Annotated in this window: 44 protein-coding genes, 3 tRNA genes and 3 pseudogenes; 16 read left to right on the forward strand and 34 right to left on the reverse strand. The window is 61.2% G+C overall.

Annotated features, from left to right (window positions below; translation table 11 throughout):
• Window positions 1-100: 100 nt before the first annotated feature.
• Together tig and JL39_RS13800 are read right to left on the reverse strand one after the other, a co-directional pair.
• Complete coding sequence (tig, locus tag JL39_RS13795) at window positions 101-1594, reverse strand: trigger factor (RefSeq protein ID WP_037151358.1); 1494 nt, start codon at window positions 1592-1594, stop codon at window positions 101-103.
• Between the two features lie 159 nt (window positions 1595-1753).
• Window positions 1754-1838, reverse strand: a tRNA-Leu gene (locus tag JL39_RS13800).
• 720 nt (window positions 1839-2558) lie between these two features.
• Here JL39_RS13800 and JL39_RS31005 point away from each other — a divergent pair.
• The 3 genes from JL39_RS31005 to trmFO all read left to right on the forward strand — a co-directional run bounded on the left by JL39_RS31005 (window position 2559) and on the right by trmFO (window position 4683).
• Window positions 2559-2705 (forward strand): DUF1127 domain-containing protein, encoded by a 147-nt coding sequence (locus JL39_RS31005; protein WP_081952842.1) that lies wholly within the window; start codon window positions 2559-2561, stop codon window positions 2703-2705.
• Window positions 2706-2965: 260 nt separating this feature from the next.
• Window positions 2966-3109, forward strand: a complete 144-nt coding sequence (locus JL39_RS31010) for a DUF1127 domain-containing protein (RefSeq protein WP_081952840.1) — start codon at window positions 2966-2968, stop codon at window positions 3107-3109.
• Between the two features lie 164 nt (window positions 3110-3273).
• Window positions 3274-4683, forward strand: coding sequence for a methylenetetrahydrofolate--tRNA-(uracil(54)-C(5))-methyltransferase (FADH(2)-oxidizing) TrmFO (gene trmFO, locus JL39_RS13805; RefSeq protein ID WP_037151360.1), 1410 nt, complete (start codon window positions 3274-3276; stop codon window positions 4681-4683).
• On the opposite strand, the gene JL39_RS13810 is transcribed toward trmFO, so the two are convergent.
• From JL39_RS13810 to yajC, 4 genes are all read right to left on the reverse strand, one after another.
• Complete coding sequence (locus JL39_RS13810) at window positions 4661-5128, reverse strand: hypothetical protein (RefSeq protein ID WP_052182865.1); 468 nt, start codon at window positions 5126-5128, stop codon at window positions 4661-4663. The two genes, trmFO and JL39_RS13810, sit on opposite strands and share 23 nt — an antisense overlap.
• Window positions 5129-5245: 117 nt before the next feature.
• Complete coding sequence (locus JL39_RS13815) at window positions 5246-6100, reverse strand: phytoene/squalene synthase family protein (protein ID WP_037151362.1); 855 nt, start codon at window positions 6098-6100, stop codon at window positions 5246-5248.
• A gap of 1 nt (window position 6101) precedes the next feature.
• On the reverse strand, window positions 6102-6488 hold the full coding sequence (locus JL39_RS13820; RefSeq protein ID WP_037151364.1) for an Mth938-like domain-containing protein: 387 nt from the start codon (window positions 6486-6488) through the stop codon (window positions 6102-6104).
• A gap of 92 nt (window positions 6489-6580) precedes the next feature.
• Complete coding sequence (gene yajC, locus JL39_RS13825; protein WP_037151367.1) at window positions 6581-6928, reverse strand: preprotein translocase subunit YajC; 348 nt, start codon at window positions 6926-6928, stop codon at window positions 6581-6583.
• A 197-nt stretch (window positions 6929-7125) separates the two neighbouring features.
• Here yajC and JL39_RS13830 point away from each other — a divergent pair, with 197 nt between their 5' ends.
• The 3 genes from JL39_RS13830 (at window position 7126) to JL39_RS13840 (ending at window position 9157) form a co-directional block, all read left to right on the forward strand.
• Window positions 7126-7998, forward strand: a complete 873-nt coding sequence (locus JL39_RS13830) for an ATP-binding protein (protein ID WP_037151369.1) — start codon at window positions 7126-7128, stop codon at window positions 7996-7998.
• A 250-nt stretch (window positions 7999-8248) separates the two neighbouring features.
• Window positions 8249-8833, forward strand: a complete 585-nt coding sequence (locus tag JL39_RS13835) for a TetR family transcriptional regulator (protein ID WP_037151370.1) — start codon at window positions 8249-8251, stop codon at window positions 8831-8833.
• A gap of 36 nt (window positions 8834-8869) precedes the next feature.
• On the forward strand, window positions 8870-9157 hold the full coding sequence (locus JL39_RS13840; RefSeq protein ID WP_037151372.1) for a hypothetical protein: 288 nt from the start codon (window positions 8870-8872) through the stop codon (window positions 9155-9157).
• Window positions 9158-9243: 86 nt separating this feature from the next.
• Here the strand turns inward: JL39_RS13840 and JL39_RS13845 are convergent, their stop codons facing one another.
• The 14 genes from JL39_RS13845 to JL39_RS13910 form a co-directional block, all read right to left on the reverse strand.
• Window positions 9244-10821, reverse strand: a complete 1578-nt coding sequence (locus JL39_RS13845) for a peptidoglycan DD-metalloendopeptidase family protein (RefSeq protein WP_037151374.1) — start codon at window positions 10819-10821, stop codon at window positions 9244-9246.
• A 159-nt stretch (window positions 10822-10980) separates the two neighbouring features.
• Entirely contained in the window at window positions 10981-11634 is a 654-nt protein-coding gene (locus tag JL39_RS13850) for a protein-L-isoaspartate(D-aspartate) O-methyltransferase (protein ID WP_037151377.1), read from the reverse strand.
• On the reverse strand, window positions 11631-12401 hold the full coding sequence (gene surE, locus JL39_RS13855) for a 5'/3'-nucleotidase SurE (protein WP_037151380.1): 771 nt from the start codon (window positions 12399-12401) through the stop codon (window positions 11631-11633). The genes JL39_RS13850 and surE overlap by 4 nt, the downstream gene beginning before the upstream one ends.
• Window positions 12401-13681, reverse strand: a complete 1281-nt coding sequence (gene serS / locus JL39_RS13860; protein WP_037151383.1) for a serine--tRNA ligase — start codon at window positions 13679-13681, stop codon at window positions 12401-12403. Before serS ends, surE begins: the two co-directional genes overlap by 1 nt.
• Window positions 13682-13732: 51 nt before the next feature.
• Window positions 13733-14557: a twin-arginine translocase subunit TatC gene (tatC, locus tag JL39_RS13865; protein ID WP_037151386.1), complete on the reverse strand. Its 825-nt coding sequence runs from the start codon at window positions 14555-14557 to the stop codon at window positions 13733-13735.
• Complete coding sequence (gene tatB, locus JL39_RS13870) at window positions 14554-15258, reverse strand: Sec-independent protein translocase protein TatB (RefSeq protein WP_037151389.1); 705 nt, start codon at window positions 15256-15258, stop codon at window positions 14554-14556. Before tatB ends, tatC begins: the two co-directional genes overlap by 4 nt.
• A 33-nt stretch (window positions 15259-15291) precedes the next feature.
• On the reverse strand, window positions 15292-15504 hold the full coding sequence (locus JL39_RS13875) for a twin-arginine translocase TatA/TatE family subunit (protein ID WP_037151391.1): 213 nt from the start codon (window positions 15502-15504) through the stop codon (window positions 15292-15294).
• 40 nt (window positions 15505-15544) lie between these two features.
• Window positions 15545-16645, reverse strand: a complete 1101-nt coding sequence (locus JL39_RS13880) for an ABC transporter ATP-binding protein (protein WP_037151393.1) — start codon at window positions 16643-16645, stop codon at window positions 15545-15547.
• Window positions 16646-16695: 50 nt separating this feature from the next.
• Window positions 16696-17388: an SMC-Scp complex subunit ScpB gene (gene scpB / locus JL39_RS13885; RefSeq protein ID WP_227705119.1), complete on the reverse strand. Its 693-nt coding sequence runs from the start codon at window positions 17386-17388 to the stop codon at window positions 16696-16698.
• A gap of 20 nt (window positions 17389-17408) precedes the next feature.
• The gene (locus JL39_RS13890; protein WP_152601130.1) at window positions 17409-18254 is read right to left on the reverse strand and encodes a ScpA family protein; all 846 of its coding nucleotides are present in this window, start codon (window positions 18252-18254) and stop codon (window positions 17409-17411) included.
• 18 nt (window positions 18255-18272) lie between these two features.
• The gene (nagZ, locus tag JL39_RS13895) at window positions 18273-19289 is read right to left on the reverse strand and encodes a beta-N-acetylhexosaminidase (RefSeq protein ID WP_037151399.1); all 1017 of its coding nucleotides are present in this window, start codon (window positions 19287-19289) and stop codon (window positions 18273-18275) included.
• A gap of 79 nt (window positions 19290-19368) precedes the next feature.
• Window positions 19369-22365, reverse strand: coding sequence for an SPOR domain-containing protein (locus JL39_RS13900; RefSeq protein ID WP_037151400.1), 2997 nt, complete (start codon window positions 22363-22365; stop codon window positions 19369-19371).
• Window positions 22366-22431: 66 nt separating this feature from the next.
• Window positions 22432-24189: an arginine--tRNA ligase gene (gene argS, locus JL39_RS13905; protein ID WP_037151403.1), complete on the reverse strand. Its 1758-nt coding sequence runs from the start codon at window positions 24187-24189 to the stop codon at window positions 22432-22434.
• 63 nt (window positions 24190-24252) lie between these two features.
• A complete protein-coding gene (locus JL39_RS13910) occupies window positions 24253-25470 on the reverse strand; it encodes a deoxyguanosinetriphosphate triphosphohydrolase (protein ID WP_037151406.1) in 1218 nt (405 codons plus the stop codon).
• Between the two features lie 132 nt (window positions 25471-25602).
• Here JL39_RS13910 and JL39_RS13915 point away from each other — a divergent pair, with 132 nt between their 5' ends.
• Both JL39_RS13915 and xth read left to right on the forward strand, forming a co-directional pair.
• Window positions 25603-25971, forward strand: coding sequence for an iron-sulfur cluster assembly accessory protein (locus tag JL39_RS13915; RefSeq protein WP_052182861.1), 369 nt, complete (start codon window positions 25603-25605; stop codon window positions 25969-25971).
• Between the two features lie 31 nt (window positions 25972-26002).
• The gene (gene xth / locus JL39_RS13920) at window positions 26003-26791 is read left to right on the forward strand and encodes an exodeoxyribonuclease III (RefSeq protein WP_037151411.1); all 789 of its coding nucleotides are present in this window, start codon (window positions 26003-26005) and stop codon (window positions 26789-26791) included.
• Between the two features lie 39 nt (window positions 26792-26830).
• On the opposite strand, the gene exoR is transcribed toward xth, so the two are convergent.
• From exoR to JL39_RS13955, 7 genes are all read right to left on the reverse strand, one after another.
• The gene (gene exoR / locus JL39_RS13925; RefSeq protein WP_037151413.1) at window positions 26831-27625 is read right to left on the reverse strand and encodes an exopolysaccharide production regulator ExoR; all 795 of its coding nucleotides are present in this window, start codon (window positions 27623-27625) and stop codon (window positions 26831-26833) included.
• A 452-nt stretch (window positions 27626-28077) separates the two neighbouring features.
• Window positions 28078-29307, reverse strand: a complete 1230-nt coding sequence (locus JL39_RS13930; RefSeq protein ID WP_037151416.1) for an OmpP1/FadL family transporter — start codon at window positions 29305-29307, stop codon at window positions 28078-28080.
• Window positions 29308-29666: 359 nt separating this feature from the next.
• On the reverse strand, window positions 29667-32498 hold the full coding sequence (locus tag JL39_RS13935; protein WP_037151419.1) for a valine--tRNA ligase: 2832 nt from the start codon (window positions 32496-32498) through the stop codon (window positions 29667-29669).
• 121 nt (window positions 32499-32619) lie between these two features.
• Entirely contained in the window at window positions 32620-33489 is an 870-nt protein-coding gene (locus tag JL39_RS13940) for a DUF2497 domain-containing protein (RefSeq protein ID WP_037151423.1), read from the reverse strand.
• A gap of 253 nt (window positions 33490-33742) precedes the next feature.
• Window positions 33743-34396, reverse strand: coding sequence for a protein-L-isoaspartate O-methyltransferase (locus JL39_RS13945; RefSeq protein ID WP_037151427.1), 654 nt, complete (start codon window positions 34394-34396; stop codon window positions 33743-33745).
• A gap of 178 nt (window positions 34397-34574) precedes the next feature.
• Entirely contained in the window at window positions 34575-34772 is a 198-nt protein-coding gene (locus tag JL39_RS13950; protein WP_037151430.1) for a hypothetical protein, read from the reverse strand.
• 173 nt (window positions 34773-34945) lie between these two features.
• A tRNA-Cys gene (locus JL39_RS13955) sits at window positions 34946-35019 on the reverse strand.
• Window positions 35020-35261: 242 nt separating this feature from the next.
• On the opposite strand from JL39_RS13955, the gene JL39_RS31015 reads away from it, so the two are divergent.
• Window positions 35262-35519: a DUF982 domain-containing protein gene (locus tag JL39_RS31015; protein ID WP_161784762.1), complete on the forward strand. Its 258-nt coding sequence runs from the start codon at window positions 35262-35264 to the stop codon at window positions 35517-35519.
• Between the two features lie 12 nt (window positions 35520-35531).
• Here the strand turns inward: JL39_RS31015 and JL39_RS13965 are convergent, their stop codons facing one another.
• Entirely contained in the window at window positions 35532-35816 is a 285-nt protein-coding gene (locus JL39_RS13965; RefSeq protein WP_037151434.1) for a hypothetical protein, read from the reverse strand.
• A 402-nt stretch (window positions 35817-36218) separates the two neighbouring features.
• Between JL39_RS13965 and JL39_RS13970 the strand changes: the two genes are divergently transcribed.
• Entirely contained in the window at window positions 36219-36866 is a 648-nt protein-coding gene (locus tag JL39_RS13970) for an exopolysaccharide biosynthesis protein (protein WP_037151436.1), read from the forward strand.
• 48 nt (window positions 36867-36914) lie between these two features.
• On the opposite strand, the pseudogene JL39_RS32515 reads toward JL39_RS13970, so the two are convergent.
• Window positions 36915-37145: pseudogene (locus JL39_RS32515) on the reverse strand (hypothetical protein); the annotation flags it as partial.
• 191 nt (window positions 37146-37336) lie between these two features.
• Between JL39_RS32515 and JL39_RS13975 the strand changes: the two are divergent.
• Window positions 37337-37411 (forward strand) — tRNA-Asn (locus tag JL39_RS13975).
• A gap of 24 nt (window positions 37412-37435) precedes the next feature.
• On the forward strand, window positions 37436-37789 hold the full coding sequence (locus JL39_RS32520; RefSeq protein ID WP_244446889.1) for a hypothetical protein: 354 nt from the start codon (window positions 37436-37438) through the stop codon (window positions 37787-37789).
• 213 nt (window positions 37790-38002) lie between these two features.
• On the opposite strand, the pseudogene JL39_RS32525 reads toward JL39_RS32520, so the two are convergent.
• The 3 genes and pseudogenes from JL39_RS32525 to JL39_RS32145 form a co-directional block, all read right to left on the reverse strand.
• Window positions 38003-38332: pseudogene (locus JL39_RS32525) on the reverse strand (recombinase family protein); the annotation flags it as partial.
• The gene (locus tag JL39_RS32530; RefSeq protein WP_037151442.1) at window positions 38308-39048 is read right to left on the reverse strand and encodes a recombinase family protein; all 741 of its coding nucleotides are present in this window, start codon (window positions 39046-39048) and stop codon (window positions 38308-38310) included. The pseudogene JL39_RS32525 and the gene JL39_RS32530, both read right to left, overlap by 25 nt.
• Window positions 39049-39069: 21 nt before the next feature.
• Window positions 39070-39327: a hypothetical protein gene (locus tag JL39_RS32145; protein WP_037151444.1), complete on the reverse strand. Its 258-nt coding sequence runs from the start codon at window positions 39325-39327 to the stop codon at window positions 39070-39072.
• Between the two features lie 220 nt (window positions 39328-39547).
• Here JL39_RS32145 and JL39_RS30545 point away from each other — a divergent pair, with 220 nt between their 5' ends.
• The 3 genes and pseudogenes from JL39_RS30545 to JL39_RS14010 form a co-directional block, all read left to right on the forward strand.
• On the forward strand, window positions 39548-40264 hold the full coding sequence (locus JL39_RS30545; protein WP_052182863.1) for a hypothetical protein: 717 nt from the start codon (window positions 39548-39550) through the stop codon (window positions 40262-40264).
• Window positions 40251-40844, forward strand: coding sequence for an RES family NAD+ phosphorylase (locus JL39_RS14005; protein ID WP_052182864.1), 594 nt, complete (start codon window positions 40251-40253; stop codon window positions 40842-40844). The genes JL39_RS30545 and JL39_RS14005 overlap by 14 nt, the downstream gene beginning before the upstream one ends.
• A gap of 252 nt (window positions 40845-41096) precedes the next feature.
• Window positions 41097-41656 (forward strand): annotated as a pseudogene (locus JL39_RS14010) (DUF932 domain-containing protein); the annotation flags it as partial.
• 281 nt (window positions 41657-41937) lie between these two features.
• Here JL39_RS14010 and JL39_RS14015 read toward each other — a convergent pair.
• Both JL39_RS14015 and JL39_RS14020 read right to left on the reverse strand, forming a co-directional pair.
• Entirely contained in the window at window positions 41938-42522 is a 585-nt protein-coding gene (locus JL39_RS14015; RefSeq protein WP_037151447.1) for an intradiol ring-cleavage dioxygenase, read from the reverse strand.
• A 25-nt stretch (window positions 42523-42547) separates the two neighbouring features.
• Complete coding sequence (locus JL39_RS14020; protein WP_037151461.1) at window positions 42548-43510, reverse strand: MBL fold metallo-hydrolase; 963 nt, start codon at window positions 43508-43510, stop codon at window positions 42548-42550.
• Window positions 43511-43611: 101 nt separating this feature from the next.
• Between JL39_RS14020 and JL39_RS14025 the strand changes: the two genes are divergently transcribed.
• Window positions 43612-43868: LysR family transcriptional regulator (locus JL39_RS14025; RefSeq protein ID WP_037151449.1), on the forward strand; the 257-nt coding region annotated here is incomplete at its 3' end.

The raw sequence follows: 43868 nt of genomic DNA on the forward strand, positions 1-43868 counted from the left end.
CCGGCCAAACGGTGCTCTCGCACCACGCGCCATGCCTGGCGCACCAACAAAAAAGCCGGATCGTCTCCGACCCGGCTTTTCTATCTCTTGTCTGCGAAATTTATTCGGCGCTGTCTTCAGCGGCCTTCTTCTTCGGCGCAGCCTTCTTCTTCGGAGCGGCAGCTTCCTCGCCTTCGGCCGCATCAGCAGCCTCGGCCTTGGCGGCGGCCTTCTTCGGAGCGGCCTTCTTCTTGGCCGGCTTCGCGGCGGTTTCGCCTTCCTCGTCTTCGGCGAGCAGTTCTTCCTTGGTCACCGTCTTGTCAGTGACGTTGATTTCGGAGAGCAGCTTGTCGACGACCTTTTCTTCAAAGATCGGCGCACGCAGCGAGGCGGAAGCGCCAGGCGTCTTGCGGAAGAAGTCGAGGATTTCCTTCTGCTGGCCCGGGAACTGCTGGAGCTGAGCATAAAGGGCGCGCTGCATTTCCTCCTCGGTCACCTCGACACCGGCCTTTTCGCCGATCTCGGAGAGAACGAGGCCGAGACGAACGCGGCGTTCGGCGAGCTTGCGGTATTCGGCGCGGGCGTCTTCCTCGGTCGTGCCTTCATCCTCGAAGGTCTTGCCGGACTGCGAGAGATCGGTGTTGATCTGGCGCCAGATGTTTTCGAATTCCGCATCGACCAGGCTCTGCGGGGTGTCGAACTGATACATCTCGTCGAGCTGGTCGAGAATCTGGCGCTTCACCTTCTGGCGGGTGACGCTGCCATACTGGCTTTCGATCTGGCCGCGGACGATCTCCTTCAGGCGATCGACGGATTCGATGCCGAGCTTCGTGGCGAGCTCATCGTTGATCTCGATGGCGGCCGGGGCTGCAACGTCCTTGACGGTAATGTCGAAGGTCGCTTCCTTGCCGGCGAGATTTGCCGCCGGATAATCGGCCGGGAAGGTCACGGTGATCTGCTTCTCGTCGCCGGCCTTGACGCCAACCAGCTGATCTTCGAAGCCCGGGATGAAGCGGCCGGAGCCAAGAACCAGTTCGGCATCCTCGGCAGCGCCGCCGTCGAAGGCTTCGCCGTCGACCTTGCCGAGATAGTCCATGGTGACGCGGTCGCCTTCGGCAGCCTTGCCCTTCTTGCTCTCGTAGGTGCGGGCGCTTTCGGCGACCTTCTCGATCTGCTCGTTGACCTCGTCTTCGGTGACTTCGACGACTTCACGCACGACGGAGAGACCGCTGGTCGGCTTCAGCTCGATCTGCGGGATGACCTCGTAGGAGACCGTGAATTCGAAATCGGTCTGAGCGTTCAGGATCTTCTCGGCTTCGGCCTCATCCTCGGTCATCGTGACCGACGGCTGGGTAGCGGACTTTTCGCCGCGATCGGAGAGGATCTGGGTCGGGCGTTCGTTGACGATCTCCCTGACTAGGTCGGCCATGATCGACTTGCCGTACATCTTCTTCAGATGCCCGACCGGAACCTTGCCCGGACGGAAACCATTGATGCGGACCTTGTCCTTGGCGTCGGCGAGGCGCTGGTTGAGCTGCGCTTCCATATCCCGCTTCGGGATAACGACCTTGATTTCGCGCTTCAGCCCTTCAGCGAGCGTTTCGGTAACCTGCATTTTTAAACCTTCATATCGTGGCGGCGGTGCCCAAATATCTGGCGTCTACAGCCGTAGTTTCAGTGAGCACATCGCCGGAACTTCAAAGAGACCAGCCGCGGCTTTGCGGAGCGCATGTCGTCCAGCCGAAAGCGGCTCCGACCGCACTCCCGGCGGTTCTGGTGCGGGTAGAGAGACTTGAACTCCCACGCCTTGCGGCACCAGAACCTAAATCTGGCGTGTCTACCAATTTCACCATACCCGCGCCCCAACCGCGTCGAAAATCCTCGTGGCCAGAGGCCTTCCGGAGCGCGCGTCTCTATATCACCCGTTTCAGCCCACGCAAAGGAAAAATGACGCTTTTTTGGCGCTTCCGGAAAAGCCGGGTTCCTGCAGCGGAAGCAGGCCGAAACCGGCTTGAGGAAGATCAATAACTTTTTATTAAATTCGAATATGCATACTTAGAGTCGCGAGCAATGGAAGCCATGCATCAGTCGCATGCCATCCATTCGAATATTGCACTGCACAATGACAGCGCAGTCTCATAGTATGCAGATACAGAGATTGATTGGAACGGATTTCGATCTCTCTGGCTCGGGCGGTCTGGCACCCGCCCGGAAGAAAGAAGTGCCCTCGGGATTGAACCCGTGACAGGAATTCGGGCCACGCACTCCTCCTCCCAGCGTAAGCCCGATGGGACTGGCGATCCTCCTCCTCCCAAATCGCCGGTCATTACAAATGACGCCCACCGGACCTCCTCCCCCGGTGGGCGTTATTTTTCTGCCCCGCAGCATAGAGCCTTGCAAACTTGCCTATGAATTACCCAGGAAGCCGCTTGGTTAATCGTTTCGTAATGCGCAGGGCGCATAGGTGGCATACCTAATGAGCGCTGTTTCTTTTTGCGGCGCAACATATATTAGCGGTCATGAGATCGAAGTCAGCGCCGAAGGGGCTGCTGGCAAGGACCCGAGAAAAGGACATGACCATGAACATCGCACAGAAGATCAGCAGCTGGCGCAAGTACCGCGAAACCGTCAACGAACTCGGCCGCATGAGCGACCGTGAACTCAGCGACCTCGGCATCGGCCGCGCCGACATCCGCCGCGTCGCTCGGACCGCAGTCGGCTTCTAAGCCGCTCGACATATTCGCGTCAGCGACCTTTGGAAAGCGCCTTCTCCGGGAGGCGCTTTTCGTTTGTGCCCCGAAATTTTACGCCTCAAGCACCTGCCCACTTTTCAAGCTTAGCCGGAAAATTCATCAACCCCCTGCACATTTGCATGGCAGTCGCATATTTTTTGCACTGCACTTTCTTATTATGCGGTTGTATAAGACGGTCATCGCTGATGCCGAGACAGAGCGTCAGGACAAAGATGAAATTCGAGGAAACAACCATGAACCCGATCCGCATCGCTAAGAACTGGATCAGCTACCGCCGCACGATGAACGAGCTTGGCAATCTTTCCAACCAGGCGCTCAACGACATCGGTCTGACCCGTTACGACATCCGCCACATCGCGGCCCGCTCCTTCCGTTAATCCGCTTCTCGCAGGCGGGCCCGCGCGGTATCAAGCCGCTGCGACGAGAGGAATAAGTCCGGGAGAACATCCAAGGACGTATCAAAGGCACCTTCTGAGGTGCCTTTTTGATTCCGGCCCATTTTTGATTCCGGTCAAGCAAATGGCGTGATATTGAGCCGGCCATGAACACGAATTCTTTCTCCCCCATTCATGTCGTTGGCGGCGGCCTAGCCGGTTCCGAAGCCGCCTGGCAGATTGCATCGGCCGGTATCCCCGTCATTCTCCACGAAATGCGCGGCGTGCGCGGCACGGACGCCCACAAGACGGATGGACTGGCCGAGCTTGTCTGTTCGAATTCCTTCCGGTCGGACGATGCAACGTCCAACGCGGTCGGCGTCATCCACGCGGAAATGCGGCTCGCCGGTTCGCTGATCATGGCCTCGGCCGACAGGAACCAGGTGCCGGCCGGCGGCGCACTTGCCGTCGACCGCGACGGTTTTTCGGAAGCCGTCACCGAAGCAATCGAAAAGCACCCGCTGATCACCATCGTGCGCGAGGAAATCCAGGGCCTGCCGCCCCGAGAATGGGATCTCGCGATCATCGCGACCGGTCCCCTCACCTCGCCGGCCCTCGCCGCGGCGATCCAGAGCGAGACCGGCGAGGATCAGCTCGCCTTCTTCGACGCGATCGCGCCGATCGTGCATCGCGATTCGATCGACATGGACATCTGCTGGTATCAGTCGCGCTATGACAAGATCGGCCCCGGCGGCACCGGCAAGGATTACATCAACGGCCCGATGGACGAAGCTCAGTACAACGCTTTCGTCGATGCGCTGATCGCCGCCGATACCGTCGGCTTCAAGGAATGGGAGGGCACACCCTATTTCGACGGCTGCCTGCCGATCGAGGTGATGGCGGAGCGCGGCCGCGAAACCCTCAGGCACGGGCCGATGAAGCCGATGGGCCTTACCAATGCCCACAATCCGACGGTCAAGCCCTATGCAGTCGTTCAGCTCCGCCAGGACAATGCGCTCGGCACGCTTTACAATATGGTCGGTTTCCAGACGAAGCTGAAATACGGCGCGCAGGTCGACGTCTTTCGCCTGATTCCCGGTCTGCAGAACGCAGAATTCGCGCGTCTCGGCGGCCTGCACCGCAACACTTACATCCATTCGCCGGTGTTGCTCGACAGGACGCTGACGCTGAAGAGCCGGCCGGGCCTGCGTTTTGCGGGCCAGATCACCGGCTGCGAAGGTTATGTGGAAAGTGCCGCGATCGGGCTGCTCGCCGGCCGTTTCGCTGCCGCCGAACGCAAGGGTGAACCGCTTGTTGCCCCACCGGTCACAACCGCTTTCGGTTCTCTGCTCGGCCATATCACCGGCGGGCACCTGGTTTCGGAGGACGAACCGGGCAAACGCTCCTTCCAACCGATGAATATCAATTTCGGGCTGTTCCCCGAACTGGAGCCGGGTTCGATCGTCAGGCCGGAAGGCGTCAAGCGCTTCCGCGGCAAGGACAAGACGATCGTGAAGCGGCAATTGCTCTCCGCCCGCGCGCTCAGGGACTGCGCTAGCTGGCTCGGTCGGGAGTGACGTCTTCGGCCGGGGCCTCCGCCTCGGCCGGCGCCTCCGCAATCTCATCGATCTCGCGATCCGTGACGCTGACGTAGTTGTCGAGCAGCCAGAGGGAGACTTCGGCTGCCTCCTTCTCTGTCGGGAAGACGAAGGTTCCGTTCTGGGTGGGCGCATCAAGGAATTCTACGCTGAAACCTTTGGCGTCCGGAAGGGGCGTGACACGCACACGTCCCGGCTCGATCAGATGGCAGGCGTAGTGGTTGCGTCGGCTGCGCATGAAGCCGGCCTTGTTGTCGTGCAGACGCACGAAGATCGCCTCACCATCCGCCGTGACATGCAGGCTACGGATCGCTTCATTGGGAAAGGCACGGCCGAATTCCAGGATCGCCAGACCGGTATCGTGACGATTGCCTTCGGTGCGCTCCCCGCTGACGAGGCGGGTCACATAATAGGCAAGCCCCATCAGGAGCACGAAGATGATCAACCAGACGATGATGGGGCTCACATCGCTCTCCTTTGATGGGCCTACCTTTGCCTATATCTCCTTTAGCCGGCGAGGCTTGTGCGAATTTGGTGTCCGTCAGAAGCGGCGGCTGACCGCTGCTTTCAAAAGGCGGAGCTGACGCCGCCATTGTGGAGATTGCAGGGGCGTATCGAGCACGGCAGCACCCGCCCGCACGGCCTGGCGCAGAACAGGTTCGGCAAGCGCCACCGGCAGGAAAGCCGGCAACACGGAGGCCGGAACGGCGCCTGCCTTTCGCGCCCTGGCCAAATGTTCGAGCCCCAGCCCCGCGAAAGCCTCGACGGCGGCCGAGATACGTGGCTTGTCTTCGCCGTCCAGGAACATGTCGCGGTCCAGTCCAGTCGCCGAGAGAATATCGAGCGGCAGGTAGAGCTGGCGGCGGCGGCGATGGATCGGCATCAGCAGCAGGAAGCCTGCAATCGCCTGCGCCACACCGGCATGGCCGGCCGCGTCGGCCGAACGGGCGGCATCGTCGGCGCTGAGGATCAGGCTCGCGAGCTGGATCAGCGCCGAAGCCGTCTCACCGGCATATCCTTCAAGCGCGAGCCTGTCGGTCAGCGGGTCGTCGTAGAGATCGAAGATACGCGCTTCGATCATATCGACGAAGGTCTGGCGCGGCAGACGGTACTTCTCGATTGCGCCGAGCAATTCGACGGCCACCGGATTGCCGCCGCTGTCGCCCTGGGCATTGCCTTCCAGAAGGTCGCGCCACCATTGCAGGCGGATCTCGCCCGGCAGCGGTTCCCGCACCACGTCGCGCACGCGAGCAATCTCGGCATTGAATGCATAGAGCGCGGCGAGTGCGCCGCGCTTGTCTTCCGGCGAGAGGAGGCAGGCAAGATAGCGGTCACGATCCGTCTCGCGGAGCATGGCGAGGCAGGGATCGGAGGCCTGTTTCAGACTTTCAGCCATATCAGACTGCAATCAGCGCAGCCGCCACGGCGCGCGATTCGGCCAGCATGATATTGAAGGTGCGGACAGCGGCCCCCGTGCTCATGGGATCGGACGCGATGCCCCTCTCTTTCAGCGCGGCTTTCAGATCGGCGGGGATCGGCTTCAAATTCTGGCCGGAGCCCACCAGCAGGACTTCGATTTCGCCGGATTCGGCAAGCACCTTGGAAAAGGCCTCAACCGTCAGCGGATCGCCCTCCTTCATATCCCAGCCATAGATGCCGGACGGCAAGCAGAGCAATGAGCCGCGATGCGACATATCGGCAAAACGAAACCCGCCGTTGCCATAAGCATCGATCGGAGCGCGACCGGGAAAATGGGCTTCGCGAATTTCGATGCCTTTCGCCATGGTCGAAAGCTTTCTTGAGAAAGTTTCGGGCCGGACGATCCGGCCCTCGGGAAGTTCAACAGATTTGCGGCAACCGCGTTCCGATTGTCCGATCAGGCTTCGGTCTTGACCGGCTCGCCCTTGACGCGGACTTCCGCAATATAGGCGCGCATGGCACGGATCTTCACACCGTCGGCGATTTCGACTTCCAGTTCGGCGTCGTCAATGACCTTCGTGACCTTGCCGGTAATACCGCCACCGAGCACGACCTGATCGCCGCGGCGGATGTTGGAAAGCGTCTCGGCACGCTTCTTCTGCTGGGCGCGCTGCGGCCGGATCAGGAAGAAGTACCAGACCACCATCAGCGGCGCGAAGAGGAAAAGCATTTCAAGGCCGGAGCCGAATGCCGAGCCTCCGGGTGCGGCGCCTTCGGCCTGGGCGAATGCTTCGGTAATGAACATCAACAACTCCTAAGATTACCGGAGACGTCGAAGCCCCCGTTTCAAGCCGCCGGAATATAGTTGTGATAGACTGGAATGCAACAGAAACACGCCTTTCCCGTACCAAATCCACGGCTCTCAGGCTTTTGATCCACAAACGAGCGTGTTACCGCACCGGAAAACGGCTCCGAGCGGGTCGACAGGACCGGAGAAACACCATGAGCGACGATTTCAACACCTTGATCCTGGCCGAGGTCCGCAGGCTGGCGGATGCGCTGGAGCGACTTGCCGGCCCGCCGCCCGCGGTCAACGACTGGAATGCAGCCGAGTGCTTCGTGTGGGTGCCGGCGAACCAGCGCCTCCAACCGGTCCCGCGTCCGAACCGCGTGGCGCTGAAACTGATCCGCGGCGTGGACCACGTGCGCGATATCCTGCACGAGAACACCCTGCGCTTCGCCGAAGGTTTCCCGGCCAACAACGTGCTTCTCTGGGGCGCGCGCGGCATGGGCAAATCCTCCCTCGTCAAGGCGGTCCACGAAGACGTGCGGGCAGCGACCGGCATTTCGCTGAAGCTCGTCGAGGTGCATCGTGAGGATATCTCCTCGCTGCCGGACCTCCTCGATATCCTGAAAACCTCCGGACATCGGGTCATCGTCTTCTGCGACGACCTGTCCTTCGACCATGACGACACGGCCTACAAGTCGCTCAAAGCGGCGCTCGACGGCGGCATCGAAGGCCGCCCCGACAACGTGCTCTTCTACGCCACGTCCAACCGGCGCCATCTCCTGCCGCGCAACATGATCGAGAACGAGCAGTCGACAGCGATCAACCCTTCCGAAGCCGTCGAGGAAAAGGTGTCGCTTTCCGATCGATTCGGGCTCTGGCTCGGCTTCCACAAATGCAGCCAGGACGATTATCTGACGATGATCGACGGCTATGCCGACCATTTCGATCTCGGCCTCGACCGCGAAACGCTGCACACGCAGGCACTTGAATGGGCGACGACGCGCGGGGGCCGCTCCGGCCGCGTCGCCTGGCAATATATCCAGGATCTCGCCGGCCGGCTCAGGAAGTCCCTGAACCGGAACTAAGCCGGGATTTCCACAGTTCGCCAAGACGGGAGAGCTCCTGCCAAGCGGGAAACCCTCTCCGGTCATTGCCGACCGCTTCGTCGATCGCCGATGCTCCAAGCCGTTCGGACGGTCTTTCCATATGCGGCTTGACTCCATTAGGTCAATCGTCCTAAATCGCCTAGGACAATTGACCTATAGCACTCACGGCAGCTCTCTCAGCGATGCGGGGCCGAAGTGAGTCAATGGATGCCGGAGGAGAACGGGCAGCATGAGCGCAGCGGATACACGCCAGCAGATTGTCGACGCTGCCGACCGGCTCTTCTACGAGCAGGGTTTCGAAGCCACGTCGTTTGCAGACATCGCGTCGGCCGTGAACCTCTCGCGCGGCAATTTCTATTATCATTTCAAGACGAAGGACGAAATCCTCGGCGCCGTGATCGCCCTGCGGCTGGCCAATACGCGGCAGATGCTCGAGACATGGAAGGCCGAGGGCAGAGAGCCGGCGGACCGCATCCGCTCATTCATCCACATCCTGATCATGAACCGGGTGAAGATCATGGCTTACGGCTGCCCGGTCGGCACGCTCTGCAGTGAACTCGCCAAGCTCGACCATATCGCCAAGGAAGAGGCGGCCAAGCTCTTCATCCTGTTCCGCGATTGGCTGGCGCGCCAGTTCGCCGCTTTCGGTCGGGAAAAAGATGCCGAAGCGCTTGCCATGCACATCCTCATGCGGAGCCAGGGGGTTGCGTCGCTCGCAACGGCTTTCCACGACGAGAGCTTCATCCGGCGCGAAGTCGACGGCATGTGCGACTGGCTGGAGGCACTGCGCCCAGACGAAACCGTTCAATCTTAAACCACATGAAACCATCAAGCCTGAAAGGGGCTCAGCATGTTCATCGTCACGCTCAAATTTTCCGATAGCAAAGCGAAAGCTCCGCAATTCATGGAGGGCCACAATGACTGGATCAGACGCGGCTTCGAGGATGGTATTTTCCTGTTGACCGGAGGCCTCCAGCCAAGCCTGGGAGGAGCGATCCTTGCGCACCGGATATCACGCAGCGAACTCGACGCAAGGGTTCTGGACGACCCGTTTGTGGCTGAGGGTATCGTGAGCGCTGAAATTCTCGAAATCGCACCGGGCCGCACCGACGAGCGGCTGGCTTTCCTGAAGGCATGAACGACCGCCTGCGGCTTCACGCTTTCAAGACGAAAAAAAGCCCGGCACTGCCGGGCTTTTCTTCATCCCCCTTGAGACGCACTACTCTATTCAAGGTAGGTGACAGGGTTGACCGGGGTAGCGTCCTTGCGCACTTCGAAATGGACCTGCGGTCGCTTGGCGTCGCCGCTCATGCCGGAGGCGGCGATCGTCTGGCCGCGGGTGACCTTCTGACCGCGGGCGACGTTGATGCTGCCGGCATGGCCATAGACCGTGACCTTGCCATCGTCGTGGCGAACGAGAACCGTGTTGCCGAGCTGTTTCAGGCCGTTGCCGGCATAGATGACGACGCCGTTCTCCGCAGCTTTGATCGGCGTGCCTTCCGGTACCGAGATGTCGATGCCGTCATTGCGGTTGCCGTCGACATTCTGGCCGTAACCGGCGATGACTGCGCCATTGACCGGCCAGCGATACTTGCCGATGCCGGTGGACTGGGGAGCCACGGCGGCGACGTCCGCCTTCTTCTCGACCTCGGAAACGGAAGCCGTTTCGACTGGCGGCTTTGCAGCAGCCGGAGCGGATGCCTGGACAACCGGGGCGACGGCGGGAGCCGCAGGCTTCGGCTGAGCGACGGGCTTTTCCACCGGTTGCTGCGGAATGGACGCCGTCTTTAGCGTATCGGCGGAGCGGGCAGGTGCACCCTTCGCCACCTTCAGCGTCTGGCCGACACGAATATTTCCGGTCGTCAGGTTATTGACCGCCTTGAGCTGGTCGACCGACGTGCCGGTCTCGCGAGCGATTTTTGTAAGGGTGTCGCCCGGCTTGACCGTGTAGGTATCGCCAAGCGGCTTGCCGCCCGCAGGAGGCGTCAGCTTGGCGGGCTCGGCAAGCGCCTTGTCCCGTGACGGCGTCGGCAGAACGGCAACCTTCTGTTCAGGTTCACGCGCGGGGGCAGGAGCCTTGTTCCGCAAGTCGATATCGCCGGCTGCGGTCTTGGCGGAGTTGCGAGCCGTTCCGAACGTCGGGATGATGACGGCCTGGCCCGGAGCGATCGACCCGCCATTCGCCTTCAGGATTTCCTTTTCCGGCACACCATAGCGCCCGGAGAGCGTCGAGACGGTTTCACCGGGCCTCAATGTCACTCTTGGCGCATTGACGGTGGACCAACCCGACATGGGCTTCACGGTGCCGGTCGTGAGGTTGTCCGTTTTCGAGGCAGCCGCAGACGGAGCAGCCAGCCTCGGCGCGCTCGACCGATCACCCGGGAACGGCTGTGCCAGCGCTTCCTGACGGTTCACAGGATCGCGGACGGCGGACGGAGCGGAAAGCTCGGAACGCTGGACGGAAACAGGAGCAGAGGCGACGCGGGCAGGAGAAGAGTAACCGCCGGAATTACCCGGATAGGGTTGAGCCATCGCAGCGCCACGCGAACCATAATCGTTCTGCGGGATCGGCGCCAGGTTCTGGCCGGAACCAAGGTCGGCCTGCGGTGTCGGCGCTTGACCATAGGCCCCTCCCCCCTGGCGCTGCGGAATGGACGCCGTCGTGATATTGTCGGAATTCGAGAAGAGGCCCGAGAAGCGTGTCGCATCCGAGCTGCACCCTGTCGCGGCGCTGGCGAGAAGCACTGCCACGGTAAGCTTGACAGTGGATTTTCCGATTTTCGGAGAACTCTTGAAACGCATGACTCGACCTACAGATACGCAACCATCGTGTAGGTGATTAAAACCCGTTAGTCTTACCGTCGGGTTAAAGCCCGCGTCCTGCTCCAAGATTTTTGTCAAATTGATAACCATGACTCCCGGAAGGCTTCCCCGTCACGGCAAACATGGCTGTCTTTGGCATCAAAGCGCCGCCGCGATATGCGGCACGATCGGCAGATAAGGGACGGTAAAGAGGTCTTCCCGCTCGAATCGGCTGCCGGTCTTGGTCAGCCTCAGCATCATGCAGGTGTCGTCATCGATCATCAGCGGCGCAATCATCGAACCGCCGTGGGTCAATTGCTCCGCATAGAATCGCGGCAGCGATGGAAAGGCGGCGGTGACGAATATGCGGTCGAAGGTCCCCTCGCCGGGCATGCCGTTACTGCCGTCTGCCTGGCGCACCACGACATTGCGCAGCCCCAGTGCATCCATGCGGCCCTGGGCGGCGGCCACCAGCGTGCGGTAACGTTCGACAGTCAGCACCCGCTCGGCAATACGCGCCATGACCGCAGCGGTGAAGCCGCTACCCGTGCCGATTTCGAGCACGCGATGGCCGGGCTTCACCTGCAGGCGGTGGAGCAGCCGAACCGCCAGATCGGCTCCCTCCATGAAGGAACCGCAGTCGATCGGCACTGTCCGGCTGGAATAGGCTTCGTCTGCGAACGGAGCCGGGACGAATTGCGAGCGAGGCGTCTGCTCAACGGCCGTCAGAAGGTCCAGGTCGGAAATACCTTCCGACCGAAGGCGCAGCACGAGCGCCGCAAATCCTTCTTTTTCGACCATGCCCGATTTCAATCGGTCGCTCCGAATCCCAATGCTTCTGCCAGTCGATCCTGAACCGAATGATCGGTCAGGTCCAGTTTCAGCGGCGTCACGGAAATCTTGTTTTCCTTCAGCGCCTGAATATCGGTTCCGTCGCGGAAGTGTCCCTTCCGGTCGCCGAAGCGCAGCCAGTAATAAGGCAGGCCGCGTCCGTCCTGACGGGCATCGATCGTCAGGCCGAAATCGAGCTTGCCCTGGGACGTTACCTCGACACCTTGGACATCCTTCGGCTCGCAGTTCGGAAAGTTGAGGTTGAGGAACGTGCCGTCAGGCAATTCCACATCGGCGAGCTTGCGGATGAGATCGGGCGCATAAAACTCGGCCACGTCCCAAGGAGCAAAACGGCCGTTGTCCCGGCGTACGGCCTGGCTGAGTGCGAGCGAACGGACACCCTGCAAGGTACCTTCGATCGCGCCCGCGATCGTGCCCGAATAGGTGACGTCATCTGCCATGTTGGAACCGTCATTGACGCCCGAAAGCACGAGATCCGGTTTTTCCGGCAGAATTTCGCGGATGCCCATGATCACGCAATCCGTCGGCGTGCCCCGCAGCGCAAAATGCTTTTCGCCAACTTTTCGGAGCCTGAGCGGTTCGGACAGTGTCAGCGAATGGGCAAGGCCGCTCTGGTCGGTCTCCGGTGCAACGATCCAGACGTCGTCCGAAAGCTGCCTTGCGATGCGCTCCAGCACCGCCAGGCCTTCGGCATGGATGCCGTCGTCGTTCGTCAGCAGGATCCGCATCAGGCGCGCTCGATCTTCTTGATTCCGCCCATATACGGCAAAAGAGCGTCCGGAATTGTGACGGAACCATCCTCGTTCAGGTAGTTTTCCATGACTGCGATCAGGCAACGGCCGACAGCGACACCCGAACCGTTCAGCGTATGGACGAATTTCAGGTTCTTGTCGTCCTTCACCCGGTAACGGGCATTCATGCGGCGCGCCTGGAAATCGCCGCAGACGGAGCAGGACGAGATTTCGCGATAGGTGTCCTGGCCCGGCAGCCACACTTCGATGTCGTAGGTCTTGCGCGCGCCGAACCCCATGTCGCCGGTGCAAAGCGTCACGGTGCGGAAATGCAGGCCGAGACGTTTCAGGACATTCTCGGCGCATTCGGTCATCCGCTCATGCTCGGCGATCGAGCTTTCGGCATCGGTGATCGAAACGAGCTCGCATTTCCAGAACTGGTGCTGGCGCAGCATGCCGCGCGTGTCGCGGCCGGCCGAACCCGCTTCCGAACGGAAAGACGGCGTGAGCGCGGTGAAGCGCAGCGGCAGCTTCTCCTGCTCCAGCACTTCGCCGGAAACGAGGTTGGTGAGCGTCACCTCGGCGGTTGGTATCAGCCAGCGGCCGTCAGTCGTGCGGAACAGGTCCTCGGCGAATTTCGGCAGCTGGCCGGTGCCGTACATGGCTTCGTCGCGCACCATCAGCGGCGAGGAGACCTCCGTATAGCCATGCTCGGTCGTGTGCATGTCGAGCATGAACTGGCCGAGTGCGCGTTCGAGCTTGGCGAGCTGGCCGGTCAGCACCGTGAAACGGGCGCCGGAGAGTTTTGCGGCGCGCTCGAAATCCATGAGCCCGAGCGCTTCGCCGATCTCGAAATGCTCCTTTGCGGCATGGTTCCAGCGCGGCTTCTCGCCGACGAGGTGCTTGACCACGTTGTCGTGCTCGTCCTTGCCGACCGGCACGTCATCGAGCGGAATGTTCGGGACACGCGACAGGGCATCATCGAGGGCGGCGATGGCGGCGCGCTCCTCCTGCTCGGCAGCCGGCATCGTATCCTTGATCTCGGCGACCTCGGCCTTCAGCTTTTCGGCAAGCTCGGTGTTCTTCTGTGCCATGGCCGCGCCGATCTCCTTGGAGGCGGCGTTGCGGCGGGACTGCATGTCCTGAAGCGTCTGGATGACGGAGCGGCGCTTGTCGTCCAGCGCCAAAAGAGTTGCCGCCATGGGCTCGGCGCCGCGCTTCTTCAGCGCTTCATCGAGAGCCCCTTCGTTTTCACGGATCCACTTGATATCGAGCATCGTCCCTTGCCTTCAAAGCGAAACGCCGCGTGCCCGGCGAGAGACGGAAGCTCAAGCCTTTTCCGTCTCGGCAACGTTCGAAGAAGCCTGCTCCTGAAGAGCATCTTCAGCACGTTTGCGCTCCACGAGTCGTGCGGCGTAGATGGAAATCTCGTAGAGAAGGATGGTCGGCAGCGCAAGGCCGATCTGGGACATCGGATCGGGCGGGGTGAGTACCGCAGCGACCACAAAGGCGATGACGATCGCGAACTTGCGTTTTTGCCTTAGCCAATCGCTCGTCAACAGACCGACACGGGCAAGCAGCGTGGTGACGACCGGAAGCTGGAAAACCAACCCGAAGGAAAGTACCAGCGTCATGATCAGGCTGAGATATTCCGACACGCGCGGCAGGAGCGAGATGCCGATCTCGCCTTCGCTCGGCGCCTGCTGCATGGCCAGGAAGAACCACATGACCATGGGCGTGAAGAAGAAGTAGACGAGCGCGCCGCCCATCAGGAACAGGATCGGCGAAGCAATCAGAAAAGGCAGGAAGGCCCGTCGCTCGTTCTTGTAGAGACCGGGAGCGACGAACTTGTAGAGCTGTGAAGCAATGACGGGAAAAGCGATCACCAGCGCACCGAACATCGCCACCTTCACCTGAGTGAAGAAGAATTCCTGCGGCGCGGTGTAGATCAGTTCCGACTTCGCGAGGTCGAGTCCGGCCCAGACGACCGCCCATTTGTATGGGATGACCAGCAGGTTGAAGAGCTGCTTGGCAAAGTAGAAGCAGACCACGAAGGCAATGAAAAATGCGCCGATCGACCAGATCAGCCGGGTGCGCAGCTCCATCAGGTGCTCGATGAGTGGCTGCGGCTTGTCTTCGTAATCACCGCTCATGCGTCGCCCTTCTGGGTATCGGTCTTTTTCGGTGCACGCTTGCGGACCGATGTCTTCGCGGCCGCCTCTTCCGTGGCCTGAGTAACCGGCGCTTGAGTGATCGGCGCGGACTTCGCCGAGCGGCTGCGTTTCGGTTTTTCAATCGCAGCCGCCGCCGGAGCCGAGACATCGGCAGCGGACTTCGCTTTGGCCACGGTCTTGCGCCCAGCCTTCGGCTTTTCGGCGATGGCGGCAGGCGCCACGGCCTCCGGCGCGGCCGGAACGGGCGTCAGCGGCTGGCTTGTCGCGGGCGCCGGCGCCGATGATGGCTCGCCTGCCGGCACGGCTTCACCAGCGGAGGAGCCCTCAACGGCCTGCTGTGCCTCGGTATCGACCTTGGCCGCGGCAGAATCCGTCACCTGCGTCGCCTTCTGCAGATCGGCCTTGATCTCCTGCCCCATCTGCCGGAGCGGATTGATCGCGTCGCGCAGGGCATTCGTCGGATTCAGACGCTGTGCGTCCGAGATTGTCTTGCGGACATCGTCAAGTTCCGATTCCCGCAAGGCCTCATCGAACTGCGTCCGGAATTCGCCAGCCATCTTGCGCAGGTTGGCCGTCATCTTGCCGAACGCCCTCAACATGGGCGGCAAGTCTTTCGGACCAACAACGACGATCAAGACAATCGCGATGACGAGTAGCTCGGTCCAGCCGATATCAAGCATGCTAATGAGGCTCCTGAAACCCTAAACCCGATCTTAGGACCGGCCGGTTTCCTTGACCTCGTCAGGCTTGTGATCGACGGTCTTCGCTGTCGTCGCGTCCGGGGCGTCTTCGTCAGTCATGCCCTTCTTGAAGCTCTTGATGCCTTTTGCGACGTCGCCCATCAGCTCCGGAATCTTGCCGCGCCCAAAGAGGACGAGCACGATGACCAGAACGATCAGCCAATGCCACACACTGAAAGAACCCATAGTTCAACTCCATTAGATCTGTTTAATCGATGTAAGCTCTTTATGATGCTTTTTCAAACACCAAAATATCCTCGATAAGTACCGTTATCGAGACGTCATTGACCCCGGTCGGCAAGCGGTCTGCGCGGATGCGCGCGCGGATCGGTTCCTCGATGCCGGGAACCGCAAGCGTGAGGAATTCCACCACCCCCAGAAACCGCCTTGAAAGGACACGTGCCGGGATCGCCCCACCCACCGGCACCACATCGACGTCGGACAGGCGGACGGCAACGGAGACCTCTCTGCCCTCACCGATGTCACCGGCGGATACGTTTCCGAGCGGCGTTGCCACCCTACCGTTCCTGACCACGCCCTCGAACTCATTGATTTCCGAGAAGAAACCAGCGGAAAACAGGCTGGAAGGCCGACGATAGAGATCATCCGGCGTACCCACCTGCACCAATCGGCCATCCTTCAGAAGCGCGATCCGATCGGCCATCCGCATCGCCTCTTCGGCGTCATGCGTGACGACGATCGCGGTCGCGCGGCTCTCCTTCAGGATCGTCAGCGTATCGGCACGTATGGCATCCTTTAACCTGGAATCGAGGCCGGAAAAGGGCTCATCCATCAAAAGCACGCCCGGTCGTGGAGCAAGCGCACGGGCAAGCGCGACGCGTTGCTGCTCGCCACCGGAGAGCGCATGGGGGTATTTTTCCGCATAGTGCGACAAGCCGACGCGCCGCAAAGCCGCCCCGGCCTCCGCAATCGCCTCCCTGGCTGTAAGCGCCGTCAGGCCGAAGCGGATATTCTCCAGAACCGTCATATGCGGAAAGAGCGCAAAATCCTGGAACATCAGCCCGACGCCCCGCTTTTCCGGCGGAAGAAACACGTCCGGGCCGGCCACTTCCCGACCGTCGATGGTAACCCGGCCATGGCTCTGCGCCTCGAGGCCGGCGGCAATCCTGAGCAGCGTCGTCTTGCCCGAACCGGAGGGACCGAGCAGGCACAGGACCTCGCCGGGCTCAGCCGTCAGCGAAATGCCGCGGATCGTCTCCTTGCCGTGATAGGCATGGCGGATGTCTTCAAAGGTCAACCGCGAGGCAAACGTGACGCTGACTTTCTGTCTGGTCTCCTTGGTGGCCGACTGTGCCGATTTCATCATATTCCTGCCCGCTCGCACCCGCCAAGCCGGGCCTTCAAAGAAATCCGACGCTATTCCTCCGCTTCACCGCCCGGTGTCAAGAGGCCGAGCTCTTCAAGGTCGAGTTGCGTAATCGGGTCCTCATCCTCCGCAAGCTCCTCAACATCCTGCGGGATCGGAATCGCAAAGCCCGGCGGGATGCGGCCGGACAAGAGGCCCGCACCCTTCAATTCTTCGAGACCGGGAAGGTCGCGCAGTTCTTCCAGGCCGAAATGATCGAGGAAGTCCGTCGTCGTACCGAGCGTCACCGGTCGGCCCGGAGTACGGCGACGACCACGGAAACGCACCCAGCCCGCCTCCATCAGCACGTCGAGCGTTCCTCTCGAAGTCTGCACGCCGCGGATTTCCTCGATCTCGGCGCGTGTCACAGGCTGGTGATAGGCGATGATCGCGAGCACTTCGAGCGCTGCACGCGACAGTTTCTTCGCCTCGTTTTCGTCCTTGCGGATGACGAAGGAGAGATCGGCCGCCGTGCGGAAGGCCCAGCGGTCGCCCGTCCTGATGAGATTGACGCCGCGCGGCGCATAAGCGTCCGCCAGCCGCCGCATCACGCCCCCGATATCCGTGCCGCGCGGCAAGCGTTCGGCGAGAAAGGCTTCCGAAACCGGCTCAGCGGAGGCGAAGACCAGTGCTTCCGCGATCCGCTCGACATCCGTCAACGGAAGATATTCGGGCTCGGCCCCTTCCGCCACCGCAACCGGCAGATCTTCGTCCTCTTCGGGCGTCAATCGGCGTCTCCCGTGACAGACTGCGGTATAGGCCGCCTGCCGGACGCCTGCCCCTTGCGCAGATAGATCGGTTGGAAAGCGCCCTCCTGGCGGATTTCGAGCTTGCCCTCACGCACCAGTTCCAGCGAAGCGGCGAAGGCACTGGCTGTCGCAGTCACCCGGTCCTCCGGCGGAAGGTAAGGCAGGAGATAGTGCTGCAGCGCCATCCAGTCGGCGACCTCCCCGAGCATGCGGGTGAGCAGTTCGCGGGCATCGACCAACGACCAGACCTTGCGCCTCTCGATCGTGACCTGCGTGACCGCGTTGCGCTGCCGGAGGTTCGCGTAAGCCGACAACAGATCGTAGAGCGACGCGTCGTAGGCGGACTGGACGCGCTGCGGGATATGTTCGGGCGCGCCGCGGGCGAAAACATCGCGGCCAAGCCGGTTGCGGTTGATGAGGCGGGTCGCGGCTTCCCGCATCGCCTCCAGGCGCTTCAGGCGAAAGGCGAGCGTCGCCGCCATTTCCTCGCCGCTCGGGCCATCGTCGCCCTTGGCCTGCTGCGGAATGAGAAGCTTGGACTTGAGGTAGGCAAGCCAGGCCGCCATGACGAGATAATCGGCGGCAAGCTCGATGCGTACCCTCCGGACGCTTTCGATGAACTGCAGATATTGTTCGGCCAGCGCCAGGACGGAAATACGGGAAAGATCGACCTTCTGGTTGCGGGCAAGATGCAAAAGCAGGTCAAGCGGGCCTTCGAAACCACCGACATCTATCACCAGGGCCGGCTCGTCCGTCGCCCTTTCGACGCCCTGCCAGAGCTTGTCCATCGGAATGGCATTCTGCGATGTAATCATAGCCATTCCCCTATCCCTTCCGCCTCAGGAGGTGGCGAGCAATCCATGAAACTCTGCCCGGATCACGTCCTCGTCGGCGCCGTCGCCCGGTCCGAAGGCCGCCTCCACCGCCTTTGTGCGCCTCAGCGCCTCGCCGGCAAGCGGGATCGCCTCTTTTACCACCGCCTTCATTTCCTCCATGACGCCGTTGCAATGCAAGACGATATCGCAGCCACCCCCAACTATCCTCGCGGCACGCTCGCCGATCGTGCCTTTCAAGGCGTTCATCGACGTGTCGTCGGACATCAGGAGGCCGTCGAAGCCGATATGGCCGCGAATGATCTCCTCGATCACCTTGCCGGAAATCGTGGCCGGTTCGCTCGGGTCGATCGCCGTGAAGACGATATGGGCGCTCATCGCCATCAGTTCGTCCTTCATCGCAATGAAAGGCAGGAAATCGTGCGCTTCAAGCTCGGCACGCGAGGCGGTGACGACCGGAAGCTCATGATGAGAATCCGCCATGCCGCGGCCGTGGCCAGGCATATGTTTCATGACCGGCAGCATGCCGCCGGCCTTCAGCCCTTCGGCCGCCGCCTTGCCCATCTCGGCCACCGCCTGGGGATCATAGCCGTAGGCGCGGTCGCCGATGACGTTGCTCGCCCCTTCGACCGGTACATCGAGAACCGGCAGGCAGTCGACATTGATCCCGAATTTCATGAGATCGAAGGCATGCAGGCGCGACATCAGCCAGGCTGCGCGCAGGCCGTTGTCACGATCCTGCCGGTAGAGTTCGCCGAGTACGGCGGCGGACGGATAACGTTCGATCATCGGCGGGCGGATACGCTGCACGCGGCCGCCCTCCTGATCGATCAGCACCGGCGCATCCGGCCGGCCGACGCTGTCGCGCATCGCCGCCACGAGATCGGTGATCTGTGCCGGCTCGATGCAATTGCGAGCGAAGAGGATGAAGCCCCAAGGCCGCTCGTCCCTGTAAAGCGCGATTTCGTCCGGAGTGAGGGTCGGGCCGCTCGAGCCCAGGATCATTGCTTTTGATTCGCTCATGGTCCGATCTTAGATGATTGGCTTGAAACGAAAAACGGGGCGCTGGACGCCCCGTTCGATCTCTTTCAATGGCAGGTTCCTAACGGGCAACCAGGCAGTTCCCGCCCGCTGCGCGATATTTTTCGCAGAGCGCCACGGCATCACTCTTGCTGCCGGCCGGAATACGGACACGGTAGAAGGTCCCCTTGCCGGCAATTTCGGCTGCCTTGATGTCGACGCCGCGGCCACCGATCACACCGGCATATCTAGCCGACAGGTTCTGATAAGACTTCTGGGCCTCGGCCTCTGAGGGCAGCGAGGCGATCTGGATCAGATACCCGCCCGCGCCGACCGAAGCACCCTGGGCCGACGTGGAAGCCGGTGCTGCGGCTTGCTGGTTCGACGCGCGGACATTGCCCTGATCCGTCACGGCAGCGACCACATTGACCGGCTGTTCCGCCGGGCGTGCGATCGGGACCGGAGCCCGGATCACCGGTGCGGGATCCGAGGCCTCGACCGGAACTTCCGGCGCTGCAGCAGGCTCGACCGGAGCTGCTTCGACCGGAGCCGGTGTGCCGGCCGGCGCTACCGGGTCCACCTTTGCGACCTCGACCGGCTCGGCTGCACGAGCCTGCGTGGAGACAGGAACGATGCCGGCCGCACCGGCGCTAGAAGCAGCGGGGACCTGAGCGGGAGCTGCGGGAATCGAGGCCGCCGCGGGCTGAGAAGCGGCGGCAACATCCACCGGCTTGGTGCCGGCTGCCGGCATCTTTTCAGGCGCAGCGAGCGCCGGCGCCGCGACTTCCTGTTCCACCAATTTGCCATCCGGACGGACGATCATCGTCTTCACCTTGCGCGGCATGACCGTCACCGGCTGCTGCTCGGCAGGTGCGGCCGCCTGTTCGGGCTGCTGCGGCAGAAGGCGCGGGTCTTCGGTCTCGCCGATCTCCGTCGCTTCGATCTCGTTTTCCCCTTCAAGCGGCAACGTATCAGGCATCAGGGTCTTCTGGACGACGTCGACCGGCTCTTCGTTCGAAGAAATCAACGTCTCCTGCTTCGGTTCCTGCGATGCGACACCCGCTACCCGGTCGTAGACAGCCTTGTCCTGGTTGGGAACGGTCTTGCCGCCCGGATTTTCCGGGGCGACCTTCACCGGATCGGTGTCGGCGGCGATGACGACCGGCTCACCGCCCGAGACGGCGTCCGATATGCCGCTACCGAGCCAGGCATAGGCACCGACGCCGCCAAGAACGACGACACCGGCAACAACCAGCGGAACGGCCCATTTCTGCATGACGGAGCGACGCGCATTTTCCACTGTCGCAAGATAATCGGTTTCAGCGTATTGCAGCTCTTCATGCTCTGCCGGTGGCAACGGAGTAGCAAGGCTGCGCCGGAAATCCTCTTCCAGCGCGCGCTCGAAATCATCGAGATCGCCGCTCGACGGACGATCGGCTTGAGCCCTGCGCTCTCCTCCCGCCTGCACCGAAGCCGCTATGTCGATTTCAGGCTTCCGGTGTTGCGCGGCATCTGCCTTGTCCGGCGTCATCAGAAGCGTCGCCAGCTCGGCATCGATATCGAGGTCGTAGTCCGGACGATAGACTGGCGGCTGCTCCGGCTCTTCAGCCGGCAGCGAGGGCACGTCAAGTTCGGCGATCGCCTCAACCTGATCCTCGGAATCGGCAATCTGGGCAGGGTCAAACGGCAAGTCGGCGAACAGCTCGACCTCTTCGACAGCCTCGGCAGACGCTGTTGCGGCAGCCGTCGCGGCAACAGGTGCAATCTGCTCGGCGGGAGCTTCGAGTTTGGCAGGTGCCGCGTCGACAGCTTTCGCCGTGGGTGCCGCCGTAGCCTCTGGTTGCCTGTTGGTTTCCGCCACGACGAGATCAGCGAGATCGAGTTCGAGATCATCGAGGGCAAGCTCGAATTCCTCGTCGGAGAAAGGATCCTTCTCTTCGACGAGCGGCGTCTTAGCCGCCAGAACCTCAGCAGCCGGTGCGGCCGGCTCGACAACCGGCGACGCCACAACGGATGCCTCCGAATCCGTGTTGGCGACAGGGGGCGCAAGCGGTCTGGCCTCGGACGGCAGTTCATACCGCTGGACGTCGTAGATCAATTCATCAAGCTCAGAGAACCGATCCGGCGCGGATGCTGATTCAGCCGTGGCGACGGGAGCTGGAGGGGCCGAAGGAACAGAAGTTGCAGGAACCTCTTCGGTCTCGGCCGTCGGATCAGGAACCGGGGAGCCTGCGGCAACCTGGGCAACGGGAGCTTGCTCTCGTGCCGCAGCCGGAAAGTCCTCAGGAGCTTGTGCATCGGAGACATGCCCGTCCGGCACCGGCGCGGCCGGCTCTTGCCTGGGAGCAGGTGCTGTTGCGCGGGCGACATTGAAATTGACGAGCGGCATGCGGAAACCCGGAGTATACCCCTTGGCTTTCGGTTCCGGCTTCACCTCCGGCTCAGTTTCGACAACCGGCTCGCCGATCGAGCTTTCCAGCTCCGCAGCAAGATCGAATTCCTCGATGGGCTGCTCTGCCGGTTCTGCGAACGAGGCAGACACCGCAACCGTCTCGTCGGACACATCGGGAATCGGCTCGACGGAATTGGCATCCAGATCCGGCTTGCCGACGGACTGAGAGGCATCCACCGTTTCGACCGCGAGCGGCGGCTCCTCGTCGCCGAAACCGAAATCGTCACGGTCGCGCATGTCGTCCCTTGATGGCGGGAAATCCGGCGACAGTTCCGCAACACTCGGCTCTGCCGGGACGAAGTCCGGCTCCTCAAGTTCCACCGGCGGGCCGGAAATGGAAACAGCGGGGGCAGGTTCGACCGAAGCATATGGCGCGTCGTCCAGCGTGATATCCTGGACAGGATCGAGACGGGGCGCATCATAACGCTCGAACTCGCGAAGAAGCTCGTCTTCGAGGTTGAGCGTCGTTTCGTCCTGCGGCGCGGGCGCCACAGCAACCGGCGCCTCCGGTTTCGGGACGGGCCGATCCTCGTAACCTACGATGCGGGCGAGTTCTGCCAGCGGGTCGTCATCGGCAAAGAAATCCGGGAAATCATTCCGGCTACGCACAAGGTTGTTATCTGCCATTACCTCGTCCACTCACCTACATTGCTACGCATATGCCAGTGCAATGTGGGGAAATGGTGGCGTTTCTTACCGCATTTCTTCCGGTGCTGCTGTGCCCGTAATTGCAAGTCCTGACTTCAAAACGGAGGCGACAGCATGCACCAGCCCAAGCCTGGCAACGCTCAATTCTCGGTTTTTATCGTTAACAAAACGTAATTCCGGTTGTTCTTTGCCCTTGTTCCAATGAGCGTGGAAGAAACTTGCCAGATCATAGAGGTAAAAAGCAAGGCGATGCGGCTCTTGTGCGAGCGCCGCCGCCTCAACAATCCGGGGATATTCAGCAAGCTTGGCAATCAGCTGCAACTCATTGGGATCAGTGATCAGTCCGGTCGAGGACGACAGGTCCAGCGAATCAATGTCAAGATCCGGAAATGCTTCCTTCGCCTGACGGAAAACTGAAGCACAGCGGGCATGCGCATACTGCACGTAGAAGACCGGATTGTCCTTCGACTGTTCCGTCACCTTGGCGAAATCGAAGTCGAGAGGCTCGGAATTCTTGCGATAGAGCATCATGAAGCGCACGGCGTCGCGGCCAACTTCATCGACCACGTCACGCAGGGTGACGAAGTTGCCCAAGCGCTTGCCCATCTTCACGGCTTCGCCATTGCGGAACAGCTTGACGAGCTGGCAAAGCAGGACAGTCAGCTTTGCCTTGCCGCCCGAGACGGCACGCGCGACGGCTTCCAACCGCTTAACATAGCCACCGTGATCGGCGCCGAGGATGTAGATCATCTCGTCGTAGCCGCGGTCGTACTTGTCCTTGAAGTATGCAACGTCGGCGGCGAAATAGGTATAGCTGCCGTCGGACTTGATCAGTGGGCGATCCATGTCGTCGCCTACTTCGGTCGAACGGAACAGGGTCTGTTCGCGGTCTTCCCAATCTTCGGGCAACTGACCCTTCGGAGGCGGCAGTGTGCCCTTGTAGACATGTCCCTTGAAGGTCAGGTCATTGATCGCCTGACGGATGCGCTGGGCACCATTGGCATGCAGGGTGCGCTCGGAGAAGAAGACGTCGTGATGAACGTTGAGGGCATCGAGGTCGTCGCGGATCAGCGCCATCATGGCGTCAATCGCCTTGTCCTTGACGATCGCCATCCAGTCTTCTTCCGGCATGTTGTGCAAACGCGGGCCGTATTCGGCGGCCAATTCCTGGCCGACCGGCACGAGATAGTCGCCCGGATAGAGGCCTTCCGGGATCGCGCCGATGTTTTCACCCAGCGCCTCGCGATAGCGCAGGAAGACGGACCGGGCGAGCACGTCGATCTGCCCGCCGGCATCGTTGATGTAGTATTCCTTGGTCACGTCGTAGCCGGCGAACGCCATGAGGTTCGCAAGCGCATCACCCACCACCGCCCCGCGGCAATGACCGACATGCATCGGGCCGGTCGGGTTGGCGGAAACGTATTCAACATTCGCCTTCCTGCCTTGCCCGAGCGTCGAGCGGCCGTAGCCCAGCCCGTCCACAATCACCGAAGAAAGCAGCCGCTGCCAATAGCCGGTCGCGAGGCGGATATTGATGAATCCGGGGCCGGCGACGGAAACTTCGCTGACATCGGAATCATTGCGTAGCGCCGCGGCGATGATATCGGCAAGCGCGCGTGGATTGGTGCCGAGCGGCTTTGCCAGCACCATGGCCGCATTGGTGGCGACGTCGCCGTGACTCGGGTCACGCGGCGGCTCGATGGCGATACGTCCAAAATCGACTTCGCTTCGCTTTTCCTTGATGATATCAAGAGCTTCCAAAGCGTTCTTAATTCTAGTCTCGAAGTCGGCGAACAGATTCATATCACTCATCCGCGTGGAAAACCCGCGCGGGCCCTTGGAAAGCCGTTGTTGTTGGCCGGGTGCCTAGCGCAAATCGGGTGTGTGGTCAAACAGCGCGGCATGCGCCTTTATGGCATAGGTATCGGTCATGCCGGCCAGATAATCCCCGACATGACGCGCCCTTGCTGCTTGGCCGAGCCCCGCGATATGATCGACCCAGTAGTGGCTGCGCATCAATGTCGGATCGTCCATGTAGGCCTTGAAAAGGTCCTGGACGATCTGCGTGGCGCCGGCACGGATGCGCATGATGTCCGGATGGCGGTAGATGTGCGAAAAGAGAAGCTTCTTGATGCGGCGGTCGGTCTCCGCCATTTCTTCGGAAAAGGTGGCGATCACGTGGTTTGCGGCGCGGATATCGTCGGCGCTTTGCGGTTTCAGCTTCTTGAGATTGTCCTGCGCCACGCCGATCACATCCTCCACCATGTGAGTGATCTGCCGGCGCGTGACCTCATAGGCAAAACGGCTGGGCTCGAGATGCGGATAACGCCCCCTCACCTCCGCCATCAGGCCGGCCAGGAACGGGACCTCCTCCAGCATCTCGAAAGTCAGGAGGCCGGAACGCAGCCCGTCGTCGATATCATGGGTATTGTAGGCGATGTCGTCGGCAATCGCCGCGACCTGCGCTTCGAGGCTTGCATAGCTTGCGAGTTCCAGGTCGTGCAGTTCGCAATAGTCCCGGATCGGCTGCGGCACCGGTCCGTGTATCCCCTTGCGATCCTTCGTCAGGAGCGGGCCGTTGTGCTTGACGAGCCCTTCGAGGCTTTCCCAGGTGAGGTTCAGCCCGTCGAACTCCGCGTAACGGCGCTCGAGCTTGGTGACGACCCTGAGCGACTGGGCATTGTGGTCAAAGCCGCCATAAGGCTTCAGCATCTCGTCCAGCGCGTCCTCGCCCGTGTGACCAAAGGGCGTGTGACCGAAATCATGCACGAGCGCCACCCCCTCGGCGAGGTCCTCGTCGAGCTTCAGCGCGCGCGCCAGGGCACGGGCGATCTGCGCCACCTCAATCGTATGGGTAAGCCGGGTGCGATAATGGTCACCATCCGGGCTGATGAAGACCTGCGTCTTGTGCTTCAGCCTCCGGAAGGCCGTCGTGTGAACGATACGGTCGCGATCACGCTGGAATTCCGAGCGCGTCAGGCTCTCTTCCTCGGGGAACATGCGGCCCCGCGACGCCCAGGGGTTGGCGGCGTAAACCGCACGCTCGCCGCTGCCAAACCCCAGCGTCCCGGTATCGATCATCATGCCTTCACCTGTTTCTTCACCAACGCCCTGCCGCCCATTGACGCGCCGTTCACGTCTTCATACCTATAGTAGAGCCGTGCGCAATGCCGGTGACAGTTATTCCCCGGGCCTTGAACCCGGCAGGAGACGGATATGGATGCAAATGTAACTCTCTCGGATGCAGCGGCAAAGCGGATTGCCGAAATCGTCAGTGCGGAAAACGGCAAGCAAGCCCTTCGCGTTTCCGTCGAAGGCGGCGGCTGTTCCGGTTTTTCCTACAAGTTCGACCTCGCCGACGCGCCGCAGGACGACGATGTCGTGGTCGCAAACGGTAATGCCAAGGTGCTGATCGACAGCCTCTCGCTCGTCTATATGGCGGGCTCAGAGATCGATTTCGTCGACAACCTGCTCGGCCAGTCCTTCCAGATCAAGAATCCGAATGCAGTCGCAAGCTGCGGCTGCGGACCAGCTTCTCCGTCTGACATCCATCTTCTCCCTTCCCAACGCTTCCTCTTTCGCTAAAAGAGGAAGCGGAAAACGGAGGGACGGCCCCATGAAGATCGCCACCTGGAACATCAACGGCGTCAAGGCACGCATCGACAACCTGCGCCAGTGGCTCACCGATTCCCAGCCTGAGATCGTCTGCCTGCAGGAAATCAAATCCGTCGACGAGGGCTTCCCGCGGCTGGAGATCGAAGCGCTCGGCTATCACGTCGAAACCCACGGCCAGAAGGGCTTCAACGGCGTGGCCCTGCTTTCCAAGATCCGTCCGGATGAAATCCTGCGCGGGCTTCCAGGCGACGACGGCGACGAGCAGTCGCGCTATATCGAGGGTGTCTTTTCCGTACCACGGGGCGCCATACGCGTCGCTTCCATCTATCTGCCGAACGGCAATCCGCCCGAAGATCCGGTAAAATATCCCTACAAGCTATCCTGGATGGAGCGGCTGCGGCAACATGCGCGGAACTGCCTCCTCCTTGAGGAACCGCTCATCCTTGCGGGCGACTACAATGTCATCCCCGAGCCGCATGACTGCTTCGATCCGGCCGTCTGGGCGACGGATGCGCTCTTCCTGCCCGAGACGCGCGCCGCCTTCAGGCGCCTTGAAAATCTCGGTCTCGTCGACGCGGTCCGCGCGACGACGGACGCGACCAAGCTCTATTCCTTCTGGGATTATCAGGCCGGCGCCTGGCAGAAGAACAACGGCATCCGCATCGATCATCTGCTCCTTGCACCGGAAGCAGCCGATCGCCTGAAAGCAACCGCGATCGAAAAGCACGTGCGCGCCTGGGAAAAGCCGTCCGATCACGTGCCCGTGGTCGGGTTGTTCGATTTCAACTGAGCCGCGGGCGCCGCCGGTCCAAGCCTCTATTCGGCGCGCCTATTCAACGCCCCTGGCGAACTCCTGGGACAGCGCGATCGCGCCCCGGCGATCCTTTTCGTCGGCGACCGAGAAGGCCTGCTCCTGCAACTGCTGCATCCAGGAACAATCCTTCACGGTGCATTTGTCGAGTGCCGCCGTCATGAAGGCAAGCCCGCGCACCGTCTGGCCTTCCTGGAACAGGACGTTGCCGAATACGGCCATGGCGCCGGCGTGCCCATTCCGACGCGCCTGATTGAGCCATTTCTTCGCCTGCTGGATGTTGGCGCCTCCGCCTTCGCCCGCGAGCATCATCTTCGCAAGCTGGAACTGCGCTTCCGCCACACCAAAGGTCGAAGCAACCTGGAAATAGAGCTGGCGCGCCTGCGACATGTCGGCCTTGACCGGGCTGCCCGGGATGCCGCGGCGATAATAATTGGCGAGCGACAGAAGCGCGTTGATGAAGAAGCCGGTATCTTCCGAACCGGGCTCGATGCCCTGGGCAGCGATCTCGTTGTAGATCTTGAACGCCTCGAAATCGTCTTTCGCGACGCCGTCGCCATAGGCATACATGTTGGCCAGCGCCCAGCGCGAGCCCGTATGGCCTTTCTCGGCAGCATAACGATAAGCTTCGACCGCGTCTTCCTTCTGCCCGTTCTTGTAAGCCTTGAAGCCGAATTTGAAGAGATCGAAAGGCCCCGATTCCTTGGTGATCCCCGACTTGATATCGAAAGCCGCAGCCGCCCCCGCCATAACCGAGGCGAGCGACACTCCAAGAAGCAATACTCTCATGGATCCGATGCCAGACTTCGACATGTTTCAGTTTCTTTCACTTCGTGCGCAGCTTACAGCCGCAGCCCGAGCTTTGCTCGCCGCCAGAAAAGAGGTCGCCCGGGGATATCCCGTGCCTGCTCCTCCCGAGAGGCGAATGAAACTGTAGGTGCCGTTTCCGGCAAGACTTGGACCCGATACCGCGACTTCCGCGAGAAGACAGAACGGCGCCAAGATCCGCCTGCCAGAGCGCAAAAAGCCCGGCTTTTCACTCATAAACCCGCCCATGATGCTCCATTGCGCGCCCCGCCCCCGCGGTCAGCGACTGTTACCCTTCTACCGCTGCGCCCCGTTTGTGGCGGGAAATGGACAGAAACCTCCCTCTCAAGGCGCCTGATAATAGTCCCTCAAAAGTGTTGCCAAATCGTCACAACGAAAGTCGCCAAAAAAAGAGCCCGGGTTCGCATCCGGGCTCCTGTAGCAATCGATGTCGAAACTCAGAATTTCACCTTGAGCGAAGTCGACAGTGCCGCCACCAGGTCGTCGTCGAACTCGTAGGTGGCCTCGTCGCCTACATCAACGCCGCCGATCGTGGTCGGACCGGAATCCCCGCCCGTCAGGATGCCAATCACGCCTCCAAGACGGATCTCCACATTCTGGTTCGGAGAATAGGAAACGCCGGCACCAAAGAGCCAAGTGTCGGTCTGCGTACCGTATTCCTGAGATGTGCCGCGATCCCAGGTGACGCTAACGGCACCACTCCACTGATCATTGAACTTGTGACCAATACCGCCGGTGACCGTCCAACCGTCACGATAGCCCAGATCAAGAGAGGTGATCTCGACGCCGCTGTTGTAGAACGGAATGCGCTGCAACTGGCTCCAATCCGTCCATTTGACGGAGCCAAAGGCAAGCCAGTCCGGCGCAATGCCCGACTGGAGCTTCAGCTCGATCGCTTCCGGCATCGACGTCGATCCCTCAACCGGAATGATCAGCCCGCCGAGAGGATGAACAAAAGCCGGCACCTGTGTCAGATCAACCGTGCCGGTAACTTCGTTGAGTTTGACTTCGCTGTAGTACATCAGGCTCGCGCGAAGTGCATATTCCGGGATCTCGTAGGCTACGCCGGCACGCCAACCCCAGCCGTCGCCTTCGAGCTCCAGCCGGCCGATGCCTGTTGCTGCGAAACCTATCGCTTCCGGCGGAACCAGCAGACGTTCCTTGAAGCCATCCATTTTCAGATAGTTAACACCACCGATGACGCGGAATTGTCCGGGCCCCATGTCGAATTTGTAGGAGCAGGTCACTGCGTAATTGTCGCTGTTGACCTTCGTTTCGACGTTATCACTCGCACCGGCCCAATGGGCACCCGGATTGGTATGAGCACCATAGGGCTGAGAGTAATCGAACATGCAGTCCGCGGCATCGCCTATTGCGGCTTTCACGCCGACACGAGGAGAGAAATAGCTCTCGCTGTCATCCGCAGACGTGGAATATCCCGGGATCGTATTGAGGTTCCCGTTCAGAGGATTGGTATCAGTCACATTCTTCGCCTTGCGCTGCGGCATGACGAAAGTGGCTGTGGATTCAGCCGCAAAGCGCGACGGATCAAAAAGCAGATCGATATTATAGCCGCCGCGCTCAAGGCCTCCCGCCAAAGCCGACGACTGAAGGACCCACCCCGCCCCAAGAGCCAGAAGTCCCCTCGTTATGTGTCTACTTATCATAATTGTTCCCACTCCCTGGTAAGTGACGGGAATCACTGTAGATGGCGACTTCCAAAAGACAACTTTCGGTGATCGGAACCGTCGCAGCGCAAAAGCCTGCCAAATTTACGTAAACAACTGTGGAACCGGATGCTTGGGGGTAATTCCCGCACAAAATTACTACTTTCCCGTATCCAACACGCAGGTCGGTAGAATTTTCTCACGTGAACAAATTGATCCGTGTCAATTTTGCAACACCCTTGCTTTTCCCCTGTGTGCAGTTGCACAAAGGAACGCACGGAATGGGCGACCGGGCGTTACAAACAAAAAGCCGCGCCCATGGCTGGACGCGGCATTCGTTTTCGACGCCGTGGAGAGGATCAGCCGGCTTCGGTGATTCTCTTTAAAGCCGTCTTGAGATTGGCCATCTGAACCTGCAGTTCGGCAAAGCGTTCGCGTTCGGCCGCCACCACTTCCGGATCGGCGTTGGTGACGAATTTCTCGTTCGCCAGCTTCTTGCCGATGCGGTCCAGTTCGCTCTCTGTCTTGGCAACCGCCTTCTCGACGCGCACCTTCTCCGCCGCAAGATCGATCAGATTGCCAAGCGGCAGGCAGGCGGTCGCCTCACCCACCACGATCTGGGCCGCTCCCTTGGGCGCAATGTCCGCAAGTTCGATGGTTTCGACACGTGCGAGACGCCGGATCGCCGCCTCGTGGCGTATCAGGCGCGACTGGCTGGTCTCATTTGCTCCAACCACGATCAGCGGTGCCACGGCCGAAGGCGGCACGTTCATCTCGGCGCGGGCCGAACGCAGGCCCGAGACGAGATCGACCAGCCAGTTGATCTCCTCTGCGGCCGCCCGGTCGAAGAATTCCGGGGCCGGCCAGTCGGCGTGGCAGAGCAGGCTGTCGCGCGGCGCCGTATGGGCCCAGAGCTCTTCGGTCATAAAAGGCATGAAGGGGTGGAGGAGCTTGTAGGTCTCCTCCAGGACATAGGCCGCACAAGCCTGGGACTCCGCCTTCGCCTTCTCGTCGTCACCGGCAAAGACCGGCTTCAGGAATTCGAGATACCAGTCGCAGACCTGGTTCCAGACGAAGCGATAGAGCGCGCCCGCCGCCTCGTTGAAACGCTGCGTCTCGATTGCCTCGGTCACATCGCGGATCGCCGCGGAAAGTTCCGTCAGGATCCAGCGGTTGATGGTGAGCGTCGCAGTCTCCGGAATGAATGCCGGATCGCGCTTGACGCCGTTCATCTCCGCAAACCGTGTGGCGTTCCAAAGCTTGGTGCCGAAGTTGCGGTAACCGGCGATGCGGGCCGGATCGAGCTTCACATCACGGCCCTGCGCCGCCATGATGGCCAGCGTGAAGCGCAGCGCATCGGCGCCGTATTCGTCGATCAGTTCCAAGGGGTCGATAACGTTGCCCTTCGACTTCGACATCTTCTGACCGTTCTTGTCGCGCACCAGAGCATGGACGTAAACGGTATGGAACGGCTCGATCCCGTTGCCCTCCTCGTCCTTCATGAAGTGCAGTCCCATCTGCATCATGCGGACGACCCAGAAGGGGATGATGTCGAAACCCGTGACCAGAACGCTGGTCGGGTAATATTTTTCGAGCTCCTTCGTCTTGTCCGGCCAGCCGAGTGTCGAGAACGGCCAGAGCGCAGACGAGAACCAGGTGTCGAGCACGTCCTCGTCGCGGGTCAGGATCTCGCCGGGCTTGAAGTTCTCCAGGAGGTCCTCGACATAGGCCTTCATCGGCCCTTCATGTGCAAGATAGTGCTGGATGGCGGCCTGAAGCGCTTCTTCCTCCGTCCTTTCGACGAAAACCTGGCCGTCCGGACCGTACCAGGCGGGTATCTGGTGGCCCCACCAGAGCTGGCGGGAAATGCACCACGGCTGTATGTTTTCCATCCATTGGAAGTAGGTATTCTCCCAATTTTTCGGAACGAATTTGGTGCGTCCCTCGCGAACCGAGGCGATCGCCGGCTGGGCGAGCGTCTTGTTGTCGACGAACCACTGTTCGGTCAGCCGCGGCTCGATCGGCACACCGCCACGGTCCCCATGCGGCACCGTGTGCTTATGCGGCTCGATCCTGTCGAGCAGTCCGGCTTCCTCGAATATCTCGACAATGATCTTGCGGGCCGTGAAACGATCCTGCCCTTCCAGCCGATCCCAGGCACCGTGAAGCGCTGCGGGATGATCCAGGCCTTCCAGGAAATCCTCGTTGTCCTTGACGGTGATGGTCGCATCAACATTCATGACGTTGATGGCGCGCAGCCCTGCGCGCTTGCCGACCTCGAAGTCGTTGAAGTCATGCGCCGGCGTGATCTTGACGGCGCCGGTTCCGGCGGTCGGATCGGCATAGTCATCCGCTACGATCGGAATTTTCCGGCCGACGATCGGCAGAATGACATGCTTGCCGACGATCGATTTGTAACGCTCGTCCTCCGGGTTTACCGCAACGCCGGTATCGCCCAGCATGGTTTCGGGGCGAGTCGTGGCGACGACCAGATAATCACGCGTCTCGAATTCGGTCGGCTTGCCCTCTTCGTCGAACGCAATCGGATACTGGTAGGTGACGCCGGGCTCCAGTGGATAACGGAGATACCAGAGATTGCCGCTGACCTCATGCTGTTCCACTTCCATGTCGGAGATGGCGGTCAAAAGTTTCGGGTCCCAGTTGACGAGGCGCTTGTCCTTGTAGATCAGGCCCTGCTTGTAGAGCGTGACGAAGACTTCGAGGACGGCCTGGGAAAGCCCCTCGTCCATGGTGAAGCGCTCGCGCGACCAGTCGCAGGAAGCCCCAAGACGCCGCAACTGGTTGAAGATCAGGCCGCCGGATTCCTCTTTCCATTCCCAGACCTTCTCGATGAAGGCCTCACGGCCCATTTCGCGGCGGCCCGGGAGCTGGCGCTCCCTCAATTGGCGTTCAACGACCATCTGGGTTGCGATGCCCGCGTGATCCATGCCCGGCTGCCACAGCACGTCCTTGCCGCGCATGCGCTCGAAGCGGATCATGATGTCCTGCAGCGTGTTGTTGAGCGCATGGCCCATGTGCAGAGAACCGGTCACGTTCGGCGGCGGGATCACGATCGTGAAGTTTTCCGCTCCGGGCTTGGCATTGGCGCCGGCGCGGAAGGCATCCGCCTCGTCCCAGGCTTTGGCGATCTTCGGTTCTACGGTTGCGGAATCATAGGTCTTTTCGAGCATTTCCTGACCCGGTTCTGTTCTTGGGAAGATATCGCGGTGTAAATAGGATGGGCTGATCCAAGTCAATAAAAAAGCCGCCCCGTCGCCGGAGCGGCCGTTTCAATCGGTCTCGGCTATGCAATCAGCGGCGCGGGCCGCGGGCCACACGTTCGATCTCCTCGCGCACCAGGCGCTCGACCAGCGTCGGAAGATTGTCGTCCAGCCATTCCTGCAGCATCGGGCGCAGCATGTCCTGCGCCATCTCTTCCAGCGAGCGATGCTCAAGCCCATTGAACACCGCAGCCAGTTCGCTGAAGGATCTCGCGACCTGCGCCCCCGCTTCGGCTGACAGGAGATTGGCGGCTTCCTCGATCCTGGCCGGCAGGCTCTCAGGAGCGGGTTCGGACATGAATTGCGGCGCCGGCCGAAGGGGCATCTCCGCCTCCGGGCTCTGCTCGGGCGTTTCGAGAACCGGGGACGGCGCCTGGTGAACGGCTTCCGGCGCTTCTGTGACGGATGCAGCCTGCGGGACGAGAGCAGCGGGGGCTACCGCCGGCCCCGGCTCGCGGAGGTCGGACATGCGCGCCATCCGAGGCCGCGCCTCCTCTTCCTCACGGTAGGCTGGAGCAGGTGCGGGCGCAACCGGTTCGGGATCAACCGGGGCCGTGGAAAGTCGAACGCTGCCCGTTTCCTGCTGGCGCGCGGAGGCGGCACGTACCCTTGCAGCGACATCGGCAAGCGAAAGCGTACGCTCCGGCTGGGCCGGCTCGACCGACGGTCTTTGCACCGAATTCAGCGGCTCGTTGCGCGAGGGGATACCGGGATCATTGGCAACTCTATCCGGAATAAAGCCCGTCTCTTCCGAATCCTCCATTCCCTCTTCGTCATAGGCCGAAGACAGCGGGCGGGAGAGCACGTTTTCGGCGTTCGGCTCATTGCTTTCAATGATCCGGCGAATGGACGCCAGGATTTCTTCCATGGAGGGTTCACGCGCTACATTTGGCTGAGCCATTTTCATCCCCGCTGTTACCGGCACTCGATTCGGCTCCAAGCAGGAAACCCTGAATCGCAGACACTGTAAGGTGTCGGGGGGGCTGGAAACAACGACAACTGCCCCAGGCGTCCTACCGATACACAGTTTTATTGGCGATGTGAATCCCGGATGTCACACACTTGCCGGGGACGCGAAAGGCAATGCCTTTCCAAACGGGAAAGAGGCCCCGCAGAGGCCCCTTCTCGTCCCCGCCTTCAGACTGCAGACGCGATCAGAAAACGAATTCTCTCATTTTGCGGAAGCCCGGAAGAGGTTTTACCGAGGCGTTGAAATAGGCGCTTTCGGAAATCACGCCCTGCTCCCGCACGAACATCTTCGCCTGGGCAGCATTTCCATAGCCCACGACGGCGATGAGGCGGCCGCCATCGCGAAGCTGGTCCAGCAAGGCGGTCGGCACTTCCTCGACTGCGCCGTTGATGAAGATCAGGTCGAAGGGCGCTTCGCTGGCATATCCCTTTTCCAGCTCGCCCGCCACGATCGCGACATTGTCGCAGCCAAGCAAAGAGAGCGTCTGGGTTGCCTGAGCTGCCAGCGCCTCGTCTGACTCGACCGACACGACGGAACCGGCAAGCTGGGACAGAATGGCCGTCGCATAGCCGGTGCCGGTTCCGACTTCGAGCACGACGTCATCCTTGATGATCGTGGCGAGCTGAAGGAGCTTGGCCAGCGGCGAAGCCTCCATCAGGTAGCGCCCCGGCGCCACCTCGATGTCCGTATCGACATAGGCGAGCGACTTGGCCTCGGCCGGCACGAAAGCCTCGCGCGGTACTGTATAGAAGGCCCGCAGGACCGAGTGCGACGTGACATCGGTGGTGCGGATCTGATTCTCGACCATCTTTGCCCGTGCTGCTTCGAAATCCATCATCTCAGTCGTCCCAAATCACCCGGCCCGAATCACCCCGGCCCAAATCACCCGGCCATGCGCCGGGCTCACGCAAGTCCGTCTTACTGACGGCGAGGCGTGCTTTCAAGACATGGCCCGGGTTCAGAGCAAAAAACTGGAGGAGATCGCCAAAGCGCCGCAGGCCGCGGACGGGTGAGGATCAGGCGAAGGCCGGCGGCGCCTCTTCCAACCTGCGAACGATCGTATAATCCCGGCGGTAGGACGTGCGCAGGCCATGATCCTTGTCGAAAGCAGACTGTTCAGCGGAGGTCAGCGGGAAAATGCCATCGGCGAAAGTGCCGGTGCCTTCACACTCGTTGGCGGGCTGATGATGGACGGTGATAATCCTGGTGATCATGTCGCTTTCCCTCCGTTCTGCCCATAAAGCAGCAAACAGGCCTTTCTGTTCCCGAGCCTAAGAGAAGAAAGTTAAAAATTAACCATATTGCGACGCACACAAAACCGCACGGTAAATGCCTGATTGAAAGGGGAAATCAGATTTGAGGAGACGTTTGCGGAGCAGCGAAGTTTTGGAGGCCTCGCCCGGAATCGAACCGGGGTGCAAGGATTTGCAGTCCTCTGCGTAACCACTCCGCCACGAGGCCATCCGAACGCTTAAAGAGCGAGTGGTGTCGGGCGTTTAGAACGAATCGAATGATGGCGCAAGCGGGTTCGCCTCGATTGCCATATTTTTCCTAGGAAGAGAAAGCCAGAATGCCGGGCAGGCCCCGCTGGCGCCTGCAAACGCCGAACCGACAAAGCCGCGGTTGGGGAAGAATCCGCCAGAATGAGGGAACCAAATCCGGTCGAGCAAGTTTGCATCCCCGCAAATGCAAGGTGTGGGACAATGAATGACGTGACGGCAACAGATGAAGTCCTGTGGAGTTCCCCTGTCAGAGTACGTGTCGGATATGGTTTTCCTGAAGTGGTTCGCGGCCCGCGAGAGGCTCTGGAATACCTCAAGTGGCGTTGGCCGGTGCGCGAAGGCACCTATTATCTCAGGGCATTGAAGGAATGCGCCGCCGGCCTGCAGCGCAGGCTTCCCCTGGAAAAAGTGCGGGAAACCTTCGTGCTTGCCAGTATCGAAGCGAGAATGTTGAGCTGATCGCAGAGGCGTTCAGGCCGGCCAATAGACATCGGAATGAAAGTCGGCCGGAATGTCGGCGAGCCTGCCGATGGCTTCCGCCACATAGCCGATCTGCATGGCGAGATATTTGATTTCGCGCGGGGCCGGGATACCGGTGACCGCCTCACGGTTGCGCCATCTGTCGTAACCGATCGCCCTGATCCGCCGCTCCGCTTCCCGCAACACGTCTTCCTGCGTCGGCGGCGCGTCATCTGTCGTACCGGCAAACGCCGACGAGCGGGCCGAAAGCCCGCCCTCTATCACTCTGAACGCCATATACGGCCTCGTCTTCAATCCCGGAAAACATCCTAGTGATTCGCAGTGGGAATGCCAGAGCCTCCGAGCGTTCGTCAAAGTGGAAAAGCTGCGGGAACCATGCTAAAGGTGTTGCCGTTGTCCGGTGTGAGGAGACACCGGGGCGGCAATCTAGCGGTGGGAGGAGACCGCCATGGAATATCTGGAATTCATCACGGCTCTCAACCCGATCGTGCTTGTAATCCTGGTAATGGTGCTCGCCTGCGGCGCCTATGATCATTGGATGCAGTCGAAATAGGGCACGTGCGCCAAGGACCGAATGAGCGCCGCGCGATGGCTTGAAGCACGCGCGCGTCGGTTTGCGGTCTTTGCTCCCGGACCGAATGCTGCTATGCATCCGGCGCGGGGGAGATTGTGCGGAGCATGAGCTTGGACGAAAGCATCGAATTCCAGGATACCTCCACCTCGCTGAGCGACACGCTGCGCCGGCTCATCAAAGGCATCAAGGGCCAGTCGATCACGCTGCGCGAGCTCATGGATGCGGTCGGAGAACAGGGGCTGCTGCTCATCTGCGCCGTCGCCTCCCTGCCCTTCCTCATCCCGGTTTCCATCCCAGGGGTCAGCACCGTCTTCGGAGCCGCCATCATCCTGATCAGCCTGGCGATCACGGCGAACCGTCTGCCCTGGCTGCCGGGGAAGATTCTTGACCGTCAGCTCGACACGCAGAAACTGGTGCCGGCACTGGAAAAGGGCGTCAACATCGTCACCCGCCTCGACCGTTTCCTGAAACCGCGCCTATCGGCGCTGACGACCGGTGCAATGATCAACCGGCTGAACGGCCTCGCGATCGCAGTCGGCGGGGTACTCCTGATGTTTCCGCTTGGCCTCGTGCCGTTCTCCAACACGCTGCCGGGAATCGCCATCCTGTTATTGTCGACGGGCATGATCCAGCGTGACGGAATGATCGTGCTGGGCGGCTACCTCTTCAACGTCATCACGGTGATCTATTTCGCCGTGCTCGCCTATGCCGCCTTCAGCGCCGGCCAGGGGATCGCCTCGCTGTTCGGCTGATCCAGGAGCCGCCGTAGCGTCATTTTCATTTCCGCTCCGCTTCGCGCGGCGGCGCCTCGCCCACCAGAGCGCCGTTCGGCGTCGTTGACGCCGAACGGCCGGCAGGTCGTGCGAAAGGATCACGAAGCCGAGCGGCAGCATCCAGAAGCCGAGAATCGGCAGGAAGCCCAGCGTGCCGCCCACCAGCAGGGAGAGGCCGACGCCGATACGGCCGGCCCGCGAGCGCGGCAGGGGGATCTGCCAGCTGCCGAACCCCACTCTTCGGGTGTGCGGGTCCACTCCGAATCTCGTCGATTTCCGCTTCTGCGCCACCGGAGACTAGTTTCCTTTTTCCGAAAGGCCGTCTTTCCCGAGCAGATGGGGCCTGAACGGGGATAAAACAAGCAAGTTCGATTTTTTTACAAAAAGCGCTTGGCAAAACGACAAAGCATTTGTATTACCCCCCGCACACGCCGCCACCGAGCGGTTGATCCCTGGTAGCTCAGCGGTAGAGCATTCGACTGTTAATCGACAGGTCGCCGGTTCGAATCCGGCCCGGGGAGCCATTTCGGATTGAAGCTGCGAACGCCGTGCGTCGCCGTTTCCACTCTACGGTTTCCTCCAGACGCGATGAGCGTCTGGAGGAGCGTGGGTTTCGAGCCTTTGATCCTGATTTCGTCGGCTCCGACCTCCACACGCTGGACGAGCGTCTGGATGTGATGCCGTCGGAAACCTCCGTCCTTCGCCCTGATCTGTCGCCTCGCCTCGCCCGCGAATGCCTCCAGAAGCTCCGGTGTGATCTGGTTCGTCTTCCCTTCGCCTCGATCCTCGGCCCGATCGGCATCGGCGCGCGCCGAGTCCCGTATTCGCTTCAATTCCGCGATTCGTCCCTTAAGGTTGGAATCGTCGAGTTCCGCGAGACCATTCTCAATGGCCGCGTATAACCGGGTCAGCTTGGCCTCAGCGTCCGCAGCCTGCTTCCGAAGAGCCACGATTCGATCCTTGAGTTTGTCGGCATGCGCTTCTCGGCGCTCCAGCACGCCGGCGAGAAGCTTCTCCAGGTGCCCCTTTTCGAGAAGCAGCCCTTCCAGGCACCCGACCACCTTCTCATCCAGCACGTCCATTGGGATCGTTCGGCCTTTGCAGGCGGTCTTCCCCTGCCGGGCAGTCGTGCAGCAGGTGTAGTAGCGGTACTGACCGCCTTTGCCGGACGTTCGCAACGTCATCGCCCCGCCGCAGTCGGCGCAATAGCAAACGCCGCCCAGAAGGGTGCCTGCCGCAACGAATCTCGGCGCCTTCAGTTGGGGACTGCGTGAACGCATGGTTTCCTGAACTTCGGCGAATTCGTCGGGATCGATGATCGGTTCGACCTCGACATCGACGATCTCGTCCTCGGACTTGCGCTCGCCCCGGCGCTTTCCGGACACATTGAAGCGGTGCCGACCGATGTAGGTCTCGCGCGTCAGAATTTGGTGAACTGCCCCCACCCCCCCCAGCGACCTCCCGTCTGGGTGCGAATTCCTCGGACGTTGAGGTAGTCGGCGATCTGCCGGGATCCCATTGGCCCGTCTTCCGCGCCGATGCGCGCCAGCCGGAACATGAGCCGCACTGTTTCCACCTGCATGGGATCGGGTTCGATCCGCTTCTTGACCCTCAACCCACGCTGCTCGGCCGCTACAGTGCGGTATCCGAACGGCGGGCGAGACCCGTTCCAGAAGCCTTGGCGCGCGTTCTCGCGCATTGCCCGCAGCGTGTGCTTGGCGTTTTCCTTGGATTGATATTCGTCGAACAGCGCCATGATCTGGCGCATCATCACGCTCATCGGATCGTCGCCGAGATCCTGCGTGATGGAAACGAGACGCACGCCGTTCTTCGCCAGGCGGCGCACATAGAATTCGAGCTGGAACTGATCGCGAAAGAAGCGGGAGAACGAATGGACGATAATCGCGTCGAACATCGCCGGTTTTTCTGCGGCGGCGTCCATCATCTTTTGGAACTCCGGCCGGCGATCGTCGGTCGCAGAGGCTCCCGGCTCTATGAACTCCGCAGCGACGGTGAAACCCTTCGCCTGGCAGTAGGACTGAAGCTGCCTACGCTGGTCGGGGATCGAAAGGTCATTCTCGGCCTGCCGCCCTGTCGAAACCCTCAGATACAATGCGGCACGTCCCATCGACGCCAAGGCCGGAGTCGCGTTGGCGTTCATGACAGGTCTCCGTTCCAGATTTCAGTCTTGCCGCCCCAGCAGCTCGTCGAAGAACTGACCGAAATGCGCCTCAAACACGTCCAGCTCGGCCTCCGTGACCGGCATCCCCGCCGTCCAGTCATGGATGACTTTCGGATCCCAATCCGGGGCACGCCGGCGGCGCACAGCGGCAGACGCGCTGCGCCGTTTCCGCGCCTCGGGGCCTTCCCAGCCGCCTGAGTAGTAGTCATGGAGGCTGACGACGATGGCCGATGCCAGATTTTCTCTTTCGTTTGACATGAGGGCATAATCGCATAATCCTATCTATAATTCATTGTTCTCAATGGGTTACTATGATTTGTTGCGTCGGGAAATTGGATACAGGAGGTGCCTTTCGGCTATGCCCGCCGTCGTTTTCGCGCTCTGGAATAGTGCAAATTCCAAGAGTCGGCGGCGTTTGGCGGCGGTCAGCCTCAGCGATTGAAGTTTCCGTTTTCATGAATTATATATAGCAGGACAAATGAACATCCTCAAGGGATCGCATCTCATGGCCCCTCCCGTTTCAGCCAGCACTCAGCGCCGTCGCAGCCGCGCCACCAACTTCAGCGGCGAGTCAGCCACCGCTGCATCGACGCGCGCCCGGCGCCCCGAAGCCGGGCCAAGCGAGGACTTGGTCGCGGCGTTCGTCCTGCGCACCGGTCGGGCACTGGCGCGGATCGCCGAGCGGATGCCGCGTGATCGACTCCTGGCGGCCGTCGGCGCATCAACGGACACGGACGTTCTTTTCAGTTCGCTCCACGAGGCAGCCGCCATCGGCGCCGAGATCCTTCCGGATCGGCCCGATCCATTGACCGAAGCGTTGTTGCGCGGATCGGAAATGAAGCGGGAAATGCTGAAGACCGAAGGCGGCGTCCTTTCCGCGCAACAGCTCGCCGAGCACCTTGGCATCACGCCTCAGGGCCTCGGCCGCAAACGCGACCGCAACCAGGTGTTCTGGCTCGATGTGGGCGACGGCTATGTCTACCCTGCCTTTCAGATCGGCAAAAACGGACTGCTATCGGGCATCCGTGACGTGCTGAACGCATTCGTGGTCGACGACCCCTGGATGCGCGTCAACTTCATGCTGACCGGCGACGCCAGATTCGAAGGCCAGCGGCCGATCGATCTTCTTCGCGAGGGTCAGATCGAGGAAGTGGTCAGGGCAGCAGCAGCTTACGGCGAACATGGCGCCGCCTGATCCCGGGCCACTCCCGCCTGCCGATCTCGTCTCCCGCGAGCTGCCCATCGAGATCATCGACAAGGGCACCCGGCTAGTTCGTATCCATCGTTCCGAACTTGACCCAATTTTTTTTGGGTCCTCCGGGGGCAACCGCTTCGATGATCCGACACGTCAATACGGCGTCTGCTACCTCGCCCGCACGATCGAAGGCGCGTTCGCTGAAACGTGTCTTCGCTCTGTCGGTGCCCGTTTCGTCGCTCTGACATTTCTTGAGGCGCGTTCCTTCTGCGAGATCGAAGTTACCGCGCCGCTGCGACTTGTCTCGGTTCACGGCCCTGGTCTGGCTCAAATCGGCGCCACGGGCATCGTGACCAGCGGTCCGCATTCGGTGGCGCAGCAGTGGTCGAGCGTCATCCATGATCACCCGGCCGGAGCAGACGGCATCACCTACCGCTCAAACCACGATAATGGCGAACTCTGCGTTGCGATGTTCGAACGCGCGCGAGACCGCTTGGCCGCGATCGGCTCCACGCCCATGCTGTCGAACCGCGCCCGGCTGGGCGAATTGCTCGCGCGCTACAAGGTCGGTCTCGGATAGTTCACTCGGGAGCTCACGCCGTACCGCGGCTGCGGCAAGAATCGGCGCAAACCGCCTTTGCGATCTTAACGATCGGCTTCTTGAAGCGACCGGGAGGGGAAAGCCTTCCCCTGCGGCCGAGCCTAAGTCTCGGCCGACCCCTTCTGCGGGGAGACCCCGCAACGCCCCCTGAGAGTGAGAGTGCGGACCGGTTTCCGTGACGGGTGAATAGCTGGGAGAGAGGCTCCCGCGCCCGTCATGGAAATTGGTCCCATGAACATGCAAGTTCTCGATGCGCGCCGCGACACGACCGGCGGTACAAGGTGGATGTCAGCCGCGGCGAGCGGGTCGGCCGCGTCTCGTCGGAGTGGTTCTCGCGTCCGGCCGACGAACGATATCTGTCGTTGTCCGAGCTGGCGCGCTCGGTGCAGGATCGCGCCGATCGCAGCCGGACCCGCGTCGTGGAAAGCGCGCTGATCCATGTCGAGGCGAACCGCAACGCCCCGGAGCGGCTGGCGCTGATTCTACCGGGCACGGACACGCCCATTGCCCCGACCCATTGGAGCTTCGGCCAGCTCGCCAGCCTGGTCGGCGCCCCCGCCGCCTATTTACGGCAGCTCCCGGCCGCACTCGCCGGGATCAACCTGCAATATGGTCTAGCATCCAATCGCGCCGAGCAGATCAAGACGCTGGAAACCGACGACGGCCGCACGGAACTGCGCGCGGTCACCGGCCCGGATTATGGGAGGATATTCGACGCAGAGCTGGTGGAAGCCGTGCAGCGCATCGCCGGCAACGGCACGGGCGACACCCGCTGGAAGGTGCCGGGCGTGGGCGTGGGCTTCACCAGAAAAGAAAGGCGTTGTAGCTGCTATGGTGGCTCCTGTACCCAGAGCACCGATAAAGGCACATCGGCTGAAACCGGAATCCTGCTGTTCGCTCACGCGATAGTCTCCTCTTTTGTAAGCTTGCCTCATGCACGGACCCCTGCGCGCCGCCGGCTGGGCGATCGAACCTCCTAGAAAAAGATGTTCGATGCGGATCGCAATTCCCGAAGCCACCGCGGTCTGGAGCTGGTGACGAGCGCGATCTGGTTGGCTGAAATACCGACGGGTCAGACAACGAAGTCGAAGCGTGCGAACTGGCCGTGACCCGCAGGGCTGATCGTCACGAGCAGCGTTTCATCGAAAATCCGATCGCGCGCATTATCAGGCTCGCCCGGAAAGAAGAGCTGCGTCGTCAGGACATCGCCGCCCGGCCGTTGAACCCTGAAATGGAAGTGTCGCGTCCTTCCCGGATACAGCGCCGGCACGACGGTGTTGAACCACCAGCGTCCCTGCTCATCGGCGAACTGATGTCCCCGCAAGCGGAAGCCTTGCCGATCGTACTCGCCGTTTTCGTCGGCTTGCCAGATCTCAACGAGGCTACGCGGCACAGGGCGGCAGCGATCATTGAGGACGTAGCCGGCGATGGTGATGCGCTCGCCGCGCGGCGCCTCCAGATAGAGATCCTGCTTCAACGGTGAGTTCGGCTTGAAGAACGGACCGGCCTCACGGGCGGGCGTCGGTTCATCGCCGTCGGCACAGCCGCGCGTCAGCGGCAGCAACGGCGCCTCCTGTCCGAAAGCGATCGTGCCAGTCAGTGGCACGATCGGCATGGCGAGAAAACCCGATAGAAGTGCGCGCCTTGATGTCGTCATTGCGGAGCCTCCGTCACTCACCGGATTAGAACTGCCAATTGACCGGGACCCAGGCATAGCCGGCTTCCGTCTTGAGCATTCGGCCAAGGCCCGGGAACGGATAGTGGAAGCCGAGAACGAGGAGCCGGTCTGCCGCCGCCATGTCGAAGATGCGGCGACGGGAGGCGAGAGCCGTGTCCTTGTCGCGATCTGGCCCAGGCAGCCATGGCCGGTCGACATTGACGATCGGGTGGTAGGCGAGATCGGTGGTCAGCAGGAGCTGATCGTTCCCGGATTGAACAAGGAAGTTCGCCATGCCGGGGGTGTGGCCGAATGCCGGAAGCGTGGTCAGCCCAGGGACGATCTCCGCGCCGGCTTCATACAACTCGATTCCCTTCGCGACCGGTTCGACGCTCCGCTTGATAGCCGCTGCGAAATTGCGGCGGAAATCCTCTGGCACCGGCATGTAGGAAAGGTCCGGGTCGTTGCGGACGAAGAAGTGCCAATCGGCACGAGGCGCAAAGACGGTCGCTCGCGGAAATGCCTTGCCTCCGTCCACGGTTCGAAGGTTGCCGACATGGTCCGGGTGCGTGTGCGAGACAACCACAACGTCGATGTCCTCGGGCCGTAAACCGATGGCGGCCAGGTTTTCAAAGATACGACCACCCTGCGGACCCATGGTCTGCCCGGCTCCGGCTTCAAGGAGGATCCGCCTGCCATTCGTCTCGATAAGAAGCGTGTTGAGATTGAGCGTCAGGCGGTCGGTCGGTAAGAAGGTACGCCTCAGGACCTCCTGCAGTTCTGCCTCCGGCGCGTCGCTGGCATAGACCCCCGGAGGACCGCCGATCAGGCCGTCGCTCAACACGGTTGCTAAGATGTCGCCGACGCGAAAGCGGTAGTGGCCGGCATTTCCACCCTGGACTGTCGGCAACGCGGCGGAAGCGGTCTGCGTGAAGGCCATGCCTGTCGGCAAGATCAGTCCCGTCGCGGCCGACGCGGCTGTCAGCATGATCTTCCTGCGTTTCAGTGTGATTTCACCCATAGCTTTGATCCCGTCCAGACACCTGATCGCAGGTGCTCCGTTTGATTTCAGATGTTGTTTCTCTAGGGATGACACAGATTGGCCGCGTGGATAAGCTAATCAAAACGGATCAACTTATTAAGCAGGACTTTGCAATGCGGCCACTGCGCCTTGACAGCTTAGAGATCTTTGAGGACGTCGTGCGCTGCGGTGGTTTTAGAGCCGCAGCGCTTGGCAGGGGCGTCTCGTCGTCTGCTATCAGTCAATCGATCAGCGTGCTCGAGGAAGCGCTGTGCCGCGCGACGATCAACGTGGAATTCCAGCGTCAATCAAGATGGGACTTTGC

Source organism: Rhizobium sp. YS-1r, assembly GCF_000757525.1.
Lineage (GTDB): Bacteria > Pseudomonadota > Alphaproteobacteria > Rhizobiales > Rhizobiaceae > Neorhizobium > Neorhizobium petrolearium.

Coding starts and splice junctions, on each gene's coding strand:
- tig (WP_037151358.1), bottom strand. CDS start 1,594: ATGCAGGTTACCGAAACGCTCGCTGAAGGGCTGAAGCGCGAAATCAAG.
- JL39_RS31005 (WP_081952842.1), top strand. CDS start 2,559: ATGAACATCGCACAGAAGATCAGCAGCTGGCGCAAGTACCGCGAAACC.
- JL39_RS31010 (WP_081952840.1), top strand. CDS start 2,966: ATGAACCCGATCCGCATCGCTAAGAACTGGATCAGCTACCGCCGCACG.
- trmFO (WP_037151360.1), top strand. CDS start 3,274: ATGAACACGAATTCTTTCTCCCCCATTCATGTCGTTGGCGGCGGCCTA.
- JL39_RS13810 (WP_052182865.1), bottom strand. CDS start 5,128: ATGGGGCTTGCCTATTATGTGACCCGCCTCGTCAGCGGGGAGCGCACC.
- JL39_RS13815 (WP_037151362.1), bottom strand. CDS start 6,100: ATGGCTGAAAGTCTGAAACAGGCCTCCGATCCCTGCCTCGCCATGCTC.
- JL39_RS13820 (WP_037151364.1), bottom strand. CDS start 6,488: ATGGCGAAAGGCATCGAAATTCGCGAAGCCCATTTTCCCGGTCGCGCT.
- yajC (WP_037151367.1), bottom strand. CDS start 6,928: ATGTTCATTACCGAAGCATTCGCCCAGGCCGAAGGCGCCGCACCCGGA.
- JL39_RS13830 (WP_037151369.1), top strand. CDS start 7,126: ATGAGCGACGATTTCAACACCTTGATCCTGGCCGAGGTCCGCAGGCTG.
- JL39_RS13835 (WP_037151370.1), top strand. CDS start 8,249: ATGAGCGCAGCGGATACACGCCAGCAGATTGTCGACGCTGCCGACCGG.
- JL39_RS13840 (WP_037151372.1), top strand. CDS start 8,870: ATGTTCATCGTCACGCTCAAATTTTCCGATAGCAAAGCGAAAGCTCCG.
- JL39_RS13845 (WP_037151374.1), bottom strand. CDS start 10,821: ATGCGTTTCAAGAGTTCTCCGAAAATCGGAAAATCCACTGTCAAGCTT.
- surE (WP_037151380.1), bottom strand. CDS start 12,401: ATGCGGATCCTGCTGACGAACGACGACGGCATCCATGCCGAAGGCCTG.
- serS (WP_037151383.1), bottom strand. CDS start 13,681: ATGCTCGATATCAAGTGGATCCGTGAAAACGAAGGGGCTCTCGATGAA.
- tatC (WP_037151386.1), bottom strand. CDS start 14,557: ATGAGCGGTGATTACGAAGACAAGCCGCAGCCACTCATCGAGCACCTG.
- tatB (WP_037151389.1), bottom strand. CDS start 15,258: ATGCTTGATATCGGCTGGACCGAGCTACTCGTCATCGCGATTGTCTTG.
- JL39_RS13875 (WP_037151391.1), bottom strand. CDS start 15,504: ATGGGTTCTTTCAGTGTGTGGCATTGGCTGATCGTTCTGGTCATCGTG.
- JL39_RS13880 (WP_037151393.1), bottom strand. CDS start 16,645: ATGATGAAATCGGCACAGTCGGCCACCAAGGAGACCAGACAGAAAGTC.
- JL39_RS13890 (WP_152601130.1), bottom strand. CDS start 18,254: ATGGCTATGATTACATCGCAGAATGCCATTCCGATGGACAAGCTCTGG.
- nagZ (WP_037151399.1), bottom strand. CDS start 19,289: ATGAGCGAATCAAAAGCAATGATCCTGGGCTCGAGCGGCCCGACCCTC.
- JL39_RS13900 (WP_037151400.1), bottom strand. CDS start 22,365: ATGGCAGATAACAACCTTGTGCGTAGCCGGAATGATTTCCCGGATTTC.
- argS (WP_037151403.1), bottom strand. CDS start 24,189: ATGAATCTGTTCGCCGACTTCGAGACTAGAATTAAGAACGCTTTGGAA.
- JL39_RS13910 (WP_037151406.1), bottom strand. CDS start 25,470: ATGATGATCGATACCGGGACGCTGGGGTTTGGCAGCGGCGAGCGTGCG.
- JL39_RS13915 (WP_052182861.1), top strand. CDS start 25,603: ATGGATGCAAATGTAACTCTCTCGGATGCAGCGGCAAAGCGGATTGCC.
- xth (WP_037151411.1), top strand. CDS start 26,003: ATGAAGATCGCCACCTGGAACATCAACGGCGTCAAGGCACGCATCGAC.
- exoR (WP_037151413.1), bottom strand. CDS start 27,625: ATGTCGAAGTCTGGCATCGGATCCATGAGAGTATTGCTTCTTGGAGTG.
- JL39_RS13930 (WP_037151416.1), bottom strand. CDS start 29,307: ATGATAAGTAGACACATAACGAGGGGACTTCTGGCTCTTGGGGCGGGG.
- JL39_RS13935 (WP_037151419.1), bottom strand. CDS start 32,498: ATGCTCGAAAAGACCTATGATTCCGCAACCGTAGAACCGAAGATCGCC.
- JL39_RS13940 (WP_037151423.1), bottom strand. CDS start 33,489: ATGGCTCAGCCAAATGTAGCGCGTGAACCCTCCATGGAAGAAATCCTG.
- JL39_RS13945 (WP_037151427.1), bottom strand. CDS start 34,396: ATGATGGATTTCGAAGCAGCACGGGCAAAGATGGTCGAGAATCAGATC.
- JL39_RS13950 (WP_037151430.1), bottom strand. CDS start 34,772: ATGATCACCAGGATTATCACCGTCCATCATCAGCCCGCCAACGAGTGT.
- JL39_RS31015 (WP_161784762.1), top strand. CDS start 35,262: ATGAATGACGTGACGGCAACAGATGAAGTCCTGTGGAGTTCCCCTGTC.
- JL39_RS13965 (WP_037151434.1), bottom strand. CDS start 35,816: ATGGCGTTCAGAGTGATAGAGGGCGGGCTTTCGGCCCGCTCGTCGGCG.
- JL39_RS13970 (WP_037151436.1), top strand. CDS start 36,219: ATGAGCTTGGACGAAAGCATCGAATTCCAGGATACCTCCACCTCGCTG.
- JL39_RS32530 (WP_037151442.1), bottom strand. CDS start 39,048: ATGAACGCCAACGCGACTCCGGCCTTGGCGTCGATGGGACGTGCCGCA.
- JL39_RS32145 (WP_037151444.1), bottom strand. CDS start 39,327: ATGTCAAACGAAAGAGAAAATCTGGCATCGGCCATCGTCGTCAGCCTC.
- JL39_RS30545 (WP_052182863.1), top strand. CDS start 39,548: ATGAACATCCTCAAGGGATCGCATCTCATGGCCCCTCCCGTTTCAGCC.
- JL39_RS14005 (WP_052182864.1), top strand. CDS start 40,251: ATGGCGCCGCCTGATCCCGGGCCACTCCCGCCTGCCGATCTCGTCTCC.
- JL39_RS14015 (WP_037151447.1), bottom strand. CDS start 42,522: ATGACGACATCAAGGCGCGCACTTCTATCGGGTTTTCTCGCCATGCCG.
- JL39_RS14020 (WP_037151461.1), bottom strand. CDS start 43,510: ATGCTGACAGCCGCGTCGGCCGCGACGGGACTGATCTTGCCGACAGGC.